The 57,671-nt window shown below is 72.4% G+C and carries 44 protein-coding genes and 1 pseudogene (1 of these 45 running past the window's edge); 21 read left to right on the top strand and 24 right to left on the bottom strand.

Going from position 1 to position 57,671, the window contains the following annotated elements; translation table 11 throughout:
• Window positions 1–196, top strand: partial view of an anthrone oxygenase family protein gene (locus ABD832_RS32215; protein ID WP_344902962.1) — the end only. The gene continues 338 nt to the left of window position 1, outside the view; the window shows 196 of its 534 coding nt (coding positions 339–534); its start codon lies beyond the left edge, outside the window; its stop codon occupies window positions 194–196.
• On the opposite strand, the gene ABD832_RS32210 is transcribed toward ABD832_RS32215, so the two are convergent.
• Window positions 193–1,620 carry an RNB domain-containing ribonuclease gene (locus tag ABD832_RS32210; protein ID WP_344902959.1) on the bottom strand — a complete coding sequence of 476 codons (1,428 nt, stop codon included), beginning with the start codon at window positions 1,618–1,620 and terminating at the stop codon, window positions 193–195. The two genes, ABD832_RS32215 and ABD832_RS32210, sit on opposite strands and share 4 nt — an antisense overlap.
• A gap of 173 nt (window positions 1,621–1,793) precedes the next feature.
• Window positions 1,794–2,720: a 5'-3' exonuclease gene (locus tag ABD832_RS32205; protein WP_344902956.1), complete on the bottom strand. Its 927-nt coding sequence runs from the start codon at window positions 2,718–2,720 to the stop codon at window positions 1,794–1,796.
• A gap of 162 nt (window positions 2,721–2,882) precedes the next feature.
• On the opposite strand from ABD832_RS32205, the gene tnpA reads away from it, so the two are divergent.
• Window positions 2,883–3,308 carry an IS200/IS605 family transposase gene (gene tnpA / locus ABD832_RS32200; RefSeq protein WP_344902953.1) on the top strand — a complete coding sequence of 142 codons (426 nt, stop codon included), beginning with the start codon at window positions 2,883–2,885 and terminating at the stop codon, window positions 3,306–3,308.
• Window positions 3,301–4,485 carry an RNA-guided endonuclease InsQ/TnpB family protein gene (locus ABD832_RS32195; RefSeq protein WP_344902950.1) on the top strand — a complete coding sequence of 395 codons (1,185 nt, stop codon included), beginning with the start codon at window positions 3,301–3,303 and terminating at the stop codon, window positions 4,483–4,485. The genes tnpA and ABD832_RS32195 overlap by 8 nt, the downstream gene beginning before the upstream one ends.
• 45 nt (window positions 4,486–4,530) lie before the next feature.
• Here ABD832_RS32195 and ABD832_RS32190 read toward each other — a convergent pair whose 3' ends face one another.
• Window positions 4,531–5,751: a PP2C family protein-serine/threonine phosphatase gene (locus tag ABD832_RS32190; protein WP_344902947.1), complete on the bottom strand. Its 1,221-nt coding sequence runs from the start codon at window positions 5,749–5,751 to the stop codon at window positions 4,531–4,533.
• A 223-nt stretch (window positions 5,752–5,974) separates the two neighbouring features.
• On the opposite strand from ABD832_RS32190, the gene ABD832_RS32185 reads away from it, so the two are divergent.
• Both ABD832_RS32185 and ABD832_RS32180 read left to right on the top strand, forming a co-directional pair.
• Window positions 5,975–7,090 (top strand): M24 family metallopeptidase, encoded by a 1,116-nt coding sequence (locus ABD832_RS32185; RefSeq protein ID WP_344902944.1) that lies wholly within the window; start codon window positions 5,975–5,977, stop codon window positions 7,088–7,090.
• Between the two features lie 156 nt (window positions 7,091–7,246).
• A complete protein-coding gene (locus ABD832_RS32180) occupies window positions 7,247–8,419 on the top strand; it encodes an acyl-CoA dehydrogenase family protein (RefSeq protein ID WP_344902941.1) in 1,173 nt (390 codons plus the stop codon).
• 87 nt (window positions 8,420–8,506) lie between these two features.
• Here ABD832_RS32180 and ABD832_RS32175 read toward each other — a convergent pair whose 3' ends face one another.
• From ABD832_RS32175 to ABD832_RS32165, 3 genes and pseudogenes are all read right to left on the bottom strand, one after another.
• Window positions 8,507–9,916 (bottom strand): dihydrolipoyl dehydrogenase family protein, encoded by a 1,410-nt coding sequence (locus ABD832_RS32175; protein WP_344902938.1) that lies wholly within the window; start codon window positions 9,914–9,916, stop codon window positions 8,507–8,509.
• A gap of 279 nt (window positions 9,917–10,195) precedes the next feature.
• A complete protein-coding gene (locus ABD832_RS32170; protein WP_344902935.1) occupies window positions 10,196–10,399 on the bottom strand; it encodes a pirin-like C-terminal cupin domain-containing protein in 204 nt (67 codons plus the stop codon).
• Between the two features lie 400 nt (window positions 10,400–10,799).
• Window positions 10,800–10,991, bottom strand: a pseudogene (locus ABD832_RS32165) (pirin family protein); the annotation flags it as partial.
• A 321-nt stretch (window positions 10,992–11,312) separates the two neighbouring features.
• Here ABD832_RS32165 and ABD832_RS32160 point away from each other — a divergent pair.
• The 3 genes from ABD832_RS32160 to ABD832_RS32150 all read left to right on the top strand — a co-directional run bounded on the left by ABD832_RS32160 (window position 11,313) and on the right by ABD832_RS32150 (window position 15,032).
• Window positions 11,313–13,181, top strand: a complete 1,869-nt coding sequence (locus tag ABD832_RS32160; protein WP_344902932.1) for a sensor histidine kinase — start codon at window positions 11,313–11,315, stop codon at window positions 13,179–13,181.
• 158 nt (window positions 13,182–13,339) lie between these two features.
• Window positions 13,340–13,816 (top strand): Lrp/AsnC family transcriptional regulator, encoded by a 477-nt coding sequence (locus ABD832_RS32155; protein WP_344902929.1) that lies wholly within the window; start codon window positions 13,340–13,342, stop codon window positions 13,814–13,816.
• 67 nt (window positions 13,817–13,883) lie between these two features.
• Window positions 13,884–15,032, top strand: a complete 1,149-nt coding sequence (locus ABD832_RS32150; protein ID WP_344902926.1) for a nucleoside hydrolase — start codon at window positions 13,884–13,886, stop codon at window positions 15,030–15,032.
• Here the strand turns inward: ABD832_RS32150 and ABD832_RS32145 are convergent.
• From ABD832_RS32145 to ABD832_RS32135, 3 genes are all read right to left on the bottom strand, one after another.
• Window positions 14,992–15,405: a (R)-mandelonitrile lyase gene (locus ABD832_RS32145; RefSeq protein ID WP_344902923.1), complete on the bottom strand. Its 414-nt coding sequence runs from the start codon at window positions 15,403–15,405 to the stop codon at window positions 14,992–14,994. The two genes, ABD832_RS32150 and ABD832_RS32145, sit on opposite strands and share 41 nt — an antisense overlap.
• 292 nt (window positions 15,406–15,697) lie before the next feature.
• Window positions 15,698–16,123: a nucleoside deaminase gene (locus tag ABD832_RS32140; protein WP_344902920.1), complete on the bottom strand. Its 426-nt coding sequence runs from the start codon at window positions 16,121–16,123 to the stop codon at window positions 15,698–15,700.
• Complete coding sequence (locus tag ABD832_RS32135) at window positions 16,113–16,988, bottom strand: LLM class flavin-dependent oxidoreductase (protein WP_344902917.1); 876 nt, start codon at window positions 16,986–16,988, stop codon at window positions 16,113–16,115. Before ABD832_RS32135 ends, ABD832_RS32140 begins: the two co-directional genes overlap by 11 nt.
• Window positions 16,989–17,081: 93 nt before the next feature.
• On the opposite strand from ABD832_RS32135, the gene ABD832_RS32130 reads away from it, so the two are divergent.
• The gene (locus ABD832_RS32130; protein WP_344902914.1) at window positions 17,082–17,543 is read left to right on the top strand and encodes an Lrp/AsnC family transcriptional regulator; all 462 of its coding nucleotides are present in this window, start codon (window positions 17,082–17,084) and stop codon (window positions 17,541–17,543) included.
• A gap of 54 nt (window positions 17,544–17,597) precedes the next feature.
• Here the strand turns inward: ABD832_RS32130 and ABD832_RS32125 are convergent, their stop codons facing one another.
• Window positions 17,598–18,599, bottom strand: coding sequence for an NAD-dependent epimerase/dehydratase family protein (locus ABD832_RS32125; protein WP_344902911.1), 1,002 nt, complete (start codon window positions 18,597–18,599; stop codon window positions 17,598–17,600).
• Window positions 18,600–18,685: 86 nt separating this feature from the next.
• Between ABD832_RS32125 and ABD832_RS32120 the strand changes: the two genes are divergently transcribed.
• A complete protein-coding gene (locus ABD832_RS32120) occupies window positions 18,686–19,537 on the top strand; it encodes a helix-turn-helix transcriptional regulator (RefSeq protein ID WP_344902908.1) in 852 nt (283 codons plus the stop codon).
• 131 nt (window positions 19,538–19,668) lie between these two features.
• Here the strand turns inward: ABD832_RS32120 and ABD832_RS32115 are convergent, their stop codons facing one another.
• On the bottom strand, window positions 19,669–20,727 hold the full coding sequence (locus ABD832_RS32115; RefSeq protein ID WP_344902905.1) for an SDR family oxidoreductase: 1,059 nt from the start codon (window positions 20,725–20,727) through the stop codon (window positions 19,669–19,671).
• A gap of 241 nt (window positions 20,728–20,968) precedes the next feature.
• Between ABD832_RS32115 and ABD832_RS32110 the strand changes: the two genes are divergently transcribed.
• Window positions 20,969–21,940 (top strand): LysR family transcriptional regulator, encoded by a 972-nt coding sequence (locus tag ABD832_RS32110; protein WP_344902902.1) that lies wholly within the window; start codon window positions 20,969–20,971, stop codon window positions 21,938–21,940.
• On the opposite strand, the gene ABD832_RS32105 is transcribed toward ABD832_RS32110, so the two are convergent.
• A complete protein-coding gene (locus ABD832_RS32105; protein WP_344902899.1) occupies window positions 21,895–23,157 on the bottom strand; it encodes an aminotransferase class V-fold PLP-dependent enzyme in 1,263 nt (420 codons plus the stop codon). The two genes, ABD832_RS32110 and ABD832_RS32105, sit on opposite strands and share 46 nt — an antisense overlap.
• Between ABD832_RS32105 and ABD832_RS32100 the strand changes: the two genes are divergently transcribed.
• A complete protein-coding gene (locus ABD832_RS32100; RefSeq protein WP_344902895.1) occupies window positions 23,156–24,544 on the top strand; it encodes an aminotransferase-like domain-containing protein in 1,389 nt (462 codons plus the stop codon). The genes ABD832_RS32105 and ABD832_RS32100 overlap by 2 nt on opposite strands.
• A 113-nt stretch (window positions 24,545–24,657) precedes the next feature.
• Here the strand turns inward: ABD832_RS32100 and ABD832_RS32095 are convergent, their stop codons facing one another.
• From ABD832_RS32095 to ABD832_RS32085, 3 genes are all read right to left on the bottom strand, one after another.
• Complete coding sequence (locus ABD832_RS32095) at window positions 24,658–25,629, bottom strand: N-acetylglucosamine kinase (protein WP_344902892.1); 972 nt, start codon at window positions 25,627–25,629, stop codon at window positions 24,658–24,660.
• Window positions 25,626–26,885: a 6-phospho-beta-glucosidase gene (locus ABD832_RS32090; protein ID WP_344902889.1), complete on the bottom strand. Its 1,260-nt coding sequence runs from the start codon at window positions 26,883–26,885 to the stop codon at window positions 25,626–25,628. The genes ABD832_RS32095 and ABD832_RS32090 overlap by 4 nt, the downstream gene beginning before the upstream one ends.
• 85 nt (window positions 26,886–26,970) lie before the next feature.
• Window positions 26,971–28,266 carry an ROK family transcriptional regulator gene (locus ABD832_RS32085; RefSeq protein WP_344902886.1) on the bottom strand — a complete coding sequence of 432 codons (1,296 nt, stop codon included), beginning with the start codon at window positions 28,264–28,266 and terminating at the stop codon, window positions 26,971–26,973.
• Window positions 28,267–28,504: 238 nt separating this feature from the next.
• On the opposite strand from ABD832_RS32085, the gene ABD832_RS32080 reads away from it, so the two are divergent.
• The 4 genes from ABD832_RS32080 to ABD832_RS32065 all read left to right on the top strand — a co-directional run bounded on the left by ABD832_RS32080 (window position 28,505) and on the right by ABD832_RS32065 (window position 34,744).
• The gene (locus ABD832_RS32080) at window positions 28,505–30,853 is read left to right on the top strand and encodes a HelD family protein (RefSeq protein ID WP_344902883.1); all 2,349 of its coding nucleotides are present in this window, start codon (window positions 28,505–28,507) and stop codon (window positions 30,851–30,853) included.
• A 638-nt stretch (window positions 30,854–31,491) separates the two neighbouring features.
• Window positions 31,492–33,309, top strand: a complete 1,818-nt coding sequence (lnt, locus tag ABD832_RS32075) for an apolipoprotein N-acyltransferase (protein ID WP_344902880.1) — start codon at window positions 31,492–31,494, stop codon at window positions 33,307–33,309.
• Window positions 33,309–34,067 (top strand): polyprenol monophosphomannose synthase, encoded by a 759-nt coding sequence (locus tag ABD832_RS32070; protein WP_344902877.1) that lies wholly within the window; start codon window positions 33,309–33,311, stop codon window positions 34,065–34,067. Before lnt ends, ABD832_RS32070 begins: the two co-directional genes overlap by 1 nt.
• A gap of 104 nt (window positions 34,068–34,171) precedes the next feature.
• The gene (locus tag ABD832_RS32065; protein ID WP_344902875.1) at window positions 34,172–34,744 is read left to right on the top strand and encodes an FxsA family protein; all 573 of its coding nucleotides are present in this window, start codon (window positions 34,172–34,174) and stop codon (window positions 34,742–34,744) included.
• Here the strand turns inward: ABD832_RS32065 and ABD832_RS32060 are convergent.
• A complete protein-coding gene (locus ABD832_RS32060) occupies window positions 34,731–35,174 on the bottom strand; it encodes an SRPBCC family protein (protein WP_344902872.1) in 444 nt (147 codons plus the stop codon). The genes ABD832_RS32065 and ABD832_RS32060 overlap by 14 nt on opposite strands.
• A 115-nt stretch (window positions 35,175–35,289) precedes the next feature.
• On the opposite strand from ABD832_RS32060, the gene ABD832_RS32055 reads away from it, so the two are divergent.
• Window positions 35,290–35,781 (top strand): GNAT family N-acetyltransferase, encoded by a 492-nt coding sequence (locus ABD832_RS32055; RefSeq protein ID WP_344902869.1) that lies wholly within the window; start codon window positions 35,290–35,292, stop codon window positions 35,779–35,781.
• A gap of 206 nt (window positions 35,782–35,987) precedes the next feature.
• Here the strand turns inward: ABD832_RS32055 and ABD832_RS32050 are convergent, their stop codons facing one another.
• The 3 genes from ABD832_RS32050 to ABD832_RS32040 form a co-directional block, all read right to left on the bottom strand.
• Window positions 35,988–36,551, bottom strand: a complete 564-nt coding sequence (locus ABD832_RS32050) for a snapalysin family zinc-dependent metalloprotease (RefSeq protein ID WP_344902866.1) — start codon at window positions 36,549–36,551, stop codon at window positions 35,988–35,990.
• Between the two features lie 64 nt (window positions 36,552–36,615).
• Window positions 36,616–37,737, bottom strand: coding sequence for a S1 family peptidase (locus tag ABD832_RS32045; RefSeq protein ID WP_344902863.1), 1,122 nt, complete (start codon window positions 37,735–37,737; stop codon window positions 36,616–36,618).
• Between the two features lie 258 nt (window positions 37,738–37,995).
• Window positions 37,996–38,868: an MHYT domain-containing protein gene (locus ABD832_RS32040; RefSeq protein WP_344902860.1), complete on the bottom strand. Its 873-nt coding sequence runs from the start codon at window positions 38,866–38,868 to the stop codon at window positions 37,996–37,998.
• A 244-nt stretch (window positions 38,869–39,112) separates the two neighbouring features.
• On the opposite strand from ABD832_RS32040, the gene ABD832_RS32035 reads away from it, so the two are divergent.
• Both ABD832_RS32035 and ABD832_RS32030 read left to right on the top strand, forming a co-directional pair.
• Window positions 39,113–39,370, top strand: coding sequence for a hypothetical protein (locus ABD832_RS32035; protein WP_344902857.1), 258 nt, complete (start codon window positions 39,113–39,115; stop codon window positions 39,368–39,370).
• Window positions 39,371–39,589: 219 nt separating this feature from the next.
• Window positions 39,590–40,792: a PP2C family protein-serine/threonine phosphatase gene (locus ABD832_RS32030; RefSeq protein ID WP_344904424.1), complete on the top strand. Its 1,203-nt coding sequence runs from the start codon at window positions 39,590–39,592 to the stop codon at window positions 40,790–40,792.
• A gap of 73 nt (window positions 40,793–40,865) precedes the next feature.
• Here the strand turns inward: ABD832_RS32030 and ABD832_RS32025 are convergent, their stop codons facing one another.
• The 4 genes from ABD832_RS32025 to ABD832_RS32010 all read right to left on the bottom strand — a co-directional run bounded on the left by ABD832_RS32025 (window position 40,866) and on the right by ABD832_RS32010 (window position 44,634).
• Window positions 40,866–41,684 (bottom strand): isocitrate lyase/PEP mutase family protein, encoded by an 819-nt coding sequence (locus ABD832_RS32025; protein WP_344902854.1) that lies wholly within the window; start codon window positions 41,682–41,684, stop codon window positions 40,866–40,868.
• Between the two features lie 247 nt (window positions 41,685–41,931).
• Window positions 41,932–42,276: an RNA polymerase-binding protein RbpA gene (locus ABD832_RS32020; protein WP_344902851.1), complete on the bottom strand. Its 345-nt coding sequence runs from the start codon at window positions 42,274–42,276 to the stop codon at window positions 41,932–41,934.
• Window positions 42,277–42,423: 147 nt separating this feature from the next.
• On the bottom strand, window positions 42,424–43,779 hold the full coding sequence (locus ABD832_RS32015; protein ID WP_344902848.1) for an MFS transporter: 1,356 nt from the start codon (window positions 43,777–43,779) through the stop codon (window positions 42,424–42,426).
• Between the two features lie 57 nt (window positions 43,780–43,836).
• The gene (locus ABD832_RS32010) at window positions 43,837–44,634 is read right to left on the bottom strand and encodes a glycerophosphodiester phosphodiesterase family protein (protein WP_344902845.1); all 798 of its coding nucleotides are present in this window, start codon (window positions 44,632–44,634) and stop codon (window positions 43,837–43,839) included.
• 319 nt (window positions 44,635–44,953) lie between these two features.
• Here ABD832_RS32010 and ABD832_RS42370 point away from each other — a divergent pair, with 319 nt between their 5' ends.
• Entirely contained in the window at window positions 44,954–46,393 is a 1,440-nt protein-coding gene (locus tag ABD832_RS42370; RefSeq protein ID WP_425582704.1) for a cytochrome b, read from the top strand.
• Window positions 46,394–46,427: 34 nt separating this feature from the next.
• Window positions 46,428–46,607, top strand: coding sequence for a hypothetical protein (locus ABD832_RS31990; RefSeq protein ID WP_344902835.1), 180 nt, complete (start codon window positions 46,428–46,430; stop codon window positions 46,605–46,607).
• Window positions 46,608–56,649: 10,042 nt separating this feature from the next.
• Here ABD832_RS31990 and ABD832_RS31985 read toward each other — a convergent pair.
• Entirely contained in the window at window positions 56,650–56,802 is a 153-nt protein-coding gene (locus tag ABD832_RS31985) for a hypothetical protein (protein ID WP_344902832.1), read from the bottom strand.
• Window positions 56,803–57,671 lie beyond the last annotated feature (869 nt).

The raw sequence follows: 57,671 nt of genomic DNA, 5'->3' as shown, positions 1-57,671 counted from the left end.
CGTCGAAACGCCCCCCGCGGACTGGACGACCGCCCGCGACCGCTGGCAGATCGCCCACGCGGTGCGAACCGTCGCGGCCGTACTGGCGTTCGGCTGCCTGGCCGTGGCGGCTCACCTCGGGACCGGCGTCCCGCCCGACCCGCGTCCCCGCCCGCGCGGACGGATCCTCCCGGTCCCCGCCCCGGACAGGCCTTAGAGCAGGGCGAAGCGGACCTCGCGGGTGGCCGGGTCGGCGCGGGTCAGCCGCACCCGGACGCTCTCGCCCAGCGGCAGGTTCTCGCCGTCGCAGCGCGCCACCACCGGCGGGTCGGTGACCTGCACCTGACCTCCCGGCCGGTCCTCGGCCACGTCGATCACCACGGCCTCGAACGTCTGGCCCACCCGGTCGCGCAGCACGAACGCCTCCACCAGGTCCACGCACGCCCGCTCGACGCTCCCGGCCCGCCGCCCGGTGGCGTGCATGATCTCCGGCAGCTCGCCCATGACCTGCTGGACCTCCTGCGGCACCGGCTCGCCCGCCGCGACGGCCAGGCAGATCTCGGTGGCGTAGCGGTCGATGAGACGCCGCAGCGGCGCGGTCACGTGCGCGTACGGCGCGGCCACCGCGGCGTGCTCGGCCTGCGCGGGCGGCTCCCCGTTGAAGGCCACGTACCCGGCGCCGCGCAGCAGCACCGTCGACTCCTGCAGGAACGCGGCCTGCTCGGGCACCCTCGGGTCGAGGGCGTGCACGACGTCGCCGTACCCGGCGCCCTCGGGCCAGGACACGCCGAGCGCCGCGGCCATCCGCCGGACCTGGGCCACCCGCTCGGCCGGGGCGGGCGGCAGCACCCGCAGCAGGCCGATCTCGGCGTCCAGCATCATCGAGGCCGCGGCCATGCCGGTCAGCAATGAGATCTGCGCGTTCCACGCCTCGGCGTCCAGCGGGGCGCGCAGCTCCACCCGGTAGCCGTCCCCGTCCGGGACGACCTCCTGGTCGGGGGTGGGCAGCGTGACGCCACCCCTGGCCCGCTCCAGGCCGAGCCTGAGCCGGCCGATCTCGGCCAGCAGCCGCAGCGTGCCGTCGGCGGTGCCGGTGTCGATCGCCGCCTGCGCGTAGTCGTAGTCGAGCCGCTCGCGGCTGCGCACCAGGGCCCTGGTCACGTCCGCGCCCACGATCCGTCCCTCGGCGTCCAGGTCCACGCACCACAGCGCGGCCGGACGGTCCACCCCGGGCAGCAGGCTGGCCGCGCCCTCCGACAGCACAGGCGGATGCAGCGGCACCCGGCCGTCGGGCATGTAGACGGTCTCGCCGCGCAGACGGGCCTCGGCGTCGATCGCGCCGCCCGGCCTGACGAACGCCCCGACGTCGGCGATGGCGTACCAGACGCGGTAGCCGCCGGGCCGCTCCTCCAGGTGCAGGGCCTGGTCGAGGTCCATCGCTCCCGGCGGGTCGATGGTGATCATCGGCAGGTCGGTACGGTCCAGCCGGGGCAGGGCGGGCGCCTCGGCGACCCACTCGGCCTCGTCGACCACCGCCCGGGGAAACTCCTCGGGCAGCTTCATCTCACGACGGATCCGCTCGAAACCATCGTCGAGCCGCGGATGGGACTCTCCGGGCACCCGGATGCTCTTGTGAGGCACAGGCAGCAACCTACCGGCTCCCGGGGGACCGGCTCCACGGCCGGGTCCCCCGGGCACCCCGAAGCCCCCGCACCCGGGAACGGGCGCGAACAGGTCGGCCGGGGGCACGTCCTTGAGCACGAAGCCCCCGCACCCGGGAACGGGCGTCACGGCCGGACCCGGCCGAAGGGCGCTCAGAGCGCGGAGATCAGCCGCTCCACCGGGCTGCCCAGGCCGTAGCGCTCGCTCAGCCCGGCCAGGGCCTCGGGGTCGCGGGGCGCGGCCGGGAGCGCGAAACCGGTCTCGGGCACGGGGGCGTCACGGGCGACCCGGACCACCCCCGGCGCGACCCGCAGGTACTCGCGCGCCGCCGAGAGCCTGGCGCGCTGCCCCGCGGTCAGGACGGCCCCGGGACGGTCCGGGCCGCCCTGACCGGAGCCGTCCTCGTCGACGGCCCGCAGCAGCGCCTCCAGCGAGCCGAAGGCGGTGATCAACGCCGCCGCGGTCTTGTCGCCCACCCCGGGCACGCCCGGCAGGCCGTCGCTGGGGTCGCCGCGCAGGGTGGCGAAGTCGGCGTAGGCGCGGCCCGGGACGCCGTACTTCTCGCTCACCGCCGTCTCGTCGACGAGCTGGAGGTTCTTGACCCCCCTGGCGGTGTAGAGGACGCGGACCGGCCGATCGTCGTCGACCAGCTGGAACAGGTCGCGGTCACCGGTGACCACGTCCACCTGGCCGCTCGCCCGCGCGGTGAGCGTCCCCATCACGTCGTCGGCCTCGTAACCGGGCACGCCGACACGGGCGATGCCGACCGCGTCGAGCACCCGCTCCAGCACCGGCACCTGCGGGGCGAGCGTGCCGGGGGTCTCCTCGGCGCCGTCGCCCGCGACCCGGTGGGTCTTGTACGTCGGGATCGCCGCCACCCGGAAGGCCGGCCGCCAGTCGGCGTCCATGCAGGCGACCATCTCCTCGGGGGAGTAGCGCCGGATCAGCATGGCGATCATGTCGATGACGCCGCGCACCGCGTTGACGGGCATGCCGTCGGGGGCGGTCATCGACTCGGGGATTCCGTAGAAGGCGCGGTAGTACAGCGACGGGGTGTCGAGGAGCATCAGGCCGGGCATGCCGACCATCATGCCCTCTCGAAGGGGCCGTCGCCTTTGGACGATGGGGGAATCGGAGCCCGGAGGGTGTCAAGGCCCGAGCGTGCCCTGGCGGATCAGGTCCGCGCATGGAAGTTCTCCGATCGTCGCACATGAGACGGATGACACTGTTGTAATGATCGTGTGATTCTTCAGGTGGGCTCCTCCCTCGGTGTGGCCTGCAACCTGGGATATCACGTGGTGTGGTGCCCGAAGTACCGTCGCTCCGTTCTGGGCGGCCGGATCAGAAATCGCCTTGGCGAGTCGATCCGCGCCCAGGCCGATGGGCGCGGCTGGGAGATCGTGGTGCGTGAGGCGATGCCCGACCGGGTGCATCTGTTCATCGAGCCGCGCCCGAAGGCCTCGCTGTCTTACATGGCCGACCGGTTCAAGGGCTTCACCTTCCACTACCTGCGTGCTGGGTTTCCGCATCTGCGCTCCCAGTTGCCCACGCTGTGGTCGCAGTCGTACGCCATGGCCACGGTCGGCGCGGTGTTCGCCGAGGCGGTGCACCGCTACATCGACACCCGGTACGAGCGTGTCCCCACCGGCGGGGGCGCTCGTGCGTAGGTCGTTCAAGTTTCTGCTGCGCCCGACCGCCAAGCAGGCCGTCGCGCTGGCCGCGTGCCTGGACGACCACCGCGCCCTGTATAACGCCGCGCTGGAGCACCGGCGCATCGCTTATGCCAAAGCCGGGGTGAGCGTCCGCTACGGCGATCAGTCCGCAGAGTTGAAGCACATCCGCGCCGACGACTCCGACGGCCAGGGCCGGTGGTCGTTCTCCTCCCAGCAGGCCACGTTACGCCGTCTGGACAGGGCGTTTGCAGCGTTCTTCGCTCGCGTCAAGGCCAGCCGGACGCCGGGTTTTCCCCGCTTCAAGGGCAAGGGTCGCTTTGACACGGTCGAATGGCCCAAAGACCGTGACGGATGCCGCTGGGATTCCCAGCCCGGACACCCGTCCGTGACGTTCGTCCGCCTCCAGGGCGTCGGGCACGTCCGTGTCCATCGGCATCGCCCCGTGCGCGGCCGGGTGAAGACGATCAGTGCGAAACGGGAAGGTCACCGCTGGTACGTGATCTTGTCATGTGACGACGTGCCCACTGAATTCCTGCCCGCCACCGGCGCTGCCGTCGGGATCGACATGGGCGTCGCCTCGTTGATCATCACTAGCGATGGCGAGCACCTGGAAAACCCGCGTCATCTGGCTGCGTCCGCCGACCGACTCGCGGTGGCGCAGCAGGTTCTCGCCCGTACCAAGCGGGGCTCCAATCGGCGCCGTAAGGCCGCCGCCCGAGTCGCCGCCCTGCACGGCAAGGTCCGCCGTCGGCGCCTGGACGGCGCGCACAAGGTTGCCCTGTATCTGGTCCGCGCTCATGACGTCATCGCGCACGAGGACTTGCGGGTCACGAACATGACCCGCTCGGCCCGTGGCACCGTGCAGGCTCCCGGCCGGAACGTCGCAGCCAAGTCCGGGTTGAACCGGAGCATCCTGGACGCGGGTTGGGGGGTGTTCCTGCGGGTCCTGTCGCACAAGGCTGAAAGTGCCGGTCGAGAGTTGATCGCGGTGAACCCCGCTGGCACCTCCCGCACGTGCGCCGCCTGCGGGCACGTGGCTAAGGAGAACCGTGTCACTCAAGCCGGGTTCCGGTGTGTGGCGTGCGGGCACAGCGCGCACGCCGACGTGAACGCGGCGACCAACATCCTGCGGGCAGGGCTTGCCCTTCGTCAGGCTGCGAAAGCAGCTTAGCGAGCAGCCGCTCCCTTTCAGGAAGCGGCGGAGTCACTTAACCAATCAGCTGAGGACGCCGACGGCCAGCACGCAGGTGTCGTCCTCGGGGTTGGCGCCGCCGACCACCTCGATGAGCCGGTCGAGCCCGTCCTCCAGGTCCCCGCCCGGCAGGGCCGCCGCCGCGGCCATGGTCAGCGCCACGCCCTCGTCGATGTCGCGGGTACGCCGCTCCACCAGCCCGTCGGTGAACAGGAGCAGCAGGTCGCCCGGGTGCGACCGGAACGAGGCCAGGCCGTACGGCTCGTCCGAGGTGGCGCCCAGCAGCACCCCGGCGGGCGGCTCCAGCTGGACGGCCGTCCCGTCGCGGACCAGGATTGGGGCCGGATGACCGGCCTGCGCCCAGCTGAACGTCCCGGTGACCGGGTCGAGATGGCCCACGACGGCGGTCGCCGTGGTCTCCGGCATCCGCCGCAGCACCAGGTCGTTGAGCCAGGTCAGCAGCCGGTCGGGGGAGTGGCCGGTCATCGCCAGGCCGGCCAAGGCGTGCCGGAGCTGGGCCATCTGGGCCAGCGCGGGCATCCCGTGCCCGGCCACGTCGCCGATGGCGAGCTGCACCCCGCCGTCGGACAGGCGGACGGCGTCGTACCAGTCGCCGCCGAGGCCGCTCTCGACGCCCGCCGCCGCGTAGCGCACGGTGACGCGCGCGTACGGCAGGTCGATCGTGCCGTCCAGGCCGGGCATGATCGCCTCGCGCAGTGCCACGCTCATGTGGTGCTCCTCGGCGGCCTGTTCGCGCACCCGCAGCAGCATGTCCCGCGAGTCCGACATGATGCGCTCGGCGCGGCGGCGGACGGTGACGTCCTGCACGACGCCGTGCACGGCGGCGCGCTCGCCGCTCACGACCGGGTCCAGCACGATCCGCAGGTGGCGGAGCTCACCGTGGCGGCGGACGCGGAACTCGGCCTCCCCGGGCACGGCCCGCCGCACGACGGACCGGAGCAGCCGGTCCACCCCGGGCCGGTCGACCGCCTCGGCGTGACCGGTGAGGTCGCACAGCGGGATCGGCCCGTCGCCGGGGTCGCGGCCGAACATGGCGTACACCCCGTCGGACCAGGTGGCCTCCCCGGTCCGGAGATCCCACTCGGCCCAGCCCATGTCGCCCAGCCGTTCCGCGTGCGCCAGGCGTGCGGTGAGGAGGTGTCGCTCCACGGCCATGTGCCCGTCCGGCGCGTCGTGCCGCCACCGCGTCTTCTCGGCGACGGCGGTCGGGGCCGGAAGGGTCACCTGGTCGTTTCGTGGGTGGAGGGGTGGCTGGTGGCCGCCCACTACGCCGACCATGTAGCTCGCTCTCGGAATGCGTGGCTTTACGGATATCGTGCCAACGAAATGTGATCGTACTTCAACAGATTGTAGTGGTGGGATCGCTCCCTCGCCTTCCTTTCCGTGACTTTCGGGCCCCCTGACCCTCCTGATGCGCCGTCGTCCCGGCCGGATTAGATTGGTCGGCGTGACAACGGAGTCCTCTGATCTCTATCCCGTGACCCGCCTGGCCGCCGCCCGCGAGGCCACGGCCGTCGCCGGGCTCGACGCGCTGCTGCTCACCCCGGGTCCCGACCTGCGCTACGTGACCGGCTACGAGGCGCTGCCGCTGGAGCGGCTGACCTGCCTGGTGCTCCCGGCCGGGGGCGAGGCGTTCATGATGGTGCCCCGCCTGGAGCTGCCCGCGGCCGAGCGCTCCCCGGCCTCGCGCCTGGGCCTGGAGTTCGTCCCCTGGGACGAGACCGACGACCCCTACGCGACCGTCGCCGCCAGGCTGGGCCGCCCTGGCAGGGTCGGCCTGGCCGACCGGATGTGGGCGATGCAGTCGCTGCGCCTGCGCGAGGCGATGCCCGGGGCCGAGCAGGTGCTCGCCGGGACGGTCCTGCGCGGGCTGCGCATGCGCAAGAGCCCGGCCGAGGTGGCCGCGCTGCGCGAGGCGGGCGCCGCGATCGACGCCGTCCACGCGCAGGTGCCCGGCTTCCTGAGGGCCGGCCGGACCGAGCGCGAGATCGGCAGGGACATCGCCGAGGCGATCATCGCGGCCGGGCACTCCACGGTCGACTTCGTCATCGTCGGCTCCGGGCCCAACGGCGCCAGCCCGCACCACGAGCTGTCGGACCGGGTGGTCGCCGAGCGCGAGCCGATCGTGGTCGACATCGGCGGCCAGATGCCCGGCGGCTACTGCTCGGACTCCACCCGGGTCTACGCGATCGGCGAGCCCCCCGCGGGCTTCCTGGCCTACTACGAGGTGCTGCGGCGCGCCCAGCAGGCCGCCTGCGACGCGGTGCGCCCCGGCGTGCCGTGCGAGGCGATCGACGCCGCCGCGCGCGAGGTGATCGCCGCCGAGGGCTACGGCGAGTACTTCATCCATCGGACCGGCCACGGCATCGGCCTGGAGACCCACGAGGAGCCCTACATCGTCGCGGGCAACGCCGAGCCGCTGGCGCCCGGCTTCGCCTTCTCCGTCGAGCCGGGCATCTACCTGCCCGGCGCCCACGGCGCCCGCATCGAGGACATCCTCGTCTGCACCGAGGACGGCGGCGAGCGGGTCAACCACCGTACCCGCGAGCTCGTGGTCGTCTGAGACGGCGGCCCGCCTCCTCCTGCCGCGGGGCGGGTGCCAGAATCGGGGTGGCCGGTGATCCCGGCCGTCCCGCCGTCCGCGCCAGGACCTGGAGCACGCGGAAACCACCCCCTCCCGTCGGATCACGGGGCGGGGTCCTCACGCTGGAGGATTCAGATGACCGTTGAGCGCGTCCTGCCGACCGGCGACGCCCATGACCTGCTGGACCTGGTCCGCGACCTGATCGCCAAGGAGGTCGCGCCCCGGGCCGCGGCCGACGAGGCCGCCGGCACCTTCCCGCGGGAGGTGTTCGGCACGCTCGGCCGCGCGGGCCTGCTCGGCCTGCCCTACCCCGAGGAGCACGGCGGGGCGGCGCAGCCGTACGAGGTCTACCTGCAGGTGATCGAGGAGCTCGCGGCCGGCTGGCTGGCCGTGGGCCTGGGCGTGTCGGTGCACACCCTGTCGTGCTTCCCGGTGGCCGCCTACGGCACCGACGACCAGCGCGCCGCGCTGCTGCCCGAGATGCTGGGCGGGGAGTGGCTGGGCGCCTACTGCCTGTCGGAGCCGCAGTCGGGCTCCGACGCCGCCGCGCTGACCACCCGGGCGGTCCCCGGCACGGACGGCGACGACGGCTACACCGTGGACGGCGTCAAGGCCTGGATCACCCACGGCGGCGCCGCCGACTTCTACACGCTGATGGCCCGCACCTCCGCCGACGGCGCCCGCGGCATCTCCTGCTTCCACGTGCCCGCGGGCACCGAGGGGCTGTCGTTCGGCGCGCCCGAGCGGAAGATGGGCATGAAGTCCTCGCCCACCGCCCAGGTCCGCTTCGACGGGGTGCGCCTGCCGGCCGAGGCGCTGCTCGGCGCCGAGGGCGAGGGTTTCCGGATCGCCATGGCCGCCCTGGACGGCGGCAGGCTCGGCATCGCGGCCTGCGCCGTCGGCGTGGCCCAGGCCGCCTACGACGTCGCCGCCGCCTACGCGGCCGAGCGGCGCCAGTTCGGCTCGCGGATCATCGACTTCCAGGGCGTCGGCTTCATGCTCGCCGACATGGCCACCCAGATCGCCGCGGCCCGCGCCCTCTACCTGGACGCAGCGAGGCTGCGCGATGCCGGCCGGCCGTACGGCACGCGGGCGGCGATGGCGAAGCTGTTCGCCACCGACATGTGCATGAAGGTCACCACCGACGCCGTCCAGGTCCTCGGCGGGTACGGCTACGTGGAGGACTTCCCGGCCGAGCGGCACATGCGGGAGGCCAAGGTCCTGCAGATCGTCGAGGGCACCAACCAGGTCCAGCGCCTGGTGATCGGCCGCGCCCTGGCCAGGCAGGTCACGGACGCCGGACGCTGACCCCCGCGTCCCGCCCGGCCCCGCCCGTCCCCGTCCGCCGGGGCCGGGCGGGGCGCGACGCCGGTACCCGCCCGCCCGGGACGGTCCCTAGAGCCCGTAGCCCTCCAGCAGGCGCAGCCAGACCTCGCTGACCGTGGGGAAGGACGGCACGGCGTGCCAGAGCCGCTCCAGCGGCACCTCGGCGGTGACCGCGATCGTGGCGGCGTGCAGCAGCTCGCCCACGGCCGGTCCGGCGAACGTCACCCCCAGCAGCACGCGGCGCCGCTCGTCCACGACGGCCTTGGCCCGGCCCCGGTAGCCCTCGCCCTGCAGGTAGGCGCCCGTCACCTTGCCCATGTCGTACTCGACGACGCGTACCTCGAACCCGGCGGCGCGGGCCTCGGCCTCGGTCCGGCCGACCGAGCACACCTGCGGGTCGGTGAAGACCACCTGCGGGGCTCCGTACGCGTCCGCGGTGTCGCGCAGCGCCGGGAGGTCGTCGGGGCCTCCCTTGGCGCGCGCGGCGATGACGTCGCCGCACACCCGCGCCTGGTACTTGCCCATGTGGGTGAGCAGGGCCCGGCCGTTGACGTCGCCCACCGCGTACAGCCAGCCGTCGCCGACGGCGGTGGCGCGCATGCTGTCGTCGACCTCCACGATCTTCCCGGCCTCCAGGCCGACCGTCTCGAGGCCGAGGTCACCGGTGGCCGGGCGCCTGCCGGTGGCCACCAGCAGCTCGTCGGCCTCCACCGGCGGCCCCTCGGACAGGTGGACCGTCACCGGGCCGCCCGGCCGGGGCCGTTCCACCCCGGTCACCCGGACGCCGGTGCGGACCGTGATGCCCGCCTCGGCGAACGAGGCGGCCACCAGCTCCCCGGCGAACGGCTCCATCCTGCCCAGCAGCCCGCCGCGCGCCAGCACGGTCGTCTCGGCGGCGCCGAGGCCGTGCATGGCCTGGGCCATCTCGCAGGCCACCACGCCGCCGCCCAGCACGGCCAGCCGCGCCGGGACGCTCCCGGTCACCGTCACCTCGTGGCTCGTCCACGGGGACGCCTCGGCGAGGCCGGGGACCGGCGGGACGGCGGCCGCGCTCCCGGTGGCCAGCACGACCGCGTGACGGGCGGTCAGGGTGCGGACCGAGCCGTCCCGTGCGGTCACCGCGACCCGCTTCGGGCCGTCCAGCCGCCCGTGCCCCCGGACGAACTCCGCGGGCACCCCCCTGATCCACTCCACCTGGCCCGTGTCGTCAAGGTGGGACACGGCCTCGTCGCGCCGGGCGAGCACGGCGGCGGTGTCGATCGGCCCCATGGTCAGGCCCGGTACCCGGGAGACCTCGGCGACCAGGTCCACCGGGCGCAGCAGCGCCTTGCTGGGGACGCACGCCCAGTACGAGCACTCCCCGCCCGCCAGGTGGCCCTCGACGATCGCCACGGTCAGCCCGCCCTTGACCGCGCGGTCGGCGACGTTCTCGCCCGCCGGGCCCGCGCCCACCACCACCACGTCGAACTCGTCCGACACGACGTACCTCCCATAGGAAAACCAGGTCACCGGTCCCGCGGCGCGTCGGCGGCGCGGGGTCGTACCAGCTTCGCATCCCGGCGCCGGGCGGCACCGCGGGCGGGGCCCGGCGCGTCCGGCAGGTCGTTCCCGGCCCCCTGCTCCCGGGGCCGGTCCGCGGGTCCGGCCCCGGGAGCAGGGGGCCGGGTCCGGCCTGGGGTGAGGACCCGGGTCCGGTCTCGGGTGAGGACCTGGGCCCGGTCTCGGGTGCCCCGGGCGGAGGGCGGGGCGGGAGCGGGGTCAGCGGCGGCGGCCGCGGGCCTTGAGCGGGGTCAGCGGCAGCTCGGGCGCGGGCAGCGGGGCCGCTCCCGCGCCGGGCACCGTGCCGAACGCCTCGCCCTCCGCCCACTCGCGCCGGAACCGGACGATCTCCTCGTGGCTGCGGCCGACGAAGTTCCACCACATGACGATGCGCTCCTCGAACGGCTCGCCGCCGAGCAGCAACAGCCGCCCGCCCCCCCTCGGAGCGCAGCTCCAGCTCGTCGCGTCCGCAGCCCAGGTGCAGCAGCGGCCCGGGGGAGAGGTCGGTGCCGGCGACCCGCACCGTGCCGGACAGGGCCAGCACGGCGTACTCGAAACCGGGGCGCAGCGCCAGGCGCGTCCCGGCACCCGCCTGCAGGGCCACCTCGGCGCCGACCAGCGGGGTGTGGACCGTCGCCGGGGACGCGACGCCGTCCAGCTCACCCATGATCACGGTCGTGGTGACGCCCGGCGAGACCGGGCGGGGCAGGTCCGCGTGGTGCTCGAAGGCCGGGGCGGTCCCGCGGGCGTGCGAGGGGAGCGCCACCCAGAGCTGGACCCCGTGCAGCCGGGCGCCGGGGACCGACTCCTCGGAGTGGGAGATGCCGCGCCCGGCGGTCATCAGGTTGAGCCCCCCGGGGGTGATCGTCTGCTCGCTGCCGAGGCTGTCGCGGTGCAGGATCTCCCCCTCCAGGAGCCAGCTCACGGTCTGCAGGCCGGTGTGCGGGTGCGGAGGGACGCGCATCGTCGCCCGCTCGGGACCGTAGTGGTCGACGAAGCACCAGGCGCCGACCATCCGCACGTCCCGGTTCGGCAGGGTCCGGGTGACCCTCATCGCCCGGGGGCCGCCCAGCACCACGTCCCGGCCGTCCAGCAGCTCCTCGACCGGCCCGGCCGCCCCGTCCGCCGGGCCGCCGCACGCCGACTCCCGCGGATCCGTCTCCAGATTGCTCACCCGGTGACCCTACGTCCCGATCCGCCCCCGCCGGGCGCCCGGGTCCGTGACCTTCCCGGGGACGGACCGCCTGCGTGTTCGCGAGCCGGTTCCGGTATCTTTCGTCCACCCCTCGGACCTCCGGACGCCGAGGGCCGGAACACCGTGCGAAGTGAGAGGGCGATGACCACCGAGACAGCTGCTCCCCCCCGGTCTCGGCAGAGCCGCTGGAGCGCGCAGACATGGTTCAACGTCGTGCTGCTCGCCATGGCCGTTCTGCTGGCGATCTCCGCGGTCGTCGGCGCCACGGTCCTGAAGAACGCGGCGTCGGCCTCCAACCGCCTGATCGACCACATCTCCATCGGCCGGATCCAGGCCGAGCGCCTTCAGGCGACCCTGCTGGACCAGGAGACCGGCATGCGGGGCTTCGTCATCACCGGCAACGAGGAGTTCCTGCAGCCCTACGTCGACGGGCGCCGGGAGCAGACCACGGTGTCGGCGCAGATCAGGGGACTGGTCCCCGGGGCCGCGCCGCTGCGGGAGCTCGACACCGTGGAGAGGCTGGCCGCCGACTGGCGGGCCCGGTACGCCGAGCCGATGATCGCCACGGCCAGGGAGAAGGGCCCCGAGAGCGTGAGCGGGACGCTGATCGCGGAGAGCAAACGCTCCTTCGACCTGGTCAGGAAGGCCCTCGACGTCCAGAACGCCGCCTGGACCCAGGCCAGGAACGAGGCCCGCGTCGAGCTGGACGCCGCCCGCACGCTCAGGGACATGACCTTCTTCGGCATCCTGGTCGCCTTCCTGATCACCATCATCACGGTGGCGGTGCTGCTGAGGATGGCGGTGTTCAACCCCCTGACCCGGCTGCGGGAGGCGTCCCGCAGGGTCACCATGGGCGACTTCGACCACCACGTCGACACCGGAGGCCCGGCCGACCTCGCCGAGCTGGCCGGGGACATGGAGGCGATGCGCAGGCGCATCGTCAGCGAGCTGGAGGAGGCCAGGGCCTCGCGGGTCCAGGTCGCGGCCCAGGCCGAGGAGCTCAAGCGCTCCAACGCCGAGCTGGAGCAGTTCGCCTACGTGGCAAGCCACGACCTGCAGGAACCGCTGAGGAAGATCGCGTCCTTCTGCCAGATGCTGCAGCAGCGGTACGCCTCCCAGCTCGACGAGCGGGCCAACACCTACATCGACTTCGCCGTCGACGGGGCCAAGCGCATGCAGGTGCTCATCAACGAGCTGCTCACCTTCTCCCGGGTGGGCCGCATCACCAGGGAACCCGTCGAGATGGACCTGAACGACGTGGTCGGCAGGGCCCTGGCCAACCTCTCGGCCGTGGTGGAGGAGTCCGGGGCCGAGGTGGAGATCGGCGACCTGCCGGTGATCGTCGGCGACCGGACGCAGTTCGTGATGCTCTGGCAGAACCTCATCGGCAACTCCCTGAAGTTCCGCGTCCCCGACCGCGCGCCACGGGTGAGGATCGAGGCCGAACGGGTGGAGCTGGAGCCCGGCGGGGCGGGGGAGTGGCGGATGACCGTGACCGACAACGGCATCGGCATCGCCGCCAACTTCGCCGACAAGATCTTCGTCATCTTCCAGCGGCTGCACCAGCGGGACGCCTACGAGGGCACCGGCATCGGCCTGGCGCTCTGCAGGAAGATCGTGGAACAGCACGGCGGCACGATCCGGCTCGACACCGAGCACACCGGCGGGGCCCGCTTCATCATCACGCTGCCGGCCCCGCCGCTGCCGCCCGCCACCGAGGAGGAGCCCGCCGAGGAGGAGTTCGCCGGGGAGAGAGCCGCCACCGCGGAGAAGTCCGCCGCCGAGGAGAAGTCGTCCCCGGTGAGCGGGGAGCCCGAGGCGGGCGAGGAGACCGGCGCGGGCGGGCGGGACGCGGCGGCGGGCCGGGAGGTGCCCGCCGGGACCGGGCCGCGGGCTCCCAAGGGCGAACGGGCGTCCCCCGATCCCGGCGGGGAGGGCTCCGGGGCTCCGGTCGCGGCCGGTGGCACGGGCGGGCCGTCCGCGGGAGGCGAGGCCGGGACCGGACGGTGAGGCCACTGCGGTGTGCCCTCCCCGGGACCGGACGGTGAGGCCGGGGGGGTGCGCGCTTCCCGGAGCCGGCCCGTGGGGCCGGGGGGGCGTGCTTTCCGGGGCCGGACCGTGATGCCGTGACGGTGCGCGCGCTCCCCGGGGCCGTTACCGTGTGACGGATGGAGGAGATCGACCGCCGTATCATCACGCTGCTGGCCCGGGACGGCCGGATGAGCTTCACCGATCTCGCCAGGGAGACCGGGCTGTCGGTGTCGGCGGTGCACCAGCGGGTGCGCCGCCTGGAGAAGCGCGGCGTGCTCCGCGGCTACGCGGCGCTCGTCGACTACGACGCCATCGGCCTGTCGCTCACCGCCTTCGTCTCCATCAAGCCGACCGACCCCGCCGCCGCCGACGACGCCCCGGAGCGGCTGGCCCACCTGAGCGCCATCGAGGCGTGTCACAGCGTGGCCGGGGACGAGAGCTACATCCTCAAGGTCCGGGTGGCCTCGCCGATCGCGCTGGAGGAGCTGCTGAACCAGATCCGCTCCGCCGCCAATGTGTCCACCCGCACGACGGTCGTGCTCAGCACGCCGTACGAGCACCGCGTCCCGGAGCCGGCCGGACCGGAGGACGGCAGGTCCGACGAGCGCACCTGACCCCCGCCACCCCGGCCGGAAATTTACCGACTTGCCGGACAAGGGGTAGGTGATTCAAGCTCGACGGATGGCCGCCCAAAAGATCATCATTGACTGCGATCCCGGGATCGACGACGCGCTGGCTCTCGTCCTCGCCCACGGGAGCCCCGACCTGGAGATCCTGGCGATCACCACGGTCGGCGGCAACGTCGACCTGGACAGGACCACCGACAACGCGCTGCGGCTCCGAGAGTTCCTCGGGCTCCGCGGCGTGCCGGTGACCCCGGGCAGCGCGGGCGCCCTGATGCGTCCCCGGGTGAACGCCGCCGAGGTGCACGGCGGCTCGGGCCTGGGAGGGGCGCTGCTGCCCCCGCCGACGCTCCCGCCCGCGGACGGGCACGCCGCCGACGTCATCGTCGAGACGCTCAAAGCCGACCCGGGCGAGGTGACGCTGGTCGCCATCGGCCCGCTGACGAACGTGGCGCTCGCCGTGCTCAGGGAGCCCCGCGTCGCCGAGTGGGCGCGGGGGATCACCATCCTCGGCGGGTCGTACACCCGGGGCAACTTCTCCCCGGCGGCCGAGTTCAACATCGCCGCCGACCCCGAGGCGGCCGCGATCGTCTTCGGGGCCGGCTGGACGGTGACCATGATCGGGCTCGACGTGAGCCGCTCCGCGACGGTCACCCGGGCCGTGGTGGAGCGGATGGAGACCATGGGCAGGCTCGGCGGCGGGCTGCTCGTCCCGTGCGTGCGCTTCCACGGCACGATCACCGACGACGGCGGCCCCGCGATGCACGACGCCTGCGCGATCGCCCACCTGATCGACCCGTCACTGATCACCCTCGTCCCCGCCGTCGTCGACGTCGAGACGACCGGCCGCTTCACCTCGGGGATGACCGTGACCGACTTCGCCCCGCGGGGCCGCACCCCCAACGCCCTGGTCGGCACGTCCCTCGACGCCGGCCGCTTCTGGGACCTCCTGCTGGACGTCTACGCCGGGGTGGCGGCCTCGATCGAGGCCGGGGGACCCGCCGGACCCTGCGCAGTGACCGTCCGCGCCCGGCCGCCCCGCGGGCGCGCAACGGTCCTACGGCCGGGCACCCCCCGCACCCGGGACCGCCGCGGGCGAGCCCCTCGCACCTGGGACCGCCGCGGGTCCGGGCACGCCGCCTCCCGTACGGGGCCTGGCGCGCGGGTCAGCCGGCGACGGGAGGGGTGTGGTACTCCTCGTCGGTGACGTGCTCGCCCCATTCGGTCTCGGGGACGCCGCTCTCGCCGGTGCCCTCCCACATGGCCAGGTGGGTCATGAAGTGGTCGGGGGCGGCGCCGTGCCAGTGCCACTCGCCGGGCGGGGTGTGGACGGTGTCGCCGGGCCGCATCACGACGACCTCGCCGCCGCGCGAGCACACCAGGCCGATGCCCTCGGTGACGTGCAGGGTCTGCCCGGCGGCGTGCCGGTGCCAGGCGGTACGCGCGCAGGGCGCGAAGCGCACGATGTTGACCCGCATCCGGGACGGTTCGGTGCCGGCGTGGACGACGTCGAACCAGACGTCACCGGTGAACCACTCGGCCGGTCCCCTGCCGGTGGGGCGTTTCCGCAGGACCTCCATGCGTGCTCTCCTTCGTCCGGTCCCCGGACCGGGGCGGGTCGGATCGGGTCGGCGGCGCGGGCGAGAAGATCCGGATCGTGGCCGGGGACGTGGTCCGCGCCGGAACCCCCTCCGCCCGGCGTGTCGCCTCACGCGGTGTCACGGCCGGTCGTGGCCGCCCTCGCGGCAGGGGTCCCCGTACGACCCCGCGCCCCGGGACTTCCATGGGAGGCCAGCCTATCGGCGCCCGCCGGACGGCCGTCACCGGGCAGGAAGGAGGGCCCGGGACTCACCCGGGCCCTCGGTCCCGGCGTCAGTGGTAGAAGCCCTCGACCGGGACGCGTGCCTCCTCGAACAGGGCGGGGCCCTCCTGGGGGACCCGGGGCCACCCGCCGCCCGGCTTGAGCCCGTCGAGCTGCTCGTTGGACAGCGCGTACACCACGCGCCCGAGCCCGGACCGTTCGACGGCGCCCTCGCACATGGGGCAGGGCTGGCAGCTGGTGTACATGGTGGTGGCCGCGGCGGTGGCCGGATCCAGCTCGCGGGCGGCCCACCGGGCCAGCTTCAGCTCGGGATGGGCGGAGATGTCGCCGTCGCTGGTGACCGTGTTGTGGTCCTCGGCCAGCACGGCGCCGTCCGGTCCCACCAGCAGCGATCCGAAGGGGGCGTCCCCGGTCGCGCGGGCTCGCGCGGCCAGGGCGATGGCCCTGCGCAGGAAGGTCTCGTCCTCAGGTGTCATGGTCGCTCCGTTCACGGGTGGCGGGTGTGCGGGGCCACAGGTCGGCCACGGTCGCGAGCGCGCGCCAGGCCGCCTGCGGGTGGAAGGTCTCGGCGGGGTCGGAGCCGAACGGGTCGAGCACGACGGTCTCGGACCCGAGCAGGCGCAGTTCTTCGAGATCGTCGAGGATCTGCTCGGCGGTGCCCACGCCGGCGAGCCGCTCGGGACCGGTGACCGGCGCGTCGGTCAGGCGCAGGACGATGCGGGGGGTCAGGGCGGGCACCGGCCGTTCCAGCTCGTCCGCGACGGCCTTCAGCCGGTCCACCGCGCCGCGCAGCCACGGCAGGGTCATCCGCAGCGGGTGCCACGCCTCGCCGAGGCGCACCGCGCGGCGCAGGCCGGCGTCGCCGTTCCCGCCGACCCAGATCGGTATCCTCCCGGCGCGGTAGTCCTCCTCGTCCGCCCAGGCGGCGTGCATCGCCCGCAGGTGGTCGTCGGTCAGCCGCCCGCGCCGCTCGAACGGCACCCCGAGCGCGGCGAACTCCTGGCGCGCCCAGCCGGTGCCCACGCCGAGGATCAGCCGGCCGCCGCTGATGCGGTTGAGGTTCGCCGCCATCCGGGCCGTCAGCAGGGGGTGGCGGTAGGGCACGATCAGCACCGAGGTGCCGAGCATGACCCGCTCGGTGAGGCCGGCCAGCCAGGACAGCGTGGTGAACGGCTCGTAGAACGGAGCCGGGTAGTGCTCGGCCACGTCGGACGTCACCACGACGTGGTCGGAGATCATCAACAGGTCGTAGCCGAGGGCCTCCACGGTCCGTGCCCAGCGCCCCAGCACGTCCGGATCGGTCCCCGGCCCGAAGTTCGGTATGTTCACCCCGATTTTCATGATGGGGACACTACCCAGGCGATCCCCGGCTCTGAAGGCGTCGTTCGCGGTGTTCACCGGCCCTGGCCGTGGATCTGCCGGTATGTTCGGCGGATGGCCGAGGATCTCGACGAGACCGACTGGGCGATCCTGGTGGAGCTCCAGCGGGACGGCCGCGTCCCCCTCACCGAGCTGGGACGGCGGGTGAACCTCAGCGCCTCGGCGACCACCGAGCGGGTCAGACGGCTGGAGACGCTGGGCGTCATCACCGGCTACCGGGCCGACGTCGACCTGGAGAAGGTCGGTTTCGCCGTGCTGGCCCTGGTGCGCCTGAAGTACCCCGGCAGCCGGCACGAGCCGCTGCGCCGGCTGCTCGGCGAGCGCCTGGAGATCCTGGAGTGCCTGCGCACCACCGGCGACGACTGCTACACGCTGAAGGTGGCGGCGGGTTCCATGGCCCACCTGGAACGGATCGTCGACGAGCTGGCGCTGTTCGGCAGCACGACCACCACCGTCGTCTACGGCCAGACCCTGGCCTACCGGGGTCCGCGGACCCCGCCCGCCGGCCTCCGGTAGGGCTTCGCCGGACGTCCGCCCCGGGCGGCCACGACGGACCGGCCCGCCGCAGCGCTACCGGACCAGTCCCAGGGCCAGCAGGCTGTTCGCCGTGTCCGTGACGGAGTCGGCGGCCGGCCGCGTACGCCAGCCGAGGACGTCCTCGGCGTGCGCGGCGCTGAGCCGGGAACGGACGCCGAGGCCGGGAGCCAGCTGGGCCATCTCCGCGTTGAACGGCGCGGCGGCCCGCACGACCCAGTCCGGCAGCCTCCGGCGCGAGACCCTGGAGGCCCGGGCGCCGAGCCGCTCGCGCAGGATCCCGGCGATGTCCTCGAGCCACAGGAACTCCCCGGCGGCGACGAAGCGCCGGCCGGCCGCCGCCGGTGCGGTCATCGCCTGGACGTGCAGGGTGGCCAGGTCACGTACGTCGACGATCGAGTAACCGATGCGCGGCAGCGCCGGCATCCTCCCGGTGAGCATCATGTGGACGAGACCCACGGACGGGGCGAAGTCCTCGTCGAGCGCGGGGCCCTGGATGTTCCCGGGAAGCACGGTGACCAGCTCCGGCCCGTCCCGCCATTCGCCGGCCATGCGCCAGGCGTCCCGCTCGGCCAGGGTCTTGGCCCGTGGATAGACGTATCTCGGCTCGTCGGGCAGGTCGGTCCAGACGGTCTCGTCGGCCGGGGCGCCCGGCTCGGCGGGCATCGCGGCCGCCGTCGACGAGGTCAGGACCACCCGGCGTACGCCCGCGCGGTGGGCGGCCTGGAGGATCCGCCGGGTCCCCTCCCTGGCCGGCCGGACGACGTCCTGCCCGCGGAACTCGCCGACCGGCATCGGCGAGGCGGTGTGCACGACGTACTCCACGCCGTCGACGGCCGCGTCCCAGCCCTCGTCGCGGAGCAGGTCCGCCGCGACGAACGACAGCTCGCCCGGGGTCGCCAGCCTCCTGCGGACGGCGTCGGCCCGGCTCGGGTCGCGGATCGTCGTCCGTACCCGGTGACCCCGCTCCAGCAGGTCCCGCACGATGTAGCCCGCGGCGAAGCCGGAACCGCCGGTCACCAGCACTGATTCACTCATGCCGGCATTGTCGGCACGCCCGGACCGGCGTAACCAGGGACCGGTGGTACGAGGCTGCCCGTCCGCGGCGCGGGTACTGTCGGACCATGGACAGGCCAGGGCTGGCGGCGTTCCTCCGCAGCCGCCGCGAGCGGGTCGGGCCGCAGGACGCGGGTCTCCCGGCCGGTGTCCGGCGGCGCACGCCCGGGTTGAGGCGCGAGGAGGTCGCGCAGCTCGCGCAGATCTCGGTGGATCACTACAGCCGTCTGGAGCAGGGCCGTGGCCGGCACCCGTCGCGTGCCGTGCTGCACGGCATCGCCCGCGCGCTCCGGCTCTCGGACCAGGAACGTACGCACCTGTTCCGGCTGGCCGATCAGGCGGAGACGGAGAACACCGGCGGGCCGGCCGATGTGGTGCCGGCCGGGACGCTGAAACTCCTCGACCGGATGACCGACGCCGGTGTGGTGGTGCTCGACGGGGCCTGCCGGATCCTCGCCTGGAACCCGCTCGCGGCGGCGCTGTTCGAGGATTTCTCCGCGCTCGGCGGGGGTGACCGCAACTTCGTCCGGCGCTATTTCCTGCACCCCGACCCGGCCCGGCGCGGCTACGGCATGGACGGCTCGCCGCACTTCGCCGCCACTGCGGTCGGTTACCTGAGGATCGCAGCCACCCGGTACCCCCGCAACGCCGAGATCCGCGACCTGATCCACGACCTCCTGGCCGGCAGCCCCGCGTTCGCCAGGCTCTGGCACGACCAGGAACTGCGCATCGAGCACCACAGCCACCAGGTGATCGAACACCCCGCGGTGGGGAGGCTGGAACTCGACTTCGAGATCCTCGGCCTGCCGGACCGCGACCAGCAGGTCGTGCTGTTCACCGCCGAGCGTGATTCCCCGGTGTACCGGGCCCTCGAACTGCTCCGCGTGATCGGGACCCAGGACCTGTCGGGGGCCCCGTAGCACCGGGGGCGGCCCGCAGGGTCGCAGCGCCGGGGCCGGCGGCCGGGCGGGTGGGGCATGGGCGGCGTGGGCGGCGTGGGCGGCGGTCCGGCGGGCCGGAGCGTGAGATCCCCGGTGGCCGTCCGGGCCGCTCAGGGGATGATCCGGCGCCGCCGCAGGTCGCCGAGGATGCCCAGGAACATCGCCTCGGTGTCGACGTACTCGTGGAAGCCGAGGCGCCGGGCCTTGGAGCCGTCGGCGAAGAAGTCGTAGTCCCAGGAGAACACGGCGTCGCCGAAGGCCCAGGACGAGACCTCCTTGTACGAGTGCCGCTCCAGCCCGTACCTCTCCACCATGGAGTCCCACAGCGGCTCCTTGTCCGCCATGACGACGTCGAGCGTCATCGGCAGCGGGGGAGCCGTCTCCAGGTCGAAGAAGCGCGCGATCCTCGGCCACATGTCGTTCCAGCGGAAGAGGTCACCGTTGTTGACGTTGAACGCCTGGTTGGCGCAGCGCTCCTCGGTCGCCGCCCAGACGGTCGCCTTGGCCAGCAGCCCCGCGTCGGTCATCTCCAGCAGCCTGTCGTAGGCCCCCGGCCTGCCGGGGAAGCGCAGCGGCAGGCCCAGCTCCTTGGAGATCGCGCCGTACACGGCGATCACCATGGCCAGGTTCATCGGGTTGCCGAGGGCGAAGCCGCACACCACGGACGGGCGGATCGCGCTCCACGTCCACCCCGAGCCCCGCTGCCGCTCCCGCAGGAAGTCCTCCTGGTCGACGTTGAACTCCGGCGGCATGTGGCGCGGGTCGCTCTCGCGCGCCGGGGTCTTGAACGGGCCCAGGTGCGCGCCGTAGACCTTGTACCCCTGCATCAGGCTGACGTGCCGCAGGCCGGGCGCCACCGGCTCGATCGCGTCGACGACGTTGACCAGCATCGCGAGGTTGGGCGGGACGAGCTCGGCCCACGTCGGGCGGTCCTGGTAGGCGGCGTAGAAGACGTGGGTCACCTCGGTGAGCCCGCCGAGCGCCCCGGCGCAGTCGTCCCGGTCGAGCAGGTCGACCCGGACGTGCCTGACCCGCCCCGCGCTCTCCCCGCCACGGCGCGACAGGCCGATCACCTCCCAGTCGCCCAGCGCCGCGAGGTGCTCGACCAGGTTGCGGCCGATCACCCCCTGGGCGCCGACGACGAGAGCGACCTTGCTCTGGGTGCTCATGGATCTTCTCCTGCTCTGTACGGGTGATCCGTACGGGACGTCCGGCGCGGGCCGCGTCCCCCTGACAGGCCCGTCACCGGTGATACGGGCTCGATCCTGCGCCATCCGGGTGTCATGAGTCCAAGTGATGTTCCTTGTGCCGTCCATGAAAATCTTTTATGGCAGGTGCCGCGGCCGGGTGCCGTTCGATCTCGTACATGACGATATTTCATGATTTTTACGGTCGTGATAACTTCTGTGCATGCTGAGCCTGCGGCAACTGGAGTACCTGGTGGCGGTCGTCGACCACGGCTCCTTCACGCGGGCCGCCGAGATCCTGCACGTCACCCAGCCGGCCCTGTCGCACCAGATCCAGGCGCTGGAGCGGGCGGCCGGAGCGCGCCTGCTCGAACGGCTGCCCAGGGCCGTCCACCTCACGCCGGCCGGTCGCGCGATGCTGCCCCACGCGCGGGCCGCCCTGGCCGACGTGACCGGAGCCCTCTGCGCCGTGCGCCAGGCGACCGGGCTGGCCGGGGGAGAGCTGCGGCTGGCCACGGTCTGCTCGGTCGGCCTGGGCGTGCTGCCCGGCGCGCTGCGGGCCTGGAACCGGCTCCACCCCGAGGTCGACGTCAGGCTCTTCGAGCACCACCACACGGAGGAACTGGCCGAGGCGATGGCGAGCGGGCAGGCCGACCTCGCCGTCGGCCCCAGGCCCGCCCCCTGGCCGGGACCCGTGCACGAGCTCGGATGCGAGGAGTTCGTCGTGACCGTCCCGCCCGGTGACCCCCTCGCGGCGGGCGGGGCCCGCGAGGTGGACCTGGAGGACCTCCGCGACCGCCGCTGGGTCCACTACGCCCCCGGCAACGGCCTGTCCGAGGTGCTGGACCACGCCTGCGCGCGGGCCGGGTTCCGGCCCAGGATCGCGGTGCGCACCGAGCAGACGGCCTCGGCCCCGGCCCTGGCCGCCGCGGGCCTGGGACCCGCCCTCGTCCCCTCCACCATCCTGCCGAGGGGGTACGAGGGCCACGTCCTGTGGCCCCGGCCCGCCGTCACCCGGGCCCTCACCGCTTATGCGCGCACCGGCCTGGACACCCTCGCCGCGGCCTTTTTGGCCGTGCTCACCGAGAGCGTGGCCGGCACGCTCCTTTCCGCGGCCCGCCCCGGCCCTCCCGCCCACGGGCCCGACCCCTACCTCGGGCCGTCGGTCCCGCCCGTCCCGCCCGGACGGCCCTGAACCAGGTCCGCGACCGCGGCGACGACCCGGTCCACCTCCTCCTCGGTGTTGTAGTAGTGCGGTGACAGCCGCAGGCACCAGTCGACGTCCTTGTCGCCGAAGTCGAACTGCGCGAACTCGCGGAAGCTGAGCGCCGAGTTGACGCGCCGCGCGTCCATCGCCGCCTTGAACGGCCGCGGCTCCCACCCCTCGGCCGAGAAGGTGACGATGGCGCCCAGCCGCGGGCCGCGATCCAGCGTCCGTACCCCGGGGACGGCGTCCAGGCCGGTGCGCAACCGGGCCGCGAGCGCGGGGGAGCGGTCCGCGATGGCGTCGACGCCGACCCGCAGGGCGTAGCGCGCGGCGGCGGCGCAGCCGAGCACGGTCGCGTAGGGGAACTCCCACTCCTCGAACCGGGCCGCGGTCTCGACGGGCCGGTAGCGGCCGGGCTCGACCCAGCGGGCGCCGTGCATGTCGATGAACAGCGGCTCGTACCCGGCGCGCAGGACGCGGTCGGACACGTACAGGAAGCCCGAGCCGCGCGGGCCGCGCAGGAACTTGCGGCAGGTGGCGGTCAGCAGGTCGCAGCCGATCTCGGCCACGTCGACCGGGTACTGCCCCACCGACTGGCAGGCGTCGACCATGTACAGCAGGTCCAGCTCGCGGCAGTGCCGGCCGATCTCGGCGACGGGCTGCACCAGGCCGGAGTTGGTGGGGATGTGGGTGGCGGTCACCAGCCGGGGACGATGGGCCCGCATCAGCGCGGCCATCGCCGCCACGTCGACCCCGCCCTCGGGCGCGTCGGGCGCGTGCACGATCTCCACGCCGAACCGCTTGCGCAGCGACAGGAAGGCGATCTGGTTGGAGATGAAGTCGTTGCGGGTGGTGAGGATGACGTCGCCGGACCGGAACGGGATCGCGGACAGGGCGGTGGCGAAGGCGTGGGTGGCGCTGCCGGCGAAGGCGACGTTGCCGGGCTCGCAGTTGATCAGGGCGGCGATCTCCGTGTAGAACCCGCGCACCTCCTCCTCCCGGGCGGCCGAGGCCTCGTAGCCGCCGATCCGCGCCTCCAGGTTCAGGTGGTCGACCATCGCGGCCAGCACCGGCGCGGCCAGCAGGCCGCAACCGGCGTTGTTGAAGTGGACGACCTGTTCGCAGCCGGGGGTGTCGGTCCGTAGGGCCGCGACGTCCGGTAGCGATTCCCGGCCGATTTCAGAAGTGCTACTGTGATCTCTCATGAAAGACGGTAGCACTTCTGAAGCGTTGGAGACCAGCCTCCGGGAGCTGCTGGCCGGGATGGCGCCGGGGGACCGCCTGCCGAGCAGCCGGGAGCTGACCCGGCGCCACCGCGTCGGCCCGGGGACGGTCTCCCGCGCGATCGCCACGCTGGCCGCCGAGGGCGTCGTGGTGACCCGTCCGGGCAGCGGCACCTTCGTGGCGCCGCGCACCCGCAAACAGGCCGGGGCCGCCGACACGGTCTGGCAGACGGTCGCGCTCGCCGACCGCGCCGTCGACACCGCCCCGCTCACCGACGCGCTCGGGCCGCCCGGCGAGGGGACGATGATGCTGGACGGCGGCTACCTGCACCGGTCGCTGCAGTCCACCCGGCCGCTGAGCGCGGCGCTGGCGCGCGCGGGTCGCCGTCCCGACGCCTGGGACCGCGCCCCGGCGAACGGCCTGGCCTCGCTGCGGGCCGTGTTCGCCGGCATGGCCGGCGGCGGCATGACGCCGGACGACGTGCTGGTCACCGCGGGCGGGCAGAGCGGCCTGTCCATGGCGTTCCGGGCCATCGCCGGTCCGGGCAGCCCGATCCTGGTGGAGTCGCCCACCTACCCGGGCGCGCTGGCCGCCGCCCGCGCCGCCGGGCTGCGTCCCGTCCCCGTTCCCATGGACGACGAGGGGGTGCGGCCCGACCTGCTGGCCGAGGCGTTCGCCATGACCGGCGCGCGGGTGTTCTACTGCCAGCCGACCCATCACAACCCGACCGGCGTCGTGCTGGCCCCCGAGCGCCGCGGCCAGGTCGTCGAGGTGGCCAGGGCCGCCGGCGCCTTCGTCGTCGAGGACGACTTCGCCCGCCACCTCGGCCACGGAGGCCAGGCGCCGCGGCCGCTGGTGGCCGACGACCGCGACGGCACGGTCGTGCACCTGACCTCCCTGACCAAGCCCGCGGCGCCCAGCCTGCGCATCGGGGCACTGGCGGCCCGCGGGCCGGTGATGGAGCGGATGAGGGCGATCCGGATGGTCGACGACTTCTTCGTCACCCGCCCGCTGCAGGAGACCGCCCTGGAGCTGCTCAGCTCACCGGCGTGGGAGCGGCACGTCCGCACGCTGGCCGTGGCGCTGCGGGAACGCTGCGCGGAGCTGGCCGCCGCCGTCGCGCGCGAGCGCCCGGACTGGACCGTCACCCGGCTCCCCGCGGGCGGGCTGCACCTGTGGGTCCGCCTGCCGGCCGGCGCCGACGACACCGTGGTCGCCGGTGCCGCCCGGCGGCACGGGGTCGCCGTCAGCGCCGGACGCCGGTACTTCGCCGCCGAACCGCCCGGGGCCTTCCTGCGGCTGGGGTTCGCGGCCGCGGGCGACCTCACCGAGCTGGCGGAGGCCGCGCACCGGCTGCGGCACGTCTGACCCGGCCTCCCCGCGGGCCCGTTTCCCGCACGGACCCGTTTCCCGCACGGACCCGTTTCCCGCACGGACCCGCTTCCCGCAAAGGCCCGCTCCCCGGACGGGCCCGCCGCCCGTCAGGTCGGGGTGCGGAAGTGCGCCCGCAGCCGGGCCCGGGCCTCCTCGCCGGCGCCCAGGGCGTCCAGGCCCAGCAGCGCGGCGCCCATGACGGGCGGGACGTCGGCGACGATCAGCTTGGCCTGCGGGGCCCGCTCGGCGAAGCCCCGTTCCAGCAGCTCGCTCATGAGCGGGTCGCGGGCGGTGAGCACGCCGCCGCCCAGGACCACCTCCGTCGGGACGCCCAGCAGGTCCAGGCGGCGCAGCGCGACCTCCGCGAGCACCACCACCTCCTCGGCCATCCGGGACACCAGGGAGCGGGCCACCTCGTCGCCCGTGGCGGCGACGGCCATCAGCACCGGCGCCAGCTCGTTCAGCCTGCCGTACGCCAGCTCGCCGAAGTGGACGGCCAGGGACACCTCCTCGACCGTGCGGGTGCCGAAGTGCTCACGGACCGCGGGGGCCAGCGCGGTGGCCGGGCCCCGGCCGTCCTCGGCGCGCACGGCGTGCCAGAGCGTCTCCTCGCCGAGCCCGAGCCCGCCCCCCCAGTCGCCGGTGAGCCGTCCCAGCGCCGGATACCGCGCCACCCGTCCCGAGGGGGAGACCGCCACCGCGTTGACGCCCGCCCCGCACACCACGGCCACGCCCGCGGGTCCGGAGGCCCCGGCGCGCAGCAGCGCGAAGGTGTCGTTGCCGACGGTCACCCGCCGGCCGTACCCGCGCGAGAGGATCTCCGCGCGCAGCGCCTCCTCCTCGACCGGCAGGTCCGCGCCCGCCACGTAGGCGGCCACGTGGTCGGCGTAGGGAGGGACCGCCCGCGGGCCGAGCGCGGAGCGCACCGCGTCGCCGATCACGTCGATCGCGCGCGCCACCCCGACGGTCTGCGGCTGGAACGCGGCGCCGCGCCCGGTGGCCAGCACCGAGCCGTCCTCACCGACCAGCACGACGTCGGTCTTGCTGTTGCCCCCGTCGACGGCCAGTGTCGTCCTCACGCGGTCGCCCAGGGCAGGTGGGCGAGGTTGGCCTCGATCAGGCGCCGGGCCAGGTCGCCGGAGAGCGAGGCCTGCCCGACCAGCGGGTGCGCCAGCAGCGCGTCGGCGACCCGCTCCTCGCCGCCGTGCAGCGCCGCCTCCAGCGCCAGCGTCTCATACGCGGTGACGTGCGCGATCAGCCCGGCGAAGAGCGGTTCCACCGGCTCCACCGGCAACGCGGCCGCGCCCGCCGCGGTGACCGTGGCCGGGACCTCGACGACCGCCTCGTCGGGCAGGAACGGCAGCGTGCCGTCGTTGCGCAGGTTGACGACCTGGGTGTCGCCGCGGTCGCCGGCCAGCGAGGCGATCAGCGCCACCGCCGCCTCCGAGTAGAACGCGCCGCCGCGCTTGCCCAGCAGCTCGGGCTTGGTGTCCACGGCCGGGTCGGCGTACAGCCTCAGCAGCTCGGTCTCCATCGCCGCGACCTCGGCCGCGCGCGAGGGCTTGACGCGCTGCTCGGCCACCACCCGGTCGTGCTCGTAGAAGTAGCGCAGGTAGTAGGAGGGGACCACGCCCAGCCTGCGGATCAGCGCGGCGGGCAGGCCGACGTCCGCGGCGATCTTCTCGCCGTGGCTCTCCAGCAGTTCCGGCAGCACGTCCCGCCCGTCCAGGCGGACGGCCCGCTCCCAGGTGAGGTGGTTCAGGCCGACGTGGTCGAGGGAGATCCGCCCGGGGTCGACGCCCAGGTTCGCGGCGAAGCGGCGCTGGAAGCCGATGGCCACGTTGCACAGGCCGATGGCCCGGTGCCCGGCCTCCAGCAGCGCCCTGGTGACGATGCCGACCGGGTTGGTGAAGTCGACGATCCAGGCGTCCGGCGCGTGCCGCGCGACCTTCTCGGCGATGTCCAGCACCACCGGTACCGTGCGCAGCGCCTTGGCCAGCCCGCCCGCGCCGGTCGTCTCTTGCCCGACGCAGCCGCACTCCAGCGGCAGCGTCTCGTCCACGTCGCGCGCGGCCTGGCCGCCGACGCGCAGCTGCAGCAGCACGGCCCCCGCCCCGGCGACGCCCTCCTCGACCGACGTGGTCGCGACGACCGCGGCCGGATGCCCGGCCCGCGCCAGCATCCGCCGGGCCATCCCGGAGACCAGGTCCAGCCGGCGCACGTCCGGGTCGACCAGCGCGATCTCGGTCAGCGGCAGCTCGTCGCGCAGCCGCGCGAAACCGTCGACCAGCTCCGGCGTGTACGTCGAGCCGCCCCCGACAACGGCGAGTTTCACCCTTTTGCTCCTTCGGCGTGACGTCCTCGACGAGGACCCTGCGGACGATGGCGGTGCACGACGGCTGTCTCCTGGGGGTGGGGGGTCAGGACGGGACGGTGGAGCCGAAGACCTCTTCGCGGGCGGTGGCCAGGGCGAGGTCGAGCGCGCCGGCGAGGACGGGGTTGCCCTCGACGGTCGACAGCACCAGCGGTGGCCGGGGGATGGTCAGCGCGTGCAGCTCGTGCTCGACGAGCCCGCGCAGGGTGTCGCCACCGGCCAGCAGGGTCCCGCCGGTCAGCACGATGATCCCGGGGTCGACGACGGAGGTGATCGCGGCCAGCCCGACGGCCAGCCGGGAGGCGACGTCGCGCAGCCCGGCGCGGGCGTCGTCGGCGCGGGCGCCGGTGGAGGCCGCGGTCCGCACCGCGTTCCGCACGGCCTGCGCCGGGCCGGTCCCGCGCACCCCGTACGACCTGAGGATCTTCAGGACCGCGGGGCCGCCGGTGAGGGCCTGGTAGCCGTGGTTGGCGTAGCGGCCGGTCTCCCTGGCGGTCGGCGCGCCCGGGGTGGGCATGTAGCCGACCTCGCCGGCGCCGCCGGTGGCGCCCCGGTGCAGCCGGCCGCCGAGCACCAGGGCCGAGCCGAGCCCTTCGTCGGCCCAGAGCAGCACGAAGTCCCGGTGGCCCCGGCCCGCGCCGTGCGCCTGCTCGGCCTGGGCGACGAGGTTGACGTTGTTCTCGACGGCGACCGGCATGCCCAGGCCGTCGCCCAGCGTGCGGACCAGGTCGGGGATCTGCCAGCCGGGCATGTCCTTGCGGGTGGCGTAGGCCAGCCGGCCGGTGCCGGGGTCGATCGCCCCCTCCACGCCGATGACCGCGCACCTGATCGTCGCGGCCGTCACCGTCGCGGCCGGGATCGGCAGGGTCGCCGGGGTCGCCGGGGTCGCCGTGGTCGCCGCCGGGGCCGACGTCGGCGCGGGCGCGGTCGCGAGCCTGGCGCCGGCGCCCTCCAGTGCGGCACGGACGCGCTCGACGGCGTCGCCACCGGAACGGCCCGGGGTGGGCAGGTGGTGCTCGCCGACCACGGTGCCGGTGATGTCGGCGATCCTGACGTCGATGCCCGCGCGCTTGACGTCCAGCGCGGCGACGTGCGCGGCGTCGGGGTTGAGCCGGTAGACCTCGGCGGTACGGCCGGGCAACCCCTCACGGATGCCGTCGAGCACGACCAGGCCGGCCTCCTGCAGGCGGATGAGAAGCTGGGAGGCGGTGGGCTTGGACAGGCCGGTGAGGGCGCCGATCTCCGGGCGGGTCAGCGGGCCGCGCTCCAGCAGCGCCCGCAGGGCGGCGCGGTCGTTGATGGCGCGCAGCAGGCTGGGGGTGCCCGGCGTCGGCTGGTTCACTCTTCCTCCGCGTTCCGGGATCCACGAGGGGGGTTCCCGTGTCCGGCGGCCCGGGCGCGCGACGCGTCCCGGCGCAGGCCGGTGCGCCCGAGTGCCGATGCGCTCAAGTTAGGAAAGTTTCCTAACTTGAAGAGAATCTAAGGAACCCCGTGGATTTCCGTCAAGCGGGCAGAGGGCGCCGCAATCAAGCTGTGACGGCGGAGGGGTGGGTAAACTTCTCGACGGACCTGCTAGGGTAGTGGTTTGTCATAACAACCAGCAGAATGGCCCGGAGTGTCCCATTACTAGCAACGATAACGGAGCGACGGCAACCCGTCAAATCGAGCTGGCCAGGGAGCAGGAGTACGTTTCCGGGCTCTACCGGCGGCTCGACCTGCTGCGTGAACGCACCCAGCGGCAGCTGGACGGCGTCCTGGCCCAGGGCGGCAGCGGTGGCACCCACCAGAACCGCTCCGAGCGCGACAGCTTCGCCGGGATGTACGCCGAACGCCTGGGCCGCCTGTGGGCGGTCGAGAACGGCCTGTGCTTCGGCAGGCTCGACAACGCCGACGCCACCTCCCTCTACATCGGCCGGATCGGCATGGCCGACGACGACCAGCGGCGCCTGCTGATCGACTGGCGCGCCCCGGTGGCGCAGCCCTTCTACGGCGCCACCCCCGCGGCCTCGATGGGCGTCACCCGCCGCCGTCACCTGCAGACCAAGGGCCGCAAGGTGATCGGGATCGACGACGACCTGCTGGACCTCGACGGCCTCACCGACGAGGCCGCGGCCACCCTCAACGGCGAGGCCGCGCTGCTGGCGTCGCTGGCCGCCCGGCGCACCGGGCGGATGCGCGACATCGTGGCCACCATCCAGTCCGAGCAGGACCGCATCATCCGCTCCGACCTGAACGGCGTGCTGGTCGTCCAGGGCGGCCCCGGCACCGGCAAGACCGTGGTCGCGCTGCACCGGGCCGCCTACCTGCTCTACACCCACCGGGAGAAGCTGGCCCGCAGGGGCGTGCTCATCCTGGGACCCAACCTGACCTTCCTGCGCTACATCGAGCAGGTGCTGCCCTCCCTGGGCGAGACCGACGTGCTGCTGTCGACCGTCTCCGAGCTCTACCCCGGGGTCGTCCCCGGCCGCAGGGAGCGTCCCGAGACGGCCGCGATCAAGGGCGACGCCCGGATGGCCCAGGTCGTCGCGCGGGCCGTGCGCGAGCGGCAGCGGGTGCCGCGCAAGCCGCTGGAGATCAAGCTCGACCGCTACACGCTCCGGCTGGAGGGCAGCGTCCTGGAGGCGGCCCGCAACCGGGCCGCCCGCTCCAAGCGGGCGCACAACGAGGCCCGCGCGGTCTTCGTCCGGCACCTGCTCAACGCGCTCGCCCGCCAGGCGGCCCGGCTGCTCGGCAAGGGCATGATCGACGACGACGAGCTGGCCGACATCCGCGAGGACCTGCGTACCGAACGGCCCGTCAAGGCCGCGCTGAACCGGCTGTGGCCTTACGTCACCCCGCAGCAGCTGCTGATCGGGCTGTTCACCTCCCCCGAGCGCCTGGAGCACGCCGCCGCCGAGTTCGACGAGGCCGAGCGGAGGCTGCTGCTGCGCGAGCCGCCCCGCCAGGGGGAGAACTGGTGGGCCGAGTCCGACGTGCCGCTGCTGGACGAGGCGGCCGAGCTGCTCGGCGACATCGACCCCGCGGTGCTGCGGGCCGGTGCCTGGATGGCCGAGGAGGAGCAGGCCGCCCAGCGCGCCGCCGCGCTCGACGAGCGGCAGCACCAGCTCGCCTACGCCAAGGAGGTGCTGGAGCTGACCGGGCTGTCCGACATCATGGACGCCGAACGCTTCGCCGCCCGCCACCTCGGCGACGACGTCTTCCTGACCACGGCCGAGCGCGCCGCGGCCGACCGCACCTGGGCCTTCGGCCACGTGATCGTGGACGAGGCGCAGGAACTGTCGGCGATGGACTGGCGGATGCTCATGCGGCGCTGCCCGACCCGGTCCATGACGATCGTCGGCGACCTGGCCCAGACCGGCGCGTCGGCCGGGGCCCGCTCCTGGGGGGCGGTCCTGGACCCGTACGTGGCCGGGCGCTGGCGCGAGGAGACCCTCACCGTCAACTACCGCACCCCGGCCGAGCTGATGGCCGTGGCCGCCGACGTGCTCACCCTGGTCGGCCCGGAGCTGACCGCCCCGACCTCGGTCAGGGAGACCGGGACGCACCCCTGGGCGGCCTCCCCGACGTCCTCGCTGGGCGAGCGGGTCAAGGCCGAGATCGTCGAGGGCGGCCGTCTCGTCGTGATCGTCCCGGAGTCGCGGGCCGCCGAGTTCGGCGAGGTCGTGACGGCCTCGGTCGAGGGCGCGGTCGCCGGGCCGGGGTCCGCCGCGCTGGACGCGCAGGTGGCGGTGCTGACCGTCGCCGAGGCCAAGGGCCTGGAGTTCGACGCGGTCATCGTGGTCGAACCGGAGCTCATCCTGGGCGAGTCGCCGCGCGGGGCCAGCGACCTTTACGTGGCGCTGACCCGCGCGACCCGGCGCCTTGGCGTGGTGCACGACGGCCCGCTTCCCGCCGCCCTCGCTCGACTTGAGGGACATCGGATCACATGAGACCATTGACGGCTCTCGTCGATCATGTCCCAGCTGCGAAAACTTGATGTTTCCGCTGTTAGTGACACGGTTGACATCTGCGCTGGGCTCGGTAGTTTGCTGCCCAGTCCAGCACGGGACTGGCCGGTCGGCCGCCTTTCGACATCGCCGTCTCCTGCGCCCGTGACGGGGTCACGCCCGTCCGTACAGCCAGGCGCAGGACCGGCAGTCCGTCGAGGCGGGGCACTCCTTCCGGGCGGGGGGTTGGACCCAGGAGGGGTCCGGGCACCCAGTAGACAACGGCAATCCGCGCCCGCCGCCGACGGGACGGAACCGGTCCGAAGGGTCGCCCGGGCTCTCTTCCCGCTCCCGTGCGAGCGCCGCAAGCGTCGGGGCGGCCGGGGTGTCCTTCGACACCCCGGCCGCCCCGTTGCCGTCTCCGACCGCCCACCGGGCCGCGACCGCGTCACCACCGCGTCACCACCGGGCCGTCGTCCGACCGCGACCGGATCACCGCAGGACCACCCTCGGACCGCCGCCGGGCCGTCCTTCCCGCCTATGATCCGGTGCCGGACGTCCAGGCCGCGCCTGCCGGAAGGTAGCGTTCAGGCTGCAGGACGGGGCAGCGCCCGCCCGTGACATCGCAAGGAGCCCCTCCCGTGGTGCAGGACAAGACGGTCGGCCCGGTGCCGGGGACGTCCGCGCAGGACGGCCCCCCGACCGGTCCTCCGCCCGGCCTTCCGGACCGTGGAGACGCCGGTGCCGGTCCCCGGGCCTCCCGGTCGGCGCTGCCGGCCAGGATCGCCTCGGCGGTGGCTGGCGGCCTGCTGGTGTTCTGGGCCTTCCCGCCCTCCGGCCTGTGGTTCCTGGCGCCGCCCGGAATGGCCGCGATCGTCCTGGCCGTGCACGGCACCCGCCCGCGCCGCGGCGCCTGGCTGGGCCTGCTCGCGGGCCTCGCCCTGCTGCTGCCCGCCCTGGGCTGGGTGAGGCCGATCGGTGCGGACGCCTGGCTGGGCCTGGTGGCCATCGAGAGCGCCTTCTACGCCGCCTGGGGGGTGGGAGCCGCCCTCGTGTCCCGGTTGCGCCTGTGGCCGCTGTGGAGCGCCGCGCTCTGGGTGGCGGCCGAATGGGCCCGGGGACAGGTCCCCTTCGGCGGCTTCCCCTGGGCCCGGGTCGCCTTCGGCCAGGGCCGGTCGCCCTTCACCCCGTACGCCGCGCTCGGCGGGGCGCCGCTGGTGAGCTTCGCGGTGGCCCTGTGCGGCGGCCTGATCGCCCTGGCGGTCCTGCGGGCCCTCGCCGCCCGTCGCGGCGTCCCGGCCGGGTCGGCCGGGGCGGTCATGCGGCCCGCGCCGTCCGTGCCGTCCGTGCCGTCCGTGCCGTCCGCGCCGTCCTCGGACCGGCCCTCGGACCGGCCCTCGGTCTCGTCCTCGGTGCCGGTCCCGGCCGCGCGGTCGGTGCTGCCGCTGGTGCTGCCGCTGGTGGGGGCGCTGGCCGTGCCGGTGGTGGCCCTGGCCGTGCCCCGGTACGGCGACGAGGGGCGCAGCGTGACCGTCGGCGTCATCCAGGGCAACGTCCCCGGCCGGGGCATGCACCCGCTGGGCGACGAGCCCGCCGTGGTGCTCCGCAACCACACCCGGCTGCTGCACCGGATGGCCGACGACGTGCGCCGGGGCCGGGTGCCCCGCCCCGACCTGGTGGTGCTCCCGGAGAACTCCACCGACATCGACCCGCTGCGCAACGCGTTCGCCCACGCCGAGATCGACGCGGCGGTCCGGGACGTCGGGGTGCCCGTCCTGGTCGGCGCCGTGGTCGGCGTGGGGGTGAACGAGCGCGCCACCCGCAGCCTGGTCTGGGACCCGGTGACCGGGCCCGGCGCCCACTACGACAAGCAGCGCCTGGTGCCCTTCGGGGAGTTCACCCCGCTCAAGGAGCTGGTGCTGGCCCTGTTCGAGCGGGCCTCCCTGGTCGGCAAGCAGTCGGTGGCGGGCACCCGGGACGGGGACCTGAGGATGGGCCCGGTGACGGTCGGCGCGATCAACTGCTACGAGGTGGCCTACGACGACGTCGTGAACCGCACCGTCAGGACGGGGGCCACGCCGCTGGTGGTGCAGACCAACAACGCCACCTACGCGTTCACGAACCTGCCGCCGCAGCAGCTGGCCATGTCCCAGTTGCGCGCCGTGGAGCACAATCGGGCGGTGATCACTTCCGCAATTACGGGTATATCGGCATATGTGACCCCCGATGGCTCGATAGCCTGGCGCACCGAGGAACTGGTGCCCGCGACGAACGTGTTGACGGTCCCTGTCAGGACCGCGCGGACCGTCGCCACCCGCGTGGGCGCGCTGCCCGAGTGGGCCCTGATACTTGTGGGGGCCGGCGCGGTGGCCGTCGCAACGACCACCGGGCGGCGCCGGAGGGGCACCGCGGCACGGGCCGCGGGGCGGCAGGACGATCGTCAGGTGGGAGACGCGTGATGGAGCGGATGCTTGGCCGGGTGCTCGTCGTCGTCCCGACGTACAACGAGCGGGAGAACCTGCCGCTGATCGTCCGGCGCCTGCGCGAGGCCGTGCCCGAGGCCCACCTCCTGATCGCCGACGACGACAGCCCCGACGGCACCGGGGCGATCGCCGACAAGCTGGCCTCCGACGACGAGCTGGTCCACGTGATGCACCGGCCCGGCGGCAAGCAGGGGCTGGGCTCGGCCTACATCGCGGGCTTCCGCTGGGGCCTGGCGGAGGGGTTCGGCGTCCTGGTGGAGATGGACGCCGACGGCTCCCACCCTCCCGAGACGCTCCCGGCCCTGCTGAAGGCGCTGGACCGCGGGGCCGACCTGGCGATCGGGTCCCGGTGGGTGCCCGGCGGGAAGGTGGTCAACTGGCCCGCCTCGCGCCAGTTCCTCTCGCGCGGCGCGAACATGTACAGCCGCCTGGCCCTCGGCCTGCCGGTCCGCGACGCCACCGCGGGTTTCCGCGCCTACCGGGCCTCCACCCTGGAGAAGATCGGCCTGGACGACGTGGAGTCGCAGGGCTACTGCTTCCAGGTGGACCTGACCCTGCGCACCGCCCGCCACGGGCTGCGGATCAAGGAGGTTCCGATCACGTTCGTGGAGCGCGCCGTCGGGGCCAGCAAGATGAGCCGCGCCATCATCCTGGAGGCGCTGTGGCGGGTCACCGTGTGGGGGGTCGCGGGCCTGCCCGCCCGTGTGCGCCGCCGCCTCGGCCGCAGACGCTGATCGTCGTGCCGCGGGCGGGGACGTCCACGCTGAGCGAACACGGAACGCGCCGCCCTCCCCGGGCGTTGTCATGTCGTACGGCTGTCGCGTGAGTTGAGGCGAAGATGCGCTTAGTGCTGTTCCTGACCTTTCTCGTGGTACCGCTCCTCGAGATATTCGTCCTCATCCAGGTGGGGCAGGTCATCGGAGGGTGGCCGACGGTGGCCGTCCTGCTCGCCGACAGCCTGCTGGGCGCCTGGGTCGTGCGCCGCGAGGGCCGCCGCGCCTGGCGCAACCTCCAGGGTGCGCTGCAGAGCGGGCGGATGCCCGACCGTGAGCTCGCCGACGGCGCGCTGATCCTGGTGGGCGGCACGCTGCTGCTGACCCCCGGGTTCCTCACCGACGTCCTCGGCTTCCTGTGCCTGCTGCCGTTCACCCGGCCGGTGGTGCGCCGGGCCGCGAACTGGTTCTTCACCCGCAGGGTCCGCACCATGGTCGCCAGGAGCGCGGCCGGGGTGGGCGGGCCGCTCGGCGGGCCGCTGGGCGACCCGTTCACCGGTCAGGGCTCGCCCTTCGACGGGCTGCGGACCGCGCAGGGGCGGGTCCCCGGAGCTTCGGGCCGGGCCCAGGGAGCGGGACCGGTCGTCCACGGCGAGGTCATCCGCGACGAACCCGACGGAGGCGTCAGCGGTCGCTGAGCGCGGCCAGCCTGCGCAGTGAGAGCCGGAACAGCGCCGCGTTCAACGGCCTGATCACCCGCCAGCCGAGCCGCCCGGCCGCGCCGAACGGCACGTCGAGCTCCTCCTCCCAGACGATCGTGCTGCCGCCGCCCTCGCGCGGCAGCACCCGGAAGATCCCGGTGCCGCGTATCAGCCGTCCGGTGTGCCGGACCCCCACGCTCCTCGGCGGCTCCCATCGGGTGATCTCCATGGTGTCGAGGAAGCCGACCGGCCCCACCCCGGTGAAGGCGGCGAGCCGGCTCCCCGGGCTGCGGCCGTCCCCGGTCTCGACGTGCGCCCGGGTCAGCACCATCCACTCGTGGTGCCGGGGCCAGTCGGTCAGCACGGAGAACACCTGTTCGGGCCTGGCGTGGGCGTCCACGGAGACGCTGATACGGGAACGGGTCACCCCCGGGTCCTTCCCCGTGATCGCGGGACGACTCCTCGCGAGCCGTGGCGCGGGGCACGGTCCGGTATTTTGTACCGGCCCGGGACGGTCCGGGGGAGCGGAGGTGCCGGATCCGGTGGGAACGTTCGCGGCGAGGAGCGGCCTGATCACGGTCACGGCCGTCGAGTGGGACGACGACGCGGCCGTCGCGCTGCGGCAGGCCATGACCGAGGAGATGGACGCCCGCTACGCCGATCTGATCGCCGTGCCCGGTCTGGTCCCCGAGGGGATGCACGTCACGCCCGACACGGTCGTCTACACCGGTGTCGCCCGCTCGGCCCTGGGTGTCCCGGTCGGGCACGTGGCGCTGCGCGCGTTCGGCGGCGAGCTGGAGCTCAAGCGGATGTTCGTGGTCCCGGCCGAACGGGGCGGCGGGGTGGCGCAGGCCCTGCTGGCCGCGGCGGAGGACGCGGCCCGCGCGCTGGGAGCGTCGCGGATCGTGCTGCAGACCGGCCCCCGCCAGCCGGACGCGGTGCGGATGTACCTGCGCGAGGGCTACACGCCTGTCCCGGTCTTTCCCCCCTACGAGGGGCTCCCGGGCTCGCACTGCTTCGAGAAGCCCCTGTGACCGCCCGCCCGGCGCGTACGCGGAGGGAGGCCGTCCGTCGCGCCCGCCGGGTGCGGGACGGTGAGCACGGCTCTGGGCCGAGAGGGTGATGAGTACGGCTTCGCGCGGAGCGGGCTGAGAAGGCGAAGAGGGTGGAGAGGGCGGGAAACGGGCTCGCCGGCCCGGCCGAGTGACTCGGCCGGACCGGCGAGGTGTTCCGCGGACGTCTAGGACGCCGCGTGCTGCGGAACGTCGACGTAGAGCTCGCCGAAGGTGATCGAGGGGGTGGACCCCGCGAAGTTCCTTTCGACCGCCGCTCTCTCCGCCGCGCTCGGGTTGGCGTTGGTGCAGGAGACGGGTGCGCTGGAACCGGACATCAGGTCCGAGCACAGACCGGTGCGCCGGTCCGGCAGGCCCAGGATGTGGCCGATCTCGTGCGTGGCGATCCGCAGCGGGAAGTACCCCTGCGAGGTCGCCTGCCGTCCCATCCAGATGGTTCCGCGACCCAGGCTGGTCGGCTGGGCGCGAGGCCAGCCGTTGTCGGCGAGCACCACGAAGTCCGCGGGGCTGCCGGCCACCAGTCGTACGTTGGAGACGCGGGAGTTCCAGACCTGTGCCGCCTGGTCCACGACCGACCGGAACTCCGCGGCCCTGCTGGCGTCGTACCTGAGTACACGGACCGCCACCGTGCCGGCCTCCGCCTGGGCGGTGGCCGCCTGGGACGGGGTCGCCGTCAGCAGGAAGGCCAGGCCCAGGATGAAGGCGATACCGGAGCGAATGATCCTTGACATTTCTAGCGAGCCTCCTCGGCCATCGGGGGGTTGCTCATGACGAGCAGCTGGTGAGGAGGGGGGATCAGCCGGTGACGAGCGTCAGCCCGTACACCGAGAGGATCTCGTTGACCGGCTGGTAGTACGTGGTGCCGCCGGAGGTGCAGTTGCCCGAACCACCGGAGGTCACGCCCTGGGCCTGGCTGCCGGAGATGAACGAGCCGCCGGAGTCGCCCGGCTGGGCGCACACGGTGGTGCGGGTCAGGCCGCTCACCGTGCCCTGCGGGTAGGTGACGCTGGCGTTGTGCTGCTGGACGACGCCGCAGCGCCAGCCGGTGGTGGAGCCGGAGCGGCAGATCGAGGCGCCGACCGAGGCCTGGGTGGAGCCACGGACGGTGACGTTGGCGCCGCCGGAGCCACGGACGTAGGGCGTCACGGTGTGGCCGGGGGTGGCCACCCACGCGTAGTCGTTACCGGGGAACGACGAGCCCTGGAAGGTGCCGGAGGGGTTGCTGGTGGTCGCGCCCGTCCTGCCGCAGTGGCCGGCGGTCACGAAGCCGGGGGTGCTGCCGCGACGCACCGAGAAGCCGATGCTGCAGCGGCTGCCGCCGATGTAGTAGGCGCTTCCACCGATGATGTTGATGTAGGTCTGGGGCTTCTCGCCGGAGAGGGTCACCTTCACGGCGTTCTTGTCCACGCCCGCGGCGGCGACGAGGGCCTCACCGGCGGCCTGGTCGCTCGCGAGGACGGAGACGGTGTTGGTGGCGACGTCCACGTACCACAGGGACGCGCCGGCCTTCGCCGCTGCGGGCGCCTGGTCGAGCTTGTCCTTGACGGCGTTGAGGTCGGCGATGGACCGGCTGACGACCACGGGCTGGGCGCCCTTGGCCTTGATGGCGTCCGCGGCCGCAGCGTCGGTGGTGGCCACCGACAGCTGGGAGGCGTCACCGTTGAGCCAGGCGCCGGCGTAGCTGGCACCGAGCTGCTGGGTCAGCGCGGCCTCGGAGGCCGCCGCCCGCTGCTCGTTGGCCAGGCGCTGGACGGCCTGCTCGGCGGTGAGGCCGAGGTCGCGCTGGAGCGCCTCGAGCATCGCGTTCGGGGGCTTGGGGGCGGAGACGGCGGGTGCTGCGAAGGCGGGGGCCACGGTGGCGGCCAGGTACAGGGCCACGGTGGTGGCGCCGGCCAGGAAGGTACCTCGACGTAACATGCACACTCCTTGTGAGGGGTGCTGTCAAAGTATTGGCCGGAGGCCCCCGGAGGGATCTCCCAAAGAATCCCTATCGCGATGTTATGGGGGGCATTGATCGGTTATGGGTCCCGGGAGAGGCCCGGTGGCGGGGCTCGATAGGGCTCGACGGGGCTCGGCGGCCTGGCCCGGTGGGCGGGCCCGATGATCAGACCCGATGACCGGGCCGATCACCGGGGCCGATGAGCAGGGCCGACGGCCGGGCACGGGTGGCGGGGGTCAGCGGCCGGGGTCGTGGTCGTCGAAGAGGGAGGGGCCGCGGCCGTGCGCGGGACGGGTGCGGGGCTCGGCCGGACCGGCGGGGGAGGAGCCCGCGCCGGCGCGGTTGCGCCGCAGCTGGGCCTGGAGCTCCGCGTCCTGGCGCATCTCCTGCTCCGAGGGGGACAGGAAGATCGTCAGAAGCATGCCGAGGGTGAGCAGGCTGATCCCGACGAGCAGCGGCAGCATGAAGTCCATCCCCTCGGCGCCGCCCGTCGGCGCGGAGGTGCCGTGCACGCTGACGTCCAGGGCGAACATGCCGGTGTAGTGCATCCCGTTCACCGCGACGCCCATCAGCAGGGCGGCGCCCGTCGTGGCGGCGGCCCCGCGTACCCGCAGGCTGAACCACAGGGCCGTCGTCGCCGCGGCCACCGCGATGACCAGGGACAGCGCGACCAGCAGGGGGTCGTAGCTCACGTGGGCGGACATGTTCATGGCCGCCATGCCCAGGTAGTGCATGCCCGCCACGCCCAGGCCGGTCAGCGCCCCGCCGGCCAGGAGCGCGCCGGTGCCGCTGTCGGGCCGGGAGACCAGGAAGAGGCCTGCGCCGACGACGACGACGGCGAGGAGCGCGGAGGCGACGGTCAGCGGGACGTCGTAGCGGATCGACGTCCCCCGGACGTCGAAGCCCATCATCGCTATGAAGTGCATCACCCAGATACCGGTGCCGCCGATGGACAGGGCCGCGCCGATGAGCCAGAGTGCGCGTGAGCCGCCCTGCGCCCCGCGGGCCCGTGCGGCGAGCAGCAGTCCCAGCAGCGAGCCGATGCTCGACATGATGTAGGAGGCGACCGGAGTGACGAGCCCGTAGGCGAAGTGATCGATGGGGGACATGACGGGCTCCTGGCGGAAGCGGAGGAATGGAACGTGCCAATACGGGCCGGAGCCGACCGGCGCGTGTGACGTCGACGGAGGTCTCCGCATGTGACGAGCCGACCGCCCGGGGCAGTACGAGGAGTGCTCACCTTACAGTTGTCACGTTCCGAAAGGCCATAATGGAGTTATTGACAATGCCTTAACTGATCACTGTACGTATGTTCCGTTCACACCTTGTCAGACTCAGGAAGGAGGCGGGTCGATGGCCCCGCCCGCCGCTCGAGGCCTGGAGGCACTGCCTCCGATATGGCCGGAAGATCGATACGAGGTCGTCTGCGAACGCGACGACCCGCCCGGCGCCACCCGTGACCGCTACCGGTTCCCGCAGTACGCGGTGCGTTCCGCCCGCGAGCTGGAGACGGCGGGACTCGCCAGGCGGGTGCGCGTGGTCAGGCTGACGGACGGGGTGGTGATCTACGACCGGGTCGAGGGCGTCGAGCTGTCCGCCGACCGCTGGTGACCCCCCGGTGCCCATCCGATGATCACTCGGTGTGCGCGCGGTGCCCGGCCGCCCGTCGCGGCCGGGGGAGGGGCTGCCCGGCGGTGAGCGGTGCCGAGTACTGTCGGACGGTGATGAGTCACGACACGCGACGGGTGAGCGCTGGGAGTTGCCGTGGGCGGATCCGTGCCGCGACCCGGGACTGAGGGGGACGGCGGACCGTTCGAGGGGCGGGCGAGGATGCTCGCCGGGCTGGCCGAGGCCAGCCACCTGAGCGCGCTGGAGCAGCTCCCCGCCCTCATCGCGGAACACGCCGCCTACGCCGGCCTGCGGGACGTGCTGATCTACCTTGCCGACCTCCAGCAGGAGGTGCTCCGGCTGGTGACCGGCAAGGGACTCGCCGCCGGCGCCGACGCGGAGCCGGAGGCGGCCGAGCTGCGGATCGACGGGACGCTGGCCGGGCGCGCCTTCCAGGAGGTGCGCATGCTGGCCGGGCCGGGCTCGGGGAGCGAGGAGCACCGGTGGTGGGTGCCGCTGCTGGACGGCACCGAACGCCTCGGCGTGCTGCGGATCAGCGCCCCTCCGGGTGACGGGCGCGCTCAGGAGGACATGCGGCACCTGGCGTCGATGGCCGCGCTCCTGCTGGCCAGCAAACGCCAGCAGAGCGACTCCTACGCCCGGATGGTACGGACCCGGCCGATGAACGTCGCGGCCGAGATGCAGTGGAACCTGCTGCCGGCGCCGATCTTCGCCAACGACCAGGTGGTGATCGGGGCCGCGCTCGAACCGGCGTACGAGCTCGGCGGTGACGCCTTCGACTACGCGCTGGCCGGTGAGACCGTGCACCTGGCGGTCTTCGACGCGATGGGCCACGACGCCTCCGCCGGGCTGACCGCCAACCTCGCGGTCGCGGCCTGCCGTAACCACCGTCGCCAGGGGGCCGACCTGATCGAGGTCAGCAAGGGCATCGAGAAGGTCCTGGTGGACGAGTTCGGCGCGGCCAACCGGTTCGCCACGGCCATCCTGGCCAGCCTGAACGTGCGGACCGGCGTGTTCACCTGGGTCAACCGCGGCCACCACCCGCCGGTGGTGATCAGGAACGGGCGCTGGGTCACCACCCTGCACTGCCCGCCCGCCCACCCGGTGGGCCTGGACCTCGACCTGCCGGTGACCCAGTGCAAGGAGCAGCTGGAGCCCGGCGACCGCGTGCTCATCTACACCGACGGCATGACCGAGGCCCGCAACCGGGACGGCGAGGAGTTCGGCCTGGAGCGTTTCATCGACTTCATCATCCGCTACAACGCCGACGGCCTGCCCGTGCCCGAGACCCTGCGCCGCCTGGTGCGCAACATCCTGAAATATCACGACGGGATGCTCCAGGACGACGCCACCGTGCTGCTCGTGGAGTGGCGCGGCGGGTCCCAGGACAGGCTGCACCTCTAACGGGGGACGCGGGCCCGACCAGGGGGTGGCGGGCCGATCAGGGGGTGGCGGGCCGATCGGGGTGGCTGGCCGATCAGGAGGTGGCGGACGCCGTGTAGGGGCTCTCGCCGTTCCTGATGGCCGCGAGCATCCGGTCCGTGTGCCCGCTCACGACCCGGTGCAGGCCGTGACCGAAACTCACCCGCGCCACCCCGAGATCCGCCAGCTCGGCCAGGGACGGCGTGCCGGGACGGAACAGGACGTTGACCGGTCCGTCGATCCGGCGGACCAGCTCGCGGATGATCCCCGCGTCGGCCGCGAAGATCGGGTAGACGCAGTCGGCGCCGGCCTCCAGGTAGAGGTTGCCCCGCCGTACCGCCTCCTCCAGCCGCTCCTCGTCGCCACCGGTGCCGTTGAGGAAGACATCGACCCGCGCGTTGATCACCAGGTCCGTCCCGGCGGCCACGGCCGCGGCCCGGACGGCTCGCAGCAGACCGGCCTGCTCGTCCGCGCCGACCGGGGCTCCGGTACGGGGGTCGGAGTCCTCCAGGTTGCAGCCGCAGGCCCCGGCGGCGGCGAGCCGCCCGGCCAGCTCGGCGGGCTCCAGCCGGTAGCCGCGTTCCATGTCGGCGGTGACGGGCAGGCTCACCGACCGGCTGATCCTGGCCACCGCGGCCAGCATCTCCCCGGCCGGCGTCTCCTCCCCGTCCTCGTACCCGAGCACCGAGGCGACCGCGGCGCTGCCGGTGGCGATCACCGGGAAGCCCGCGGCCTCGACGGCACGGGCCGAGGCCGCGTCCCAGACGTTGGGCACCACCAGCGGGCGGCCCGGCACGTGCAGCGCGCGCAGCTCCGCGGCCTTTTCTCCGGCCGCCGGGACGCCGCCGCTCTCGTCGTCGATCGAAACGGTCATGGAGAAGACCCTAGGCCAGAGGGCGGGCCGCACCGAGAGCCAATCCCGCCCCGGCCGACCGGACCACTTCGGCCCGAGGAGACCCCGAGGACCCGGGACCCCGGGGCTCCGGGACTCCGCGGCCCGCCGGTGTCGTCCCGGGGGACCGGTCAGTCTTGTGAGCGCCGTACGGCGGACACGAAGAAACCCCCCGCCCCGGACAGGGGCGAGGGGTTCTTCGAGGCTCTCCGGGGCTCTCCGGGCGCGGTCAGGCGCTCTTGCGGCGCTGGGCTCGCAGGATCGCCAGGCGCTCGTTGAGCACCTCCTCCAGGTCCTCTATCGAGCGGCGCTCCAGCAACATGTCCCAGTGCGTCCGCGGGGGCTTGGCCTTCTTGGCCTCCGGCAGCTCGCCGTCCACCCGCAAAGCGGTCGCGCCGCACATACGGCACTCCCAGGTCGCCGGAATCTCGGCCTCGGCGGCGAGCGGAACGTCGAATCGATGGCCCTTCGGGCAGGTGTAGGACACCTCCTGGCGCGGGGCCAGATCGGTGTTGCGGTCGTTCTCGTAGCTGGTCGCCCCGAGCCGGGTACCGCGTAGCGCACGCTCGCCCATGTCTGAATGCCTCCTGAGGGCCCCGTCGTAGGGGTTCGTCTCCCACGGCGTACAACGCTTGATACCGTGTGTGGATTCCCACAGACGGGGTGATCCAATCGCACGTTCTTGACCCGGTCTGCGCGGAGCCCCTTTCCGGAGGCGTTCTCAGATGCGTTCGGGCACCTCGTTCCCGGCCGCCCTGATGGCCTTGGGCAGGTCGATCAGGGCGAGCAGCACCAGGCCGAGCACGAAGAAGATCACCAAAGAGATGATTCCCAGGCGATAGCTGTCGGTCAGCTGGAGCGCCAGGCCGAGGGTGAACGAGCCGAGGAACGTCGCCCCCTTGTCACTGATCTCGTACAGGCTGTAGTACTCCGCCTCCTTGCCCCGCGGGATCACGTGGGAGAACAGCGACCGCGACAGGGCCTGCGTGCCGCCCATCACGATCGCGATGGCGAAGCCCAGCCCGAAGAACGCCGCCGCCGACCCACGGGGCAGGAAGTAGGCCACGGCCACCACGACGATCCAGGCCACCAGCGCCACCATCACGACCCGCTTGGCCCCGTAGGAGGCGGCCAGCCGGCCCAGCAGCAGCGCCCCGAAGAACGCCACGAACTGCACCATCAGGATCGCCGCGATCCGCACCGTCTGGTCCAGCCCGAGCTCCTTGTCGGCGTAGGTGGCCGAGAAGGAGATGACGGTCTGCACGCCGTCGTTGTAGATCAGGTAGGCCACCAGGAAGCCCAGCGTCAGCGGGTAGCGCCGCAGCTCCCTGATCGTGCGGCCCAGCTGGCGGAGGCTGCCGGTCACGGCCCGGCCGGCCCTCTCGGTGCCGGGGGAGGCCACGTGCCGGTTGCGCAGCCGCAGCAGCGGGATGATCGTGAACCCGCCCCACCACAGGCCCGCGGACGCCAGGGCGATGCGCACGGCGTCGCCCTCGGTGACGCCGAAGGACTCGTGGTAGAGGAAGAGCCCCAGGTGGACGGCGAGCAGCAGGCCGCCGCCGAGGTAGCCGAACCCCCACCCCCGGGCGGAGACCCTGTCGCGCTCGTTCGCCGTGGCGATATCCGGCAGGAACGAGTTGTAGACCACGAACGCGGCCGCGAAGGCGACGCTGGAGACGAGGAACAGCGCGCCGCCCAGCAGGTAGCGGTCGCCGGAGAGGAACCAGAAGCACAGGGTGGCACCGGCGCCGAGGTAGGCGAACAGGCCCAGCAGTTCCTTCTTGCGGCCGGTGTGGTCGGCCAGCGCGCCCACGACGGGCATCAGGAGGATCTGCAGGATCGCCGCGGCCCCCACCACGAAGGAGTAGTAGGCGCTGGGCCGCACGTCGAACCCGAGCACGTCCACGTACGGGCGGCCCTGGGCGGCGGTCTCGGCGATCGTCGTCAGGTACGGGCCCAGGAAGACCGTCAGGACGGTGGTCGGGAAGGCGGAGTTCGCCCAGTCGTAGAAGTACCAGCCGCGCTGCTCCCGGAGGCGGGAGGCCGGGGTCTCCTCGACGGCCTGTGCTGAGGTCATGGGGGGTCCTCGGTTCGCTGGGGGAGAGGGATCACGATAGGAGCGGGGACGGGCCGGTCACGCGGCCATGCGGCCGGGATGCCACTGGCCCCGGGAGCTCAGCACGTCGCGCAGCCCGGAGATGTTGTCGGTCATCAGGCCGTCCACGCCCAGGTCGAGCAGGCGCCGCATCACCGCGGTGTCGTTGACGGTCCACACGTGGACCTGCATGCCCAGCGCGTGCGCCGTGCGGATCAGGGCGGGCGTGGTGATCCGCAGGCCGCGGAACCCCACCGGGACCTGCGCGCACGGCATCCCGGCGCGGGCCAGACGGGCGAGCAGGCGGCCGTACCCCGAGGTGGTGGCGGCGGCGCGCAGGGTCGCCACGCCGCGCGGTCCCAGCGCCGAGCACACGTCGCGGCCGACCGCGGCGCGGGCCCGCTGGAGCCGCTCCTCGGAGAAGGAGGTCAGGCAGATCCGGTCGTGCGAGGAGGTCCTGCGGATCGCCTCGGCGAGCGGGGCGATGGCCGCCGCCTCCTTGACGTCGATGTTGAAGCGCGCCTCGGGCCACGAGCCCAGCAGGTCCTCCATCAGGGGGATCTCGTCCACGCCGCCGATCCGCGCCTGGCGCACCAGCCGGTACGGCAGCTCCGCGATCCGGCCCCTGCGGTCGGTCACCCGGTCCAGGGTGTGGTCGTGGAAGGCCAGGAGCACCCCGTCGGCGGTGGCGTGCGCGTCGGTCTCCAGGTACGTGTAACCGAGCCTGACGGCGCGCTCGAACGCGGCGAGGGTGTTCTCCCTGCCCTCGGCGGCCCCGCCCCGGTGGGCGAAGGCCAGCGGGCCGGGGTGTTCGAGGAAGGCGTAACGGCGTTGCACGTGCAGGAGTATGCCCCCTGCGGGCCGGGCGCGTCATCGCGCGCGGGTGAACGTTTGGGTCACGGGCTCCGGAACCGGACCCTGAAACCCTCTTTGCCCGGTCCTGACCGGAGCCGGGAATGAAGAGAGGATCTGGGCGTCCACGGCGGGCTCCGCCGTGGGCCCGTTGCGGTTTTTCCGGGGGCGCGGCGACGCCGGAGCCGGGATCCGTGGGAACGGAGACCACGCATGAGCAGAGCACACGACCGGACGAGGCTGGCGGGCACGGCCGGGCTACTTCGACGACCGCCTCGGGGCGGGCAACTTCGTCAAGCGGAACATCCGGAAGGTCTTCCCCGACCACTGGTCGTTCCTGCTCGGCGAGATCCCGCTCTACTCGTTCATCATCCTGCTGCTGACCGGCACGTTCCTGACGTTCTTCTTCAAGGCCAGCATGCTGGAGATCCCCTACGAGGGGGCCTACGCCCCGCTGCGGGGCGTCACGATGTCCGAGGCGTACGCCTCGTCGCTGGAGATCAGCTTCAACGTGCGCGGCGGCCTGCTCATGCGCCAGATGCACCACTGGGCGGCCCTGCTGTTCATCGGCGGCATGATGATCCACATGCTCCGGGTCTTCTTCACCGGGGCCTACCGCAAGCCACGCGAGATCAACTGGCTGATCGGGGTGGCGCTGCTGGCGCTGTCGCTGTTCGAGGGCCTGACCGGGTACTCCCTGCTGGACGACCTGCTGTCGGGGGCGGGCCTGCGGATCACCGCGGGCGTGGCGCAGTCGCTGCCGATCGTCGGCACCTGGCTCACGTTCTTCCTGATCGGCGGCGAGTATCCCGGCGACGACGTCATCGGCCGGTTCTACACGATCCCACATCCTGCTGCTGCCCGGTGTCCTGCTGGCGCTGATCACCGCGCACATGATCCTGGACGTGGGTGCTCAAGCACACCCAGATGCACGCAAGGGACGCACCAACGACAACGTGGTGGGGCGGGCCGTTCCACCCGTCCTTCCTCGCAAGTCGGGCGCGTACTTCATGTTCACCTTCGGGGTCATCGCGCTGCTGGGCACCCTTCGCCCAGATCAACCCGGTCTGGCTGTTCGGGCCCTACCGCCCCGTCCGACATCGGCGCCGGGTCCCAGCCCGACTTCTACCTGGCGTTCCTCGACGGGTCGCTCCGCCTGACACCCGGCTGGGAGATCAACTTCCTGGGCTTCACGCTGCCGATGAGCGTGATCCTGCCGGCGCTCGCCCCGATAGGCCTCATTCTGGCGGGCCTGGCCCTCTACCCCTTCGCCGAACGCTGGATCACCGGTGACAGCCGCGAGCACCACATCGCCGAGCGTCCCCGCGAGAACCCGCACCGCACCGCGATCGGCATGGCCGCGATCACCTTCTACGGCGTCCTGTGGCTGATGGCCTCCAACGACGTGATCTCCGCCTACTTCCGCCTCTCGCTGAACGTGATGATCGTCATCGGCCGGGGCCTGGTCTTCGTCGGCCCCGCCCTGGCGTACTACATCACCTACCGGATCTGCCTGGGCCTGCAGCGCAGGGACGCGGCGAGCCTGGGGCACGGCGTGGAGACGGGCGTGATCCAGCGCATGCCCACGGGCGAGTACGTCGAGGTGCACGTGCCGCCCAACGAGGCCGTCGAGGCCCGCATCCGGGGCAAGGAGCCGATCCCGGTGATCAGCCCGGCCTCCGGGGTCACCGGGGAAACGTCACGGCGGCTCCGGCGACGGCGGCCAGGGGGTGGCGTCCGGTGAGGGACAGGGCCGCATCGCCCGCCTCCGTGCCCTGATGAGCAGGACCTACGGCGGCGAGAAGGTCCCGCTGGACGGCGAGCGGGACGGCCACGACGGGAACGGCCACGGCACGCGGAAGGCCGGTACCCGGGAGATCGGCATGGGGGAGGACGGGAGCGGCGGGCACGCGGCCGTCGGCTCGGGCCCGGGGGAGGACCGGCCCCCGCCCGGCTGACCGTTCAGGGCCGGGGTTCGGGACCTCGGATCGGGAACCGGATCCCCGGAGCGGGGGGCGTGGTGGGGTCCCCCGGAGCGGGAGCCGCGGCCGGGACCGTGCAGGATCTCGCGACGGGGGCCGTGGTGAAGTTCGCGCGCCGGGGCCTCGCCGCGGAGGCGGGCCTCATTCCTGGGGCGCCGCCTGCCGGCCCACTCCTGGCGCCGGACCTCCGCCAGCGCGATCGCCGCCGGCGACCGCGACGTTGAACGAGCCGACCCGGCCGACTGCGGGATGTAGCAGCACGGAAACAGAAAATTCGCGCGCTCCCAGCGAAGCGCGAGCAGCCGACAGCAGCTCCGCGCTGCCGCACCACGCAGCGCAGACAGTCGGCCGCCGAGCTTCGCTAGCGACAGCGGGACCGCGTCACGGGGTCAAGTCTCACCGCGACCACGGTGAACCCGTCCTCCTTCGCGGCCGTACGCCGCCCGGACGGGGACCGGCTTCCTCCCAGGCCACCAGCGCGGTCGGTGCCGAGCGCGCGTCTTCTGCGCCTTGGGGTTGGCAGGCAGGCGGGTGCCGTTGCCCGCCAGCCAGAATCCGCTCCACCCCGAAGGCTGCGACGTGGCGAAGCTGGAGACCGATGTTGAAACGCGGCCGGTCACCGGACTGCCACGATATCGCAGTCGCCCTACGCGCGCCCCTCGTGCTCTCCGCCAGCCTCCGGTGAGGCGCTCTTGGACACATCGGTCGGGCGCGGCGTGCCTGCTCGCGTGCTTCTGCGCAGTCATGCGGTCGCTTCACGGTGTCATTCGTCGTTCACTCGTCGTCGCGCGGGCGTTCCGACGCCCCGCCCAGTGATCGTCACAGCTCGCTCGCGCGTCACCGGTCCGTCACGGCCGCGCTCCGAGCACATCCAGCCCGGTGCGTGCACCCGCACCAGGAGTCCGGTACGACGACGCCGGGACGCGCCAGCCCGCTCGGTGGGCCAGCCGCCGCTCGTTCGAGCCAGCGTCTGCGCAGCGAGTCCGAACCCAGGTGCTTCTGAACACACCAGTGTGGGCGACAGCGCGTCCGGGTGTGAGGCGCGACAGCCAGCGGGTCAGCATCTCGTGCATGGCGGCGTTGCCGATCCGACGCCGGAGTCGCCGGGTTACGACCAGATGCGCGGAGACAGACCTGGACCTCGGGCGTGGACCCTCGTCGCCGGCGTGCCATGACCTTACTTGATCAAGGCCCGCGGCCCGGGCGCTTGCGGCGCGCACTGGTCCACGACCTGCGGTTGAGTCGACGTCCACCGCCCAGACGTCGCACGACCCGGGGCACGCTCGAGGCCATGGGTCCAGCGGCGATCGGCCCGGTATCATGCGCAGCCACAGCGTCGAGCAGGTCGCCATCGGCGGGCAGGCGCCGGAAGGACGCTCTCCAGCAGGATCCGCCCTGGTCGACGCGCATCGGCGAGACACCCGCCTGTCACGAGTCGCCAGCCTCAGGTGTAAGTCAGGGGAGCACGAGCGGTGACCGAGCCGGGACGGCGCAGGCCTCGGGACGGCTCCTCGCGAAGCTAAGTGTGCCACGTACACGTAGAACGTATACACACACGGCGGGACCGGCGTCAGGGCAGCCGCGACCCCTACGCATGCAACAGGGCTCGCCGCCGCGGTCCGCAGCCGCCAGGATCGCCGCCACCACGAACGCACTGGTGATCTCTCTGGCTGAAGCCACGTCAGGTACCCCAGACCGGGAAGAGCCGAGATCGTGCTCGTAAGAGCTCCATGCAGTCTGGCGCTGCCCGACTCACCGCCTCGTAGTGAAGACCCGGCCGCCCGTCCCGTACCGACAGGGTCTGCAGCGTGACCGTTTGCTCTCACCGGCCACTGCACGTCGCGGCGCTCGATCGAGACGGTCCCCTCCTGGGTGCCTTACGCATCGTGGAGACCGGACAGCTGCCAGGTGCGCGCAGCCGACTCGCCGGCCTGCGAACCGACTTAGTCTGCGGTACGCCCTCCTCTGTGTGCTTGGAACCAGACCGCGTGCCGCCCCGAACCGCTAGCTACGTGAGCACGGCCGTTGACTCATCGCAAATTAATCGTCGCCACCACGGGTCCGGCCCGGTTGGCCTTCTCGCAGGGCCGTCTATCCGCAGCTTCGTACGGGACCCGGCATCGACACATTCGGACGGCTCCTACGGAATGACCACTAGCCGTCCACTCGGGCAAATGAGCGTAGACCTCGCCGCCGACAGGCGCGGATCCGTCCTCACCCCCTACAGCCGCAGCGTCCGTTCCATCAAGCTCCCCGCGCGGTTCCGCGGCTCTCCTGCCGTGCGTGGCTTATCGACACATCGCATACGGCCCTAAACTCCCAGTCCGGCCCTTCCGATCGAAGGCTGGTTTGGCCACGTTTCGCGGCTATCGGCCGGACCATCAAAAAGTGAACCCGGCAAGCGTTCAATCGTTCCCTGGGGGATTCACCAGGTGGCCCTTCCTCAGGGCGTAGGCTGCCCCCCCGTGGCGCCCACTACACTTTTAGCTTGCACGTAAGGGGCAGCCTCCGTCGACGAGATGGTGGTCGGCCTTGGCGCTCGTTAGTTCACCTGCCCAACTCTGAAGTCTCAAGGCAGCGATTACCACCGAGATCTGCCGCAATGCTTCGCCCCCCGCCCAACCCCACCCCCGCCGGCACCGCACGTTCTTCGCCGACATTCGATCGCCCTCGGGCCACCGAGCGGCTCCGAGTGTTGTCCCCCGTCGTAGAGCAGCCAAGACGCGGCGCGGCGGCCCGGGTCAGGTCACCCCGCGTGCTGGCGAAGGAGCGCAGCGCCTCCAGGGAGCTGAAAACACCGCCTGACGATGGGCGGTGCCGCCCGAGGTGCCAGGTTGCCGATGGAGGTCCACCACCGCACGGTGGTCGTGGTCGGGGAGACCACGACGAGGAGGCACGGGCGAAGCGGAAATAGTGCAACCAGTCCCGTATGTGAAGCGCTCGGCAGGTAGGCATTCACCGGAGACGAAACTTCCTGCGCTCGTTCCTTCCCTTCGGCGGCACGGTGATCCCGGTCTCGGACGGACGTGTCGGCCCCATGGACAGCGAGACGTCCATGCCGCGTGATGATCGTCGCTCACCGGTCGGACGGGGACGCCGCACCGAGTCGGCGGGACGGGCCGCGCCCCACGCTCAGCAGGTATCATTCAATGACCTGAACAACGCGGCCCAGGCCACGGGCGGCGGCCCGGCCGGCCCCGAACGCACCACCCAGGTTCCAGCGGCGGCAGGTTGTGAAGCGCAGCCGCGTAACGGCGCCGGGCCGAAATGGCCGCCACGAACCCGCCACGGAGCACACAGGCCCCAGCGCAGGCGAACAGCCAGAGCCATACCGGGAGAGAGAAAGGTCAGCCGTGTCGCTCCGCGACTCACGGCACGGAGATGGGTCACGTGCGGCCTGATGCGCGCTGCCGCACGGCCACGAAACTGGGACCGAGGACTGTCGAACACCTAGTCGCGGTCGGTTGCGCACCAGCGATGTGGACACCGACGGAGCCACGAATCCCCCCGCGACTTTTCAGCGGACCATCCCTGCGTTGCCACATAGATGCGTCCGCCACCTGAGGTGTCGTTCTTGCATTAGGCGGTGTAGCGGGCACCGCACTGCCCGCTGTACGCCGTGACTGCGGATCCTTGCGGCGGGTCACGCCGCCACCGTGGCAGGTCGGGCTCCGCCCCGGTGACTCGGGCTGTCCGCTCGGTAGTTATGAGGTGGGTACCTCTCTCTTTTTCCTCCCTCCGTTTGACCAAGGCATCCTTACCAGACCGGTGGTTCATGGATTTACTGTGTCTTGATGTAGCGAACAAGTTCTCATTTCTCTTCTCATTCTTGTTATGGTGACTGTTGAGTCGATCAACCTCGTACGGTACACATCATTGTTGTTTGCCTGGTCAGCCTTTCTGTTAATCTGCCGTCTACCCAGGGCATTCTCGAGTTTTTTTTGTCTTTTTGTTATCTATCCATTTTTGTTGGAGTTCTCATGGAGTTCTAATTCTCATCGCAACTCCATTGTAATTCCATTGAAAGTTGCGCGTGCACTTATCACACACGCTAATTGTGGTCGATCCTTTCTTCGACCGGGCCTGGCTGCCTTCCCCTTCATCATCACTAGCCGAACTACCCATCGGTTTCTCCTATTCCTATCCCTGTCCTGTGTCGGCAGTCCAGCTACAGCACCTGCGCGGGATATCCCCGCGCTGCTGCCAGCACTCCGGGGGGCACCCGCCACGCACACCCGGCCCCTGGGGGGGCCTAGCATCACGCCGAGTGCAAGCTAGGCCGGGTCACGGAGAGGGACGGCCGGGCCGAGCGCCACATCACCCCTGGCGTGTCGCCCCCAATCCGCAGCGGCGTGTTGAGTGAATGGTAACTCGGTCAGCACGCGTGCCGAAGGACCGTTCCGTGGAGGCAGCACGGGATAGCCCCGTCTGTCCGGCGGGGATAGCCCGAACTCGAAGTTGGGCCCGATGCCGGCGGGCCCCGCCAGAAGGACCGACGCCCGGAACCGCGGCCACGGCCTAGGTCCTCCCGCTTCTCCATGCCCGAGGTGCCGACATGCGCGAGGACGTACCGTATTGCTGGGGCAAGACAGTGGGGCTCGGCCTACGGCAGCGACCATATAGGGGGTTCTGATACTAGACACGCGCTCGACGCCTGGCGCAGTTCCTGGCACGGACAGGAGTACTGGTGTCACGCCGCGACACGCGTCTCCGCGCGGATCAGTCGTCGCAGGGGACGAGGGTGGCACCGGTCGCCCGTGCAGGAGCGCCGGTGCGGCGGAAGCACGGCCGCGCCCCCCAGTCCATGCCGGCGAGAGGCTTCCGAGAGCGATCACGATCTAGGGAGCCGCCAACTCGCCACCGGAGAGGCCAGGAGGGATCCCCCCTCACGGGGCACTCGGGTGCCGCGAAACTCGCGACTTCCCCGGGCCCGGAGGCGTCAGCAGCGGCAGCCCGGCGTCGGTAGCATAAGAGACTTGGGAGCTCGTGCAGCAGGGCCCGTCCAGAGCGGCGGGGACGAACTTGTGGGGAGGCTCCAGCGCGACCTCAGCGGCCGGCTGTGTGCCCACTAGTGTCTCCGATGAGTCGACCGCGCTTCTGCGACGGTCACGCGACATGGGAGTGTACGAGGGCTCGCTTCCTCGTTTCACATGACCGTGCGTTCCTATGCCCTCAGTCCGACGGTGCGCGGTCCGTCGCTCCGTTAGTTGCCCCGGTCCCGACAGTATCCCTCCTCTCCTCACTGGTCGGGTCGCGCCACGTGACTCATCGCGTGCGCCGACCACGTATCACACCGCCCACGGCGACGCCCACAATGTAGGGCCTCCACTGGCGACCGATGTGGCGTCCGGCGATCACCCGGGCGCGAGCACGGGCCAAATTGCTACACGCGCCGGGTCGCGCTTCGGCCGCACTGCAGCGCCCAGACGGCCACGGCGCCTGTGTGGATCCACTCCGGCGCCGTGCGTCTCTTGCGAGTTCGCGCCGGCGCCACGGTTGCTGGTGGGCCGGCTGAGAGGCCCGCTGGGGATCCGGGCTCCTCCCTCTTTCGACCATTCGTGGGGATACGCTAGTTCCTCGCTCGGGCGAGCCTCCTACCTGCTCCCCTCGGAGTCCCAATCGTCCGCACGACGCGGCCGTGCCGCCGACCGGGGGCGCAGGCAGGGGCCCCTCACAGGGGGTCGCCCGGGCTGGCGAGGCGTGGGGCGGCTGGCCCTGTCATGGGACGCGAACGTCTTTTGCGGCGGGGTGAGGCCGCGGGGGATCCGGCTCCTTCACTCGTCGGAGAGGAGCGATGTACGCTCGTTCCTCGCGAGACCGAGTCCCTCCTCGGCACCATGTCGGCCCCGGGCGCGCGGACCTCCCGGGGTGTGGGTTTGCCCCCATTGCGGCCCGTACGCCGGGAGGGGCGGGATCTGCAGGCCCGCATCTCACGGGCCGAGTCGTCGATGCCCTGCCGCGGCGGCGCACGATACGGGGTTCGGCGGGGCCAGGTGGCGGGAGACTCGGCGCGGCTGCGCCCGCTTGAGGCAGGCCGGGGCTTGTCGCAGGCGTGACAAGTCGAAGTGTGGGCACGGGGTCGGGTGCCGTAGCTCGCGCGAGCACGGTGGCATCGCAGTTGTGCTCCGGGCGCGCTGCAGCAGTGCACCCGAGCGAGGGCCCATCGGTGATTCCAGACGACCCAGGGTGCCGTCTGGGCAGCGGGCCGACCAGGTCGGTCAGCGATCTGCTCGCCGAACCACGTCCCCGCCTCCGGAGAGCTCGAGTCCCGTCGGCGACCGGGGGCGTCGCAAGGCCGGTGAGCATTCAGGCCGGCTGGGGGACATCACGGCTCACCGCGGCATCGTCCGGAATCGTCGGCCTCGGCGGTGGGGCGGGCCCAGGAGGTCAGTGCTCGCGGGCGCCGCGCAGCAGGACAGGCCGCGCCCCCGCACGGCGGTACCAGGTCGGAGAGGTGGGTCGTGCTGGGCGCTCGATCGGGTCTGGGGAGGGCTGACGTACCGAGTTCGTCGAATGGTCTTCCCTCACGCCCTCGGCCACCGCGGCCGGCGTTGACTCGGGTGTGGGGCGTGCAACTCGTCGCTGGGCAGCGCGGTCGCCCATCCTAGACGAGGCCAGAGTGCGGGCGCTCGGGCGGCTTTACACGTAGGCGTGCCGCGACCGAGTTGGGTTGGATGCGGACGGACCGAGACCTGGCTTCGGCCATACGCCTGTCATCGGCTGACGGACAAGTCGTGGTCCGGGGGCGAGCACCGCCCTAGGGGCTTGGGGGTGACAGGAACCGCGCTGCGGGGTCGGGTCCACGTCGCAATCCGGTGCAAGGCCGATAGCCTCCCAGCTCCTCTGTCGGGCGCGGGACTCCCCCGATTTTGCGGGGCACGGCGTGAGCCGGCGACGGGCTGACGCTCAACCCCGGACGTGAAGACAGGAACCGGGATTCGCGCCCTGCACCTCCCGGCCAACAGGGTTCACGGCAGACACAGACGCACCTGCCCGGGACAACGGGCTTGATTCGGGTTGTCTCGCGCCTCATCGAGTGGGCCAGCACCGCCTATGAGACGGCTGTCCTTGTGGCCACCCGTACGACCGCGGAGGGGTATGAAGCCGGCCCGGGTAGCCGGTCACCTCTGCCGCCCCGCTCCGCCAGTCAAACCCAATCCACCCAGAGCCCACACAGGCCGGGCCGTCGAGCTGCACCTTGGCCGGGCGCAACAACCGGCTGTGATCCTCGTCGGGCGAGCAGGAAGTTCACGAACACCGGAGCCATGTTGCGCACGAGGCTAGACCCGTCCCGAAAGGCCGCTCCGCACACGCGGTCGGCCGGTAGCTAAGGTGCGAGCTGTCGGCGGGCGGGCGGAGGCGGTAGGGACCAACCGCGGGTCCCACACGCGGCATTCCAGCTGCCTAGCATTGTGGGGACCCAGAGGTCGGGCGCGGTATCCACGCGAGAGCGCAATCGATGCCGATTGTTTGTTTTTGGTGAACTGGATAACGGCTAGACCAAACTCCCCGCCGACCACGGTGTGCCAGAGTCCCGGTCACCCGATAGGCGGCCAGGGTCTTGGGACCCCCGGGGCACGCCCATCCAGGCAGTGGCAAGTGCTCCACGAAGTGCGGCGCTAGCAGTTGAGAGTGCGACGAGCAATCGCTCCACCATGGGGGGCCTGCCCCCCAGATGACCCGACGGACCTCGGTCAGGGCTGCGGGTGCTGCCCTGACACGTCGCGCAGCGATGGTCCTCACTATCGGCCTGCTTCGTCCGACCAAGGTTCAACTCGCATCAAAGGCCAGCACTCTTCGGCGACGGGGTCATATCCGCTGTCATTCTCAAATCAAAAGTTGACCAGTAGACCCGGTTCTCCACTATAGTGTACAGGTCCGCCCATTACTGCCTGGGCAAGTGGCCGCAGGTCGATCCAGCCACGGTGCGAGCGCTGCGCAGGCCTGTTACTGCTTACGGCGCCGTCGGCGGCGGGCGGCACAAGGTCGCCCCGAGCGTGGTGTGCGCACTATGGCGGAGTCGCTGCCGGCTGGTACCCGGACCAGGGGGATGCTGTTGCGCCCCTCGCCAGAGGGGACGGGGGTTCACGCCATGCGCAGCGCGCGCCAGACGGCGTTTTCCACTGGACGGCCCACGGTGTTGCAGCCGGCCGGCTGTAGACCGGAGAACGGGATAGTTCGTGAGTTGCCGTCTGGCGCCGACGGTCCGACCATCACCAGGAACCGTCATGTCACTGACCCGGGTAGGCCCATACGGTGTTGCTACGCTTCATAGGTCAGAGCGTAGGGCCACCTCACCGCATGACAGGATGTACGGGGCGAGCCCACGCCCCTTGGCTCGGGGCACTTCCTTCCTGCGAGGCCCGTTGCGCTTACAGATGGTTCCGGTGGGGACCCGACCACGGGTAGTTGACCGTACATGGTTATGTCTTTCAACCTCAGGGACGCCTGGGGGGCCGCCCTGCACGGCTGCCCTGCGCTCAGCGCGGTAGGGTTTTAAAATGGGGAAGCGTGGTCTGCGTGCGGTGCACGGGCTGACCAGCAAGCGACCGGGGGGGCCGCGCTCGGAACGGCAGGGGCAGAGGGGACCGATGAGGCCGTCCACCGGGGGAGGTCCCCTATCGACCGTCCAACACCGACGATAGGCGGCGGGCGGCATACGCTCCGACTCACGGCCCGGACAACTAGTACTTGGCGCTAATGTCGATTCTGCGCAGGTTGAGTGGGTTGCGAGCGAGACGCGCGGCGCCCATCGCGGCGCAAGGCTCGGTTCCTGCTGTGTACCGGGCGAGCGCCGAGGTGGTGTGGATGTCCAGGGCCCTCACGTCGGTGCGGCCGGCCGCAACCGACCGGTGCGGCCGGACAGGCGCTCCCTGCGCAGGTCGCTGCGCCCATGGAAACGCTGCGCAAAACGGGAACGCCCCCGCTGGGTCGGTCACCCTGTTTACGAGCCGGGAGCTGGAGGCGGGGCAAGCTTCGGGATCCCGAGACGTGTTCCTCGGGCAGCAGCCCGTTTGTGTCGGGTCCCGCGGTGGCCCTGGTCAGGCGGGGCACGCTGACGCGGACTAATCACACGCAAGGGACCTGCGGTATCTTTAGCCACACCCTGACCACTCAGTCGCACAGGCGGGTAAACCAAACATAAACGAGGGTCCGCTCGACCATGGTGGCGACACGACTTTCGCCCATCGGCACGCGTCGCACCCAGCCGCTCCCGGATTCGGCCTGGACCTCAAACACACCCCTCATGGGGCCGCCGTACCCATTCCGTGACACTCTGACCGACGACGCCGCCGGCGTCCCCCGGTCTGGGTCCACACGGCAGGGTTAGCGCTCCGCGGTGGGTGCTGGACTTCAGCATCTCCGTGGCTGCGGCGCTGCTGGCCGGTGATGGTCTGGCTCTGGCTGGCGCCGAGCGGGCACCGACATGAATCGAACGAAATGTTCGTACGCAGACCGCGCGACGGGGCACGCACTGCCGTCCACCGTGTTTCGTATGCCCTGGCTGCCGAGCCCAGCTGGCCGCCCTTCTTGCAGCGTCCCACGGACGACAGCCCGCGGCCCGGACCTGCCCCACAGCCGTCAGCCGTCGCACCAGCCACGAGCCGGGCCGCGCCAGGGACAGGGACAGTCTAGGGACCCGAAGCGGTATACCCCGGTGGCCCGCAGCCCCTCGATGAGCCGGTCGGGGCCGCGCCCGCGCGGCAAAAGGCGGCGGGCGGCCGACGATAGAGAGCCCCCCCCCCAATCCTCGAGCGACTGGTCGGCGCCGGGGCGGAGTGGCCACTCGGAGGAACGTGCGTGCGCGCCAATTGAAGGCACGTTCCGTCCCCGGGATTTGTGTAATCACATCGACGGACAATGTGGCCAGCGGCTTCACCGCATAAGCCAGGTGGTGATCCGGCAGGGGCAGCCGAGTCCAGCACCCGTGGCGCAGGACGGATGGATCGTCGGGATCGGACTTCGAGACGGTTCGAGGGACGGAGGAGAGGTTCGGGGACCAGGGAAGGCGGCGAGACTAGCGTAGGCCGGGGGCGGCCCGACGGGCCGTCAAGAGAAGGGCGGCGAGGCGGAAGCAGCGCGGCAGCGGCCGCGAGGGCAGCCAGCGCAACGCCCACCAGTAGTAGTGCTGGGTGGACGCGCCGGGCCCGTCCGGCTGGTGGTCCACCATTGCTCACCGTGCCCCGCGGCCCTCGGCAGTGGCGCCCAGCAGAGCTCGGCGGCACCAGCTCGCGGCACGCAGCCGAGTGCCCGCGAGCGGGCTGGCCGGCCGTTTGAGCTCGACGGCGCTTTGTCGGCTCGAACGCCAGCGTGACAGCACCGGCACCACAAAGCGGCCTAAGCGAGTTTTCCCCAGCCGGACCCACAGTGCAGGCTCACGAGAGCGCGGGGAGACGTCAGTCCCCTGGCAGGCCTGACCTGGCGAGTACGCACATGGCTTGCAGGCCCAGGGGTGCTCGCCCGCCCCAAGGCTATCTGAGCTCAGAGCTTGCGGGGCACGTCGGTCGGCCTCGCGGCATTGTTGCTTTGCCGAAGGTCGCGGCCTGTTGAAGTCTGACCGGCATCCTCCACACTGGCGCGACGTTCCCGGGCCCCCCTATCGCGCACTGATGGAGGCCACCGCCCACCGCGCACAGCCGACAGTGGTGAGGGAAGTGGCGCTCCCAAGTCCGGCCCGGAGGTCAGGGGCGGTGAAAGGACGATATCAGGCTCGTACGAGGACGGCCTCAGGCGCGATGCCCGGGACGTAACGAAGACAAGTCACCAAGCGCGTGGACGGCGGGGAACCGTGTGGATTGAGCAACTGGTCGAGTAAGCGCCGGAGATCGGGCTGTCGCCGACCCCTGCATACGGACCTGACCGCCACCGACCCGGCTCGAAGACCCAATACCGGCCACCAGGCCGCGGGCGCGTCAGCAGCAACGACGGCCTGGGTCTCCGGAGTGGCGCCGGGAGCGAGTGAGTTCGCCGCGGACGTCTTAACACTTGTGGTCACATACCTCGGAAATTACGCTGCCCGGGCCGTTGATTGAAATCACC

It is taken from the genome of Streptosporangium longisporum, from assembly GCF_039534895.1.
In the GTDB taxonomy this organism is placed as follows: Bacteria; Actinomycetota; Actinomycetes; order Streptosporangiales; family Streptosporangiaceae; genus Streptosporangium; species Streptosporangium longisporum.
Note: the sequence above shows the minus strand (reverse complement) of the source record. Positions and strands in the feature narration are given on the sequence as shown.

Coding starts and splice junctions, on each gene's coding strand:
- ABD832_RS32115 (WP_344902905.1), bottom strand. CDS start 20,727: ATGAGCACCCAGAGCAAGGTCGCTCTCGTCGTCGGCGCCCAGGGGGTG.
- ABD832_RS32130 (WP_344902914.1), top strand. CDS start 17,082: ATGGCCGAGGATCTCGACGAGACCGACTGGGCGATCCTGGTGGAGCTC.
- ABD832_RS32105 (WP_344902899.1), bottom strand. CDS start 23,157: ATGAGAGATCACAGTAGCACTTCTGAAATCGGCCGGGAATCGCTACCG.
- ABD832_RS32140 (WP_344902920.1), bottom strand. CDS start 16,123: ATGACACCTGAGGACGAGACCTTCCTGCGCAGGGCCATCGCCCTGGCC.
- ABD832_RS32155 (WP_344902929.1), top strand. CDS start 13,340: ATGGAGGAGATCGACCGCCGTATCATCACGCTGCTGGCCCGGGACGGC.
- ABD832_RS32125 (WP_344902911.1), bottom strand. CDS start 18,599: ATGAGTGAATCAGTGCTGGTGACCGGCGGTTCCGGCTTCGCCGCGGGC.
- ABD832_RS32020 (WP_344902851.1), bottom strand. CDS start 42,276: ATGGGCGAGCGTGCGCTACGCGGTACCCGGCTCGGGGCGACCAGCTAC.
- ABD832_RS31990 (WP_344902835.1), top strand. CDS start 46,428: ATGAGCAGGACCTACGGCGGCGAGAAGGTCCCGCTGGACGGCGAGCGG.
- ABD832_RS32050 (WP_344902866.1), bottom strand. CDS start 36,551: ATGTCAAGGATCATTCGCTCCGGTATCGCCTTCATCCTGGGCCTGGCC.
- ABD832_RS32120 (WP_344902908.1), top strand. CDS start 18,686: ATGGACAGGCCAGGGCTGGCGGCGTTCCTCCGCAGCCGCCGCGAGCGG.
- ABD832_RS32070 (WP_344902877.1), top strand. CDS start 33,309: ATGGAGCGGATGCTTGGCCGGGTGCTCGTCGTCGTCCCGACGTACAAC.
- ABD832_RS32065 (WP_344902875.1), top strand. CDS start 34,172: ATGCGCTTAGTGCTGTTCCTGACCTTTCTCGTGGTACCGCTCCTCGAG.
- ABD832_RS32025 (WP_344902854.1), bottom strand. CDS start 41,684: ATGACCGTTTCGATCGACGACGAGAGCGGCGGCGTCCCGGCGGCCGGA.
- ABD832_RS32040 (WP_344902860.1), bottom strand. CDS start 38,868: ATGTCCCCCATCGATCACTTCGCCTACGGGCTCGTCACTCCGGTCGCC.
- ABD832_RS32030 (WP_344904424.1), top strand. CDS start 39,590: ATGCTCGCCGGGCTGGCCGAGGCCAGCCACCTGAGCGCGCTGGAGCAG.
- ABD832_RS32110 (WP_344902902.1), top strand. CDS start 20,969: ATGCTGAGCCTGCGGCAACTGGAGTACCTGGTGGCGGTCGTCGACCAC.
- ABD832_RS32015 (WP_344902848.1), bottom strand. CDS start 43,779: ATGACCTCAGCACAGGCCGTCGAGGAGACCCCGGCCTCCCGCCTCCGG.
- ABD832_RS32045 (WP_344902863.1), bottom strand. CDS start 37,737: ATGTTACGTCGAGGTACCTTCCTGGCCGGCGCCACCACCGTGGCCCTG.
- ABD832_RS32205 (WP_344902956.1), bottom strand. CDS start 2,720: ATGCCCGGCCTGATGCTCCTCGACACCCCGTCGCTGTACTACCGCGCC.
- ABD832_RS32160 (WP_344902932.1), top strand. CDS start 11,313: ATGACCACCGAGACAGCTGCTCCCCCCCGGTCTCGGCAGAGCCGCTGG.
- ABD832_RS32135 (WP_344902917.1), bottom strand. CDS start 16,988: ATGAAAATCGGGGTGAACATACCGAACTTCGGGCCGGGGACCGATCCG.
- ABD832_RS32150 (WP_344902926.1), top strand. CDS start 13,884: ATGGCCGCCCAAAAGATCATCATTGACTGCGATCCCGGGATCGACGAC.
- ABD832_RS31985 (WP_344902832.1), bottom strand. CDS start 56,802: ATGGTGGACCACCAGCCGGACGGGCCCGGCGCGTCCACCCAGCACTAC.
- ABD832_RS32180 (WP_344902941.1), top strand. CDS start 7,247: ATGACCGTTGAGCGCGTCCTGCCGACCGGCGACGCCCATGACCTGCTG.
- ABD832_RS32145 (WP_344902923.1), bottom strand. CDS start 15,405: ATGGAGGTCCTGCGGAAACGCCCCACCGGCAGGGGACCGGCCGAGTGG.
- ABD832_RS32100 (WP_344902895.1), top strand. CDS start 23,156: ATGAAAGACGGTAGCACTTCTGAAGCGTTGGAGACCAGCCTCCGGGAG.
- ABD832_RS32035 (WP_344902857.1), top strand. CDS start 39,113: ATGGCCCCGCCCGCCGCTCGAGGCCTGGAGGCACTGCCTCCGATATGG.